We start from the raw sequence: 56603 nt of genomic DNA, 5'->3' as shown, positions 1-56603 counted from the left end.
GTTCGTTGACTTCCCGCGGCTTCTCAGATTCTATCGCGATCATCTGCCGTTTGGTGCAGTTCAGATTGGAAAATCCTACCGTAACGAGATCTCGCCCCGTCAGGGAATGATTCGTCTTCGTGAGTTCACGCAGGCAGAAGCCGAGATCTTCGTCCACCCCGAAGAAAAGGATCATCCGTTCTTCTCCCGCTACGCAGACTATGCAATGCCCTTATGCGGTATTGCCCAGCAGGAAGCGGATGCTCCGGCAGTTACGAAGACGATGCGTCAGGCAGTTGACGAAGGCATTATTGCAAACGAGTATGTGGCATATTACGTTGCAATGACGCATGATATCCTCTGTACGGTTGGTTTCAACCCTGACAAGATCCGGTTCCGCCAGCATATGCCTGACGAGCGTGCGCATTACGCGACCGACTGCTGGGATGCAGAAGCGCTCTCCGACCGGTTCGGCTGGGTGGAGATTGTGGGTATTGCGGACCGCACAAATTATGATCTCAAAGCTCACTCCAAAGTATCGGGCGAGAAGATGACGGTCTTCGTCCAGTATCCTGAGGCAAAGAAGGTTCACCACAAGGCGATTGTTCCCAACTACGGCAAGATGGGTCCAATGTTCCGCGGAAAAGCAAAGGCGATTGCTGAGCTTATGCCAACAGCCGAACCACAGGCAGATGGGCTGCACCTTGTCGTTGATGGCGAGGAAATCATTGTTCCGCCAGAGATGTACACGGTAAAGGACGAGATGGTCGATGTGTTCGGCGAGGATGTTATGCCGCATGTGATCGAGCCTTCGTATGGTATTGACCGGATGAGCTACATGGTCCTTGAGCATGCGTATGCCGAGGATGTTGCTGATGGCGAGACGAGAACGGTGATGCGGTTCAAGTCCTGCGTTGCTCCTGTGCAGGCTGCGGTTCTTCCGCTGATGGCACGTGATGGTCTTGATGAGATTGCACGTAAGCTGGTGGACGCGTTACAGAACGAGGGCATTCAGACCGAGTACGATGATGCAGGAGCTATCGGCCGCAGATACCGCCGTCAGGATGAGATCGGTACACCTGTGTGTATTACGATCGATTATGATACAAAGGAGGATGCGGCTGCGACCGTTCGCGATCGCGACTCGATGAAGCAGGTGCGGCTGCCGCTGGCAGAGATTCCTGCGGTGGTGTCACAGCTGATGAACGGTAAGAAGACGTTCGATCAGCTGGGATAATTTTTTTATTTTTCACGACTTCGTATCTTTGGCAAATGTTCATAAGAATTTACGGACAAACTACCAACATACCAATGCCTGCGTACGTGAGCATCAAAGAGGACGTCCTCAGAAAATTGTCCGATATATTGAACCGTCGATGATTCTGTTCGGAAAAATTCCGGAAGTGGCGGCATGAATCCAAGAAAAGATATACAGGTCTGTCTCCTAAAAATGAAAAGTCGATCAAAGACGCACATTTATACTCTGAAAACAAAAATATCTGATAACGAGTAATGTCTGCATACACCAGTATCAAACCGTTTGTCCTCAAAACCCTGACACAACACCTCTCTGAGATACAGGCAGCGTACGGCATTCAGACTCTCACGCTCTTCGGCTCGGTTGCCCGCGGCGATGACATGCCGGACAGCGACATTGATCTTCTCTACACCTTTGCCTCTGCATATGATACGTTTGACAACTATCTCGCTCTCGCCGAGTATCTGGAAACGATTCTTGGGCGAAAAGTTGATCTCATCTCTCCCGAATATCTCAAACCCCGCATTCGTACCCGCATTGAAAAAGACGCCATTACCTGTGGCGAAGGAAGCGTCAGTGCATGAACGATCCAGACATTCTTCCCTATCTGGATGACATCTTTGAACAGTCGGAAAATATTCTCACCGCTCTTGAAACGATTACCTATCAGGACTACTGCGAAAATCCCCTGTATCACAGTGGTATCATCCGATTCATCGAAATAATCGGCGAAGCAGCAAAACACATACCGCAGGAGTTCAGGGAACAGCATCCGGAAATTCCATGGAAGAAAATGACCGGCATGAGGGACAGACTCATCCATGCATATGCCAATGTCAATCTCAAATATGTCTGGGATGTCGCTGTAAACGATATTCCATCTCTCTACGAACAGATCAAGACCATCCGAAAAACCCTCGAATAACCCTAATATGCCCTACGTCAGCCACCCCAATATCCCTCAGGACACCATCGAAGAGCGTGCATACCAGACCAATATCGCCAGACACGCACTTGACGGCAACACCCTCGTCGTTCTTCCGACAGGAATGGGAAAAACCGCAGTCGCCCTTCGCGTCGCGGCTGAGAGGCTCTCAATCGGCAAAATTCTCATGCTCGCCCCGACCAAACCCTTAGTCGAGCAGCACTACCGCTATTTTTCCAAAAATCTTCTCCTCGAAGAACATGACGTCGCCATGTTTACCGGCAGCAATCCTCCGGCAAAACGAATCGAGATGTGGGGGAAAGCGAAGCTTTGCATCTCAACCCCTGAAGTCATCAAAAACGACCTCATCGCCGAACGCTACTCGCTCCACGACGTCTCGCTCTTAATCGTCGATGAGTGTCACAGAACTGTCGGCAACTATGCCTACGTCTTCATCGCCGAACGCTACACCGCAACCGCGTCTCAACCGCTCATTCTTGGCATGACCGCATCTCCCGGCTCTGATCCTGAGATGGTCGCTGAAATCTGCGGACATCTCTCGGTCAGCATCGTCGAAAGCCGGGTTGAGACTGATGCGGATGTTCGTGCTTACGTCCATGAACGCGAGATCGAGTACCGGTCGGTCGATCTGCCCGAAGACCTCTGGCTTGCCTTGAGTGTTTTGAACAGCATGATCGATGACCGCCTCGTAACCCTCACCGATCTCAACTACCGCGTGCCTCGTCGGGAAGCCCTGTCCATGAAAGCACTGAACGGCGTCATGGCACAAATTCAGACCAGAATGCAGCAGCGTGACCGCACAGCCTACACCGCAATGTCAGTGCATGCCGAACTGATGAAGCTCAAACACGGCGTAACAATGGCCGAGTCGCAGGGAACCACCGCATTGAAAGCCTACCTCTCTCGGCTCGAAAGCGAAGGAGCGTCAGGAGCCGGAAGCAAAGCAAGCAAACGCATCTGTTCTGACGAACGTTTCCAGCGCCTGCTTGCACTCGCTGACAACTGGAAGAAGGAACTGCACCCAAAAGCTGACGAAGTGGTGAGAATCGTCCGCGATCAGCTGGTTGAGGACGCTGAGTCCAGAGTGATTGTGTTTGCAACCTACCGCGACGGAGTCTCGATGCTCGTGAACCATCTGGCAGCCGCAGGAATTCCTGCAATCCGGTTCGTGGGCCAGGCATCCCGCGACACCGAGAAGGGTCTGTCGCAAAAGGAACAGATCGAAGCGATCCGCCAGTTCCGCGAAGGAGAGTTTCATGTGCTGGTGGCGACCTCGGTTGGCGAGGAGGGTCTTGATATTCCGTCCACTGATCTCGTCGTCTTTTACGAGTCGGTGCCTTCCGAGGTGCGGAGTATTCAGCGAAAGGGGCGGACCGGCAGGAACTCGTCAGGAAAGATCATTGTTCTGATTACGAAAGGGACGACGGATGAAACCTTCCGCTGGGTGAGCAACACCCGCGAGAAGCAGATGCAAAAAGGCGTGAAGGCGATGCGCAGCGGAAATGTTCCAGTTCCTGCGCCCGATCCTGCAAAAGCCCAGATGACACTTGCCGACGCAGTCCTTCGGGCGGCCGCATCGTCTGCTGAGGCTGATGATGCTGAGCGTCCTGCAATCGTTATCGATAATCGGGAGATGTCTTCAAAGGTTGCGGAGCATCTCAGCAATCTTGGTGCAAAGATTACGCTTGCGGCTCTGCCGGTAGGAGATTATGCGATCGGTGACCGGGTTCTTGTTGAACGAAAGACTGCGCAGGATTTTGTGGATACGCTTGTGGACCGGGATCTGTTTGGTCAGGTAAAAAGTCTTGCTGAGTCTGCGTCCAGACCGGTTCTGATTGTTGAAGGCGGGTCGATTGCGGATTTGTATGAGCTGCGTAATATTCATCCGAATGCGATCCGCAACACGCTTGCCTCAATTGCGGTGGACTTTGATGTGTCGCTTGTGTTTACGCGGGATGCGGAGGAAACTGCCGGTATGCTGTATGCGTTTGCCCGCAGGGATCTGGGCGAGGCAAAGTCTGAGCGGAGTTTTCACCGCCATAAGTCTGCACGAAGCGGGAGAGAGGAGCTTGAGTATATTTTAACGGCTGTGCCTGAGGTGGGCCCAAAGTCTGCACGCGATATTTTGTCTGCGTTTGGAACGCTTCGTGCGGTGTTTTCGGCAACTGCGGAGGAGCTGATGAAAGTGAAAGGGGTCGGAGAGAAAACTGCGGGCGGTATTGTGGGTGCGGCGGAGCGGAAGTATGAGTGATGGTACATACACTATCACTTTTTGTGAAATGTGATGGTATATACACTATCACTTTGCAAAATTATATCAGGATTGTAGACAAAGAATAGCATACGATGGAAGAGCTTGTGCAGTACCTGGCGATGCAGAATCCCTGGTGGGTCGGAACCAAACCGGATTCCGGCATTCTTCGCAGAGTATATCTTGACAAAATTCTTGGCTATCTCAAAAACATCCGGGAAATAGTTATCATCGGTGGTGTTAGGAGATCCGGCAAAACCACGCTGATGTATCAGACCATCCAACATCTGATCGAGCACGAGTCCGTCAATCCCAGTCACATCCTCTTCCTTTCCTGTGACAATAATGCGATTCGTAATCTTTCCGATCCGATCAATACCGTACTGGACACATATCAGAAACTTGTCGGGACCACGACGGATCTCTGGCTTTTCTTCGATGAAGTACAGGATGTTCCCGATTTTCCTCGGGTTCTGAAAAATTTGTATGATACCGGCAGATACCGCATTATCATCTCCGGTTCAACCTCCCACATCCTTGAATCCCAGTCCGGAACACATTTGACCGGCAGATATCTCCCAGTCCGTGTCTATCCGTTAAGTTTTTGCGAGTATCTGACGTTTATAGGAACAGTTCCTCCTAACAATGAGATTAATCTCCTGACAAAAAAGTATGAACTCATTGGGCACCTCAATACTTACTTGCGAAACGGCGGGTTTCCTGCAATCGTGCATATTGAACAGGATGAAATCCGACGTGATTATCTGAAAGCGTACTATGACAGCATCCTGTACCGTGACATCATTGCTTCGCATGATGTCAGGAACCAGAGTCTGATGCAGGAACTCCTGAGCTATGTTATTACCAATATTGCCGTGCCGCAAACATTCCGTAGTCTTGCACAAACTTTCAAAACAGATCCTGCCCGCGTTCAGGATTATCTGTCGTATGCCGAGGACGGATATCTGTTGTACACCGCGACAAAGTTTTCTTTCTCCTACAAAAAACAACTGGTCGCTCCAAGAAAGATGTATCTTGCCGATAACGGTCTCCGTTCTGCCGCGGGTTTTGTCTTTTCTCAGGATACCGGAAGACTGGTGGAAAATCTCGTCTGTATTGAACTGCTGCGGAGAGGATACACGCCAAAATACTGGAAGGAGACAAACGAGATTGATTTTGTCGTGCAAAAGTCAGGAGATCCGTTGACCCTTCTGAACGTTTGCTATACCAGCGATATTCCTGAACGGGAACTGAAAGGATTTGCTGAGTTTGTCAAGCTACATCCAGATGTTGCGGTCAGAAAGATTTTGCTTACTGAGGATCTCTCTCTTCAGCTGGATGATGAAATCACAGCCATTCCGCTCTGGAGATGGCTGCTCACAGAGTAAACAAAAAAAAGAAAAAAATATCACACGCGGTCTGCGATCAGCTGCCCCATCTCAGTGCAGCCGACACGCTTCATTCCATCGCGGTAGATATCCCCTGTCCGGTAACCCGCAGCCAGAACCGCAGCAACCGCAGCCTCAACCGCATCAGCCTCCGCTGAAAGATTCAGCGAATACCGCAGAAGCATCGCAAGAGACAGAATCGTTGCAACCGGATTTGCAAGATTCTGCCCCGCAATATCAGGAGCAGAACCGTGAACCGGTTCGTAAAGACCCGGAGTATTTGCTCCCCCAACCGACGCAGACGGCAGCATACCAATCGACCCCGTAATTGCCGCAGCCTCATCCGACAAAATATCGCCGAACAGATTGCCGGTCACAATCACATCAAACGCCGCAGGATTTCTCACCAGCTGCATCGCCGCATTATCTACATACATATGGGACAGCTCCACTTCCGGATACCCTTTGGCAACTTCTGTCACCACCTCGCGCCAGAGCCGTGACACCGCCAGCACATTCGCCTTATCAACCGAACACAACCGCTTGCCTCGCTTCATCGCCGTCTCAAACGCGACCTCAGCCACACGGCGGATCTCATGTTCCGCATAAATCATATTCGAAAAACCGACCCGCTCGCCGTCACGAACCTCAATCCCTGACGGCTCACCGAAGTAAACATCCCCGATAAGCTCGCGGACAACCAGAATATCAATCCCGTTCGCCACAATATCAGGCCGCAGATAACATGCATCCGCAAGTTCGGAAAACAACTTCGCAGGACGCAGGTTCGCAAACGCTCCGGCAGCTTTTCGCAGCGCAAGAAGTCCCTTCTCAGGACGGATGGCAGGATCAAGCGTATCCCATTTCGGTCCGCCAACCGCACCAAAAAGAACCGCGTCTGAACTCATGCAGACATCCTGCGTGGCCGGAGGGAACGGAACGCCCGACGAATCAATCGCCGCACCGCCAAAGTCCGCATACCGCAGATCAAACGAGTGATGGAACTTTTTGCCAACGATTGAAAGAACCTTCACCGCCTCAGCAACAACCTCAGGACCGATACCATCGCCCGGCAGAACCGCAATTTTGTAGCTTCCCACCTTACTCAGCCCCGATCTGTTTTCTCACATACCCAACAAGCCCGCCGGCATCCAAAATCTCCTGCATAAACGAAGGAACCGGAGAACAGGAGATAACAACGCCTTCTGCTGTTGTGATCGTTCCCTTCTCAGTATCAACAGTCAGCATCTCGCCATCAGAGATCTTCTGATACTCATCACCGACCTCAAGCAGAATCAGTCCGGTATTGAACGCATTGCGGTAGAAAATTCTCGCAAAACTGTGGGCGATCACAACCGGAATGCCCGCACCCTTAATTGCGACAGGCGCATGTTCGCGGGACGAACCGCAGCCGAAGTTCTCGCCGGCAACCATAATATCTCCCTTCGAGACGCGGGAGACCCAGTTCTCTTCAAGGCCGGACATGCAGTGTCTGCCGAGCTCTGCCTCGTCAGTAGTTACCAAGAATCGTGCCGGAATAATTGCATCCGTATCAATATTTTCCCCGACAACGTGGGCTTTACCTTTATACTCCATTTTTACAGACTCCTTGGATCAGTAACCCGACCGGTAACAGCAGATGCCGCGGCAACCGCAGGATTGGACAGAATAACTTCTGAATCAAGCGATCCCATCCTGCCGCGGAAGTTGCGGTTCGTTGTGGAGATTGCCCGTTCGCCTTTGGCGAGAATTCCCATGTGACCGCCCAGACAAGGGCCACAGGTTGGCGGGGAGATGATCGCTCCCGCATCGATAAACACCTGCATCAGCCCTTCGTGCACGCAGTCGCGCCATACGCGGGGAGTTGCCGGAATGATAATGCAGCGGACATGTTTGTCCACCTTTCTGCCGCGGAGAATATCTGCTGCCTGGCGCATATCCTCGATTCTTCCGTTTGTGCAGCTGCCGATAACCGCTTGGTGAATTTCCAGCTCGCCGACCTCGTCGACTCCTTTCACATTCTCCGGCAGGTGCGGGAGAGCTACCTGTGGAGCCATCCCTTTGATCTCCATATCAATCTCTGACTCGTACATCGCAAACTTGTCAGGCTTGATCTCCTCATCACTGCGTCCGGCTTTGCGGGTGTACTTCAGCGTCTTCTTGTCGGCTGGGAAGAGTCCTGCTTTTGCACCTGCTTCGATTGCCATGTTGGCAATTGTGAGACGGCTTTCGATCGACATCTTGTCAACGCCGGATCCGCCAAACTCAAGAGCCTTGTAGAGAGCGCCGGACACGCCGATTGTTCCGATAAGTTTCAGGATTACGTCTTTGCCTTGTACGTACTTTCCCATTTTGCCGTGGAGATCAACTTTGATGCTTGGCGGAACTTTGAACCAGTTCTCACCAAGAACCATGCCGGCTGCGATATCGGTTGAACCCATTCCTGTTGAGAATGCGCCGATACCGCCATACGTACAGGTATGACTGTCAGCTCCGATAACAAGGTCCCAGGGACCAACAAGTCCCTCTTCGGGAAGGAGGGCATGCTCAATTCCGCAGTTGCCTCCTTCATAGTAGTGGGTAATTCCCATCTCCTGAGCGAAACTGCGGGTCACGCTGACCTGTTCGGCTGAGTCGATGTCTTTGTTCGGGGTGAAGTGGTCGCAGACAAAGACGACTTTGTCTTTGTCAAAGACTTTGTTTGCTCCCATTTCCCGGAAAGATTTGATTGCCAGGGGGGCAGTGATGTCATTTGCAAGAACGAGCGAGAGTTTGCATCTGACGATCTGGCCGGAACCGGTGATCTTCTGGTCGGTTTTGGACTGAAGAATTTTTTCTGCGATGGTTCTATGCATGGTTTTCCTCCACTTTTTTGGCGAGGCGGTTGAGTGCGTTCACATAGGCTTTTCCTGCGGCAACGAGAATGTCAGGGTCTGCTCCTCTGCCGATTGCGGTGTAGTTGTTTCTCCGCAGCCGAACGGTTACTTCTCCCTGTGCATCGGTTCCGCCAGTAATTGCGTTTACTGAGAACTGTTCGAGGTCAGGTTTGCATCCTGAGATGGTGCCAATTGTGTTGAAGACGGCGTCGATTGGTCCTACGCCGAAGTTGTGCAGCTGTTTGTCTTCGCCGTTTACTTCCATGATGACGCTGGCGTTCGGGGGGATGGGGCCGTTGCCTGCGTGGACCTGGAGGTATTTGAGTTTGAACTTGTCAGGCATTCTGAAGATTTCTTCAAGGACGATTGCTTCGACGTCTTCGGAGAAGATCTCTTTTTTGATGTCTGCGAGTTTTTTGACTGCGTCTGAGACGATTGTTATCTGGTCGTCGTTTAAGGTGTAGCCGAGTTCTTCGACTTTGGCTTTGATTGCGTGACGGCCTGAGTGTTTGCCTAAGACCATGTCGTTGCCGGTTTTTCCTATGGATGCTGCGTCCATGATCTCGTATGTTTCGCGGCATTTGAGGACGCCGTCCTGATGAATGCCGGATTCGTGGGCGAATGCGTTGGCACCGACAATTGCTTTGTTTGCAGGGATTGGCATTCCGATGATGTGGGAAAGGGTTCGTGCGGTTGGATAGAGTTGTTCGGTGATGATGCCGCAGTTGCACTGGTAGTAGTCGCTGCGGACGTTGAGGTTCATGACTGCTTCGTCCATTGCGGTATTTCCTGCACGTTCACCGATGCCGTTGATGGTGCATTCGATCTGGCGGGCGCCTGCTTTTACTGCGGCAAGGCTGTTTGCAACGGCAAGGCCGAGGTCGTCATGGCAGTGAACGGAGATTACTGCTTTGTTGATATTTTTGACGTTTTCGGCGAGGTAGCGGATGATGTTTGCGTACTCTCCGGGCTGGATGTACCCTACCGTGTCAGGGATGTTGACGGTTGTGGCTCCTGCGTCAATAACGGTTTCAACGACTTTTGCAAGGAACGGGAGTTCACTGCGGGATGCGTCTTCTGCGGAGAATTCGACGTTTTTGGTGAGGGATGCTGCGTGCCGAACGGCTTTTTCTGCCATTTCAAGAACTTGGTCAGGGGTTTTCCTGAGTTTGTGTTCCATGTGGATCGGGCTGGTTGCGAGAAATACATGGATTCGCGGGTTGGCTGCATGTTTGAGGGCTTCCCATGCACGGTCGATGTCTGCGGCAACCGCTCGGCAGAGTCCTGCGACCTGACAGTTGGTGACCGTTTCTGAGACTGCACGGACTGCTTCGAAGTCGCCCGGGCTTGCGGCAGGGAATCCTGCTTCGATGATATCTACGCCGAGTAGCTCAAGCTGACGGGCGAGACGCACCTTCTCCTGTAGGGTCATGGTTGCGCCGGGAGATTGTTCGCCGTCACGGAGCGTTGTGTCAAAGATATAGACACGATCCGACTGGTATCCTGTGGATACGGTAGAGTCATCGTTTTTCATGTTTTTCACCAGAGGCGGGAGATAAATCCAGCCTCAATTTACAGGTACTATTTTGGTTTGCGGGAATTTATAGATGTGTAATGAGGGTGAGAAAAGAGATAAGAGAAGATTATTTTCCTCTTATTGGGGGTGAGTGATTCAGGTGTAGATGTTGTCGTAGGTGATCAAATGCCAGTAGTCTGCAATTAGTGTTCCATCCGGTAAAACCACGGGTCCCGCTTCCCATACTCCGTCTTCGGTGAAGGAACAGATCATGGTAAAGTTACCGAGATTGTCGGTGGTAATGGTGTAATTATTTCCTTCATTGGTCATTGTTCCTTCTTCTGTAAGGAGAAGGGTTGTTGTCTGATAATTATAGAACTCTGTTTCTTCATGATTGAACTGTGTTTCTTCATAGGTTACGGCGGCAGTGTCGTTTCCAAGGAACAGCAGGGAGTAATTAACTACAACTTCTGTTCCGTTCACAATTTTTGAGGGAAGGGTTGTTGTCCAGAGTCCGACCGGTTCTTTGGGCGAGTCCCATGTGCTGCTTGGCGCACTGTCGATGCTGGAGGTTTCGTACACGGTGTAGATTAATTCATTCGTTACTTCTGTTCCATCCGGCAGAGTCAGAATCTCTGGTCCCCAGTAATTGGTATCTGTGGAGAATGTCAGCGTAAAGTTACCGTCATTTTCAGTGACAATGGTGTAGGCATTTTCGTTTTTAATGACTGGTCCTTCCATCTGATGCGTGGTGGTAGATGTCTGGTTATTCACTTTTTCCGTATGGGAATATATCACGGTGCCGGACTCATTCTCCCAAAGTCTCAGTTCATAGCTGTCATATCTCTCAGTGCAGTTTACTGTTTCGGAAGTGAGCATCACTACCCAAGTGCCAAGAGGTTTTTCTGATAACGATTGTTGTACGGGAGTATCAGTCCCGATACATCCGGCTGTCAGCAGCAGAGCTGTAAGAATAACAGCAACAGGTACAATGAACCATTTCATAGAAATATCATACTCCTTCAAAACGTATAATGGTAAGTACAAACTGTTCCGCTTGGAACATAACAGATGCCGGAACGAAAATTTTTAGAAATTTTTTTCAGTAGGAGTTCCGTGGTGCGAAATAGCATAAGGAAAAAGGATGTCTTGTCCTTGGCCTCACTCGGAATAACCACGGAAAACACATATAGAGAAAAACACTTCCTTATATTATACAAATCCGAGCCAGAATAAAAAAAGAAAAAAAATCAGGCCTCGCCTCTTTGAAGATAAAGCTCCGAACCATAGGGCGTCATCATCTTCACATAACCATCCTCAGAAAGAGTCATCACAAAGATCCCCGCAGAAGAGGCATCAATGATATAGAAGTTATCCTGTTTGGAAACAGTAACAACCCCACTGAAAGAACGATAAATGCCGGGACCTTCTCCCTCACCATGACTGTAGCTCATAGTACATCTGCCGTCCTCCCGAATCTTGATCATACAACTCCTGGAAATATTCACTTTCTCACCAGTATCGGAATCAATCTTAGTAATCAGTCTATTTCCAACCCAAGTCCCAAGAGCAGGATCTCCGGCAAGAGGGTCTTCGGCGGGAGGAAACCCAACACAACCCGCAGACAACACCACAGCTGCCAAAAACAGAACAACAGCAGCCAGCAACCCATACTTCATGTGAAAAGTATTAGGACAAACTCTCCGATAAACATTTGTACCCCCCACACCCAGACATTCCAAACCCTTAATCCTTCACGCATCAAACCTCATAAACAACAGGAGGGAGAACGTGGCAGCAGAACTCGAAATCATCGACCGCTCTGAAGAGTGGGGTGTATTTCTGAAAAAGAAGTACAAAACCGACTTAAACAAACTCGCCCGCGAATACCCGTACACCAAATCCCTCACCATCGGCTACGACGTCCTCGAAGGCTACGGCAAAACCGGAACCATCCTTGCTGACGAACTGCTCGAACGCCCCGGCAAAACACTCGAAGACATCCGTGACGCAATCAGAACCGGCCACCTCATCAGCCGCAAAGACCGCGAAGGAAACGACATCTCCGAAGACATCATCACAGGAATCAACATCAGATTCATTCACCTTCCCAGAAAAACCCAAATTCGAGACATCCGTGCCGAACACATCAACAAATTCGTCAGCGTCGACGGCATCATCCGCCGCGTCACCGAAGTTCGTCCTCGGCTCGTAATCGGCGCATTCCGCTGTCCAGCAGGCCACTTCACCTACAAAGCCCAGGATTACGGCACCTACACCGAACCAGACGTCTGCGGCAACGCAGAGTGCACCCAGAAAAAACTCGAACTCGTCCAGAACAGATCCACCTTCATCGACTCCCAGAAACTCCGCATTCAGGAAACACCCGAAGGACTCCGCGGCGGCGAACAGCCGCAGAACATCGACATCGACATCGTTGACGACATCTGCGGAATTGTATCTCCGGGCGACCGCGTGATTGTCAACGGCATTCTCAGAAGTGTGCAGCGAATCACCGCAGGACAGAAAAGCACCGTCTTTGACCTCTTCGTTGAATGTAATTCTATAGAGATCTCCATCAAAGAATTCGAAGAGGTCAACATCAGCGAAGAGGACGAAGAGACCATCAAAGACATGGCGACTGACCCTGGTGTCTACGGAAAAATCGCCAGATCCATCGCCCCAACCATCTACGGAAACGACGAAGTCAAAGAAGCAATTGCTCTCCAGATGTTTGGCGGCATCGCCAAAGAGATGCCTGACGGCAGTAGTCTCAGGGGAGACATTCACGTCCTCCTTGTCGGAGACCCGGGTATCGCAAAGTCGCAGCTGCTTCGCTACGTCATCAAACTCGCTCCCCGCGGCATCTACACCTCAGGAAAGTCCGCATCCTCCGCAGGTCTCACTGCGGCTGCAGTCAAAGACGATCTCGGCGACGGACGCTGGACGCTGGAAGCAGGAGCGCTCGTACTTGCCGACAAAGGAATTGCCGCAGTCGATGAAATGGACAAGATGCAAAAGGACGACCGCTCCTCCCTGCACGAAGCAATGGAACAGCAGTCCATCTCGGTGGCAAAAGCCGGCATCAACGCAACGCTTCGTACCCGCTGCTCGCTTCTTGGCGCAGCAAACCCGAAGCTCGGACGGTTCGACGAGTTCTCCAACATCTCCGAGCAGGTCAACATGCCGCCTTCGCTGCTCTCGCGTTTTGATCTGATCTTTATTATGAAGGACAAACCTGACGCGGTCCGCGACTTAAACATCGCAAACCACATCTTAAAGTCCCACATGGCAGGCGAGAAGATCATGCATCACAAAAAGCATCCGATTCCGGGCGCTGACGATGAGTACTTCAAACGCGAACTCGCTCCGGTCATGCCTGAGATCGATGCTGTCCTGCTCCGCAAATATCTCGCGTATGCGAAACGAAACTGTTTCCCGATGCTGACCGATGATGCAAAAGAGATTTTGGTGCAGTACTATCAGAATCTCCGCAGCGTCGCAATTGATTCCGACAAACCGGTGCCGGTTACCGCCCGTCAGCTGGAAGCACTTGTGAGGCTCGCAGAAGCGAGCGCCCGCGTCAGACTTGCTGATGAGATCGATGTCGATGATGCGAAACGTGTGGTAAAGATCGTGGACACCTGTCTTAAGCAGGTCGCCTACGATCCTGCGTCCGGCACGATTGATATCGATCGGGTTGCGACCGGCATCACGAAATCCAGCCGCGACATGACACGTATTCTTCGTGAGACGATCAAGATTCTTGCTGAGGGTGCGGGTTCGGCAAAGATTGATAATGTGATTGATACGATGGTGAGTCAGCACAAATATGGTAAAGATGAGGTTGAGAAACTTCTGGACAAACTCAAGCGGTCGGGCGATATTATTTCGCCGCGCAATGATACGGTAAAACTTTTGTGAGGAAATAACAATGGCAACTGATCGAGAAAATGCAGTGTTTGAAGCAGCGATTAAACTTGGTGCACTTTACCACCAGTTTGTGGGAACGCCTATCAGCAGGTCAACGGCTGAGAAGGTTGAGGCGGCAATTGAGAGTGCGGTCTCGCTTCAGCCGTATGTGACGCATATTGAGGTGCGTCTGGACCGAACGCTGATGAATGAGAATCCGTTTGGGTACTCGGAGCTGACTGGTGCGATGTATGATGCGGTGATTGAGACGAAGTTCGGGAATGCTGTCTGTCGGGCGCAGCTGAAGTTTGAGAATGGTTATCCGATGATGAAGATTCTTGACTGAAAATGTCTGAGTCTTTTCCGATTCTGGATGATCATTTTCATATTAATCGTCGGGCAGGTGTTGGTCCCTCAGTAGTTCGGGAGTTTATGCGGTCTGGGGGGACGCATATTGTTCTGGTGTCTCTGCCGTCCTGGTCGCATGAGATCTCTCCAACGAAGCCTGAGGATTTCCGGGCTGTGTTTGATGAGTTGTTGGCAACTGCGGACGCGGTGCGAACTGAGGGCTGCGGTTGTTATGCGATGTGCGGTGTGCATCCTGCTGAGATCGGGAGGCTAACTCAGCGGATGAGTTTGATGGATGCGGAGCGTTTGATGTGCGGGGCTTTGGATGTGGCGGCTGAGTATGTGGCGGAAGGGAAAGCGATTGGTCTGAAGTCAGGCCGTCCCCATTATCCGGTCGAGCAGAATGTGTGGGATGCGTCAAACCGCGTGCTTTCCCATGCTTTGATGCTTGCAAGGGAGCTGGACTGTTCTTTACAAATTCATGCAGAGAGCGGACCTTGTTTGGATGTGCCTGATATGGCAAGAGCAGTTGGGATGAATCCTTCTCGTGTGGTGAAACATTTTGCGACTACTGAGACGCCGCTTCATCCGTCAGTGACGGTCAGGGAGCCGTTTCTTGCGGACTGGTTTTTGGAGAAACGCGAGTTCACGCTTGAGAGTGATTATATGGATGATCTTTCACGGCCTGGGGCGGTGAATGGTCCGCGGTCGGTTCCCCGCAAGATGCAGCGGATGATTCAGGAGGGGGTTGTGACGAGTGAGGATATGTGGCGGGTGCATTCGCTGGTGCCTGAGAGGGTGTATGGTGTTTCGTTTTCGGTTTGATGAAACGCGAATAGCGCGAATAAAAAATAAAAAATCGCCAATGGCGATTTTTCCAATAGAATTTATGTGACGCGTTTTTGAAACACGAACTGCAGAACTCGATAAAAATCACCATTGGCGATTTTTTTATTCCGCGAAGCTGCGAAGCAGTGAGCACGACGGAACGGCGTGCGAAGCGGTGAGCAGGCCGAAGCGACTCCTGAAAGGAGGAGCAAAACACGACGGAACGGCGTGTGGAAGGCATGCGATTCGCGCTATTCGCATTCTTCGCGTTTCAAATTTTCGCGAGAAACCCAGTATCACTTATGTAGGATAACCGCCAATTGTTTTCCATGGACAAACGATATTTCTTGCTTCCCCTCCTTTTTCTTGTGATCATTTCTGCAGGCTGCGTCACTCCGGAGCCCGTGAGCGACTCGCCCTACCAGCCGCTTGACTACTCGCTTGCGGAAAACTGGGTGATGGTGCCGAACGCATCTGCTGAACAGAAAGCGGTTGATGTTTTCTATCTCTACCCGACTCTGGCCACGAACTTGTACGTTGACTCGATGAACCTGAGTGATCCGGCAGCCCGGGATCGGGCAGTGGTGAATGTGATGACGAACAAAGGTGTCTATGAGGAGACGGCAAATGTCTACGCCCCATACTACCGGCAGACCGGTCTCTACTCGATGATCGGTAACGGCACCTGGACAGAAGATCAGTATGTCGCAGGACAACTTGCCTACGAAGATGCGAAGGCTGCGTTCCTTTATTATCTGGAGAACTACAATGATGGAAAGCCGTTCATTCTTGCCGGACACTCGCAGGGGTCATACCGGATCAAGCAGCTGATGATCGATCTGTTCGTTGATCCCGAGCTTCAGGGAAAGCTGGTGGCTGCGTATCCTATCGGCTATACCGTCTCTGAGTTTGAGCTTGCCCAGTACGGTCAGCTGAAACCTGCAACCGGCGAGCTTGATACTGGCGTTATCATCACGTATCACACGCAGGCGCCAGAGCTTTCTGGTGAGAATGTTGTTGTGCTTCCGGGATCGATCGGAATTAATCCGCTGAACTGGAAGACGGACGGGACGTATGCGTCTGCTGATGAGAACTATGGTGCGGTATTTTTCGAGAACGGTAGTGTGTCTTCCCGAGTGGCGAACTTTACCGGCGCATATCTTGCAGAGGTTGACGGTTCGATAGTTCTCATTGCCGACTCCCCTGATCCGGCAGTGTATTCCACTCCGGAACTGTTTGCGGAAGGAGTGTTTCATACGAATGATTATGCTTTCTTTTATGAGAATCTGAAGGAGAATGTTGCGAAACGAACTGCGGCGTATCTGGAGAAGAATGGGGTTTGAATAATTTTTTTTCAAATATATTTTTTCTGATCAAGAAACCAAGACGACCATTATTTATCTCTCCCGCAACAAATACACATATCAGAGTTGGACAAAAACCCATGACACATGATCAAAAAAATATCCTGTCTGTACGGGACATGGACCGTGAAGAAATTGACGCTCTTCTCACGGCTGCTGCAAAGTTTGATCAAAAAAAGTTCACCGGACATGAACTTGAGGGAAAAATTCTTGCCGTGCTCTTTTTTGAACCAAGTACCAGAACCAGAATGTCCTTCGCCTCCGCAATGATGCGGCTTGGCGGAAAAATTCTCAACCTCGGAAGTGTCGAAGCCTCCTCAATCGCCAAAGGAGAAACACTCTCCGACACCATCCGCGTCATCTCCGGTTACGCCGACGCAATCGTACTGCGCCATCCCAAAGAAGGAGCCGCACGGCTCGCGAGCGAAGTAGCATCCGTTCCGGTCATCAATGGCGGTGACGGCGCAGGCCAGCATCCGTCCCAGACACTATTGGACCTGTTCACCATCCGCAAATCCATGAAACTGGAGAACATCGACATCGGACTTCAGGGAGACCTGCGGTACGGCAGAACCGTGCACTCCCTTGCGGCCGCGCTGACAAAATACGATGACATTCGTCTGCACACCATCGCTCCCGAAGGTCTTGACCTGCCAAGCCACCTCAAACAGGATCTCACCGACGCCGGAATGGAGATCATCGTCCATGAAAACATCGAAGAAACCATTCCCGAACTCGACGTCCTGTATGTGACAAGGCTTCAGCGGGAACGTTTCCCGGACCCTGCGGCGTTCGCAAGCTTTGCCGCAACCTATCGGGTCACGCCCGAACTTCTGGAGATGGCAAAACCCTCGATGATTGTACTGCATCCGCTGCCGAGAGTGGACGAGATCGATCCGGCGGTTGACAAAATGCCGTGTGCAAAATACTTCCAGCAGGCGCACTACGGTGTTCCCATCAGAATGGCGATGTTAAACGAGGTGATGCGGTCATGAAACGGTCAAGCGACGAAGGAATTGTTATCTCACCGATCAAAAACGGAACGGTGATCGATCACATCACGCCCGGCGAGGGCCTGACGGTGATCCGTATTCTTGGAATTCAGGACGGAACAAACGTGACCTTCACGGTTGCGACAAATGTGGTGAGCAGCCGCGGCGGCAGAAAAGACATGGTCAAGATCGAGAACCGCGAACTGGTCAAGTCCGAGGTGGACAAACTTGCCCTGATTGCACCAGACGCAAAGATCAGTATTATCCGTGACTCCAAAGTGGTTGAGAAGAAATCGGTCGAGGTGCCAACTGATATCACGGGTGTTATCAAGTGCCCGAATCCAAACTGCATCACCAATACCCGCGAGCCTGCTGAAAGCCGGTTCACTTTCCATTCGCGTGGGTTCCGCTGCTGTTACTGCGATACGGTCATCTCCCGCGAGATGGATATCGGCGATTATATCTGAAATGTGGATATATTTGAAACGTGATTATATCTAAAACGCGAATAGCACGAATAGCGCGAATTAAAAAAATCGCCATTGGCGATTTTTTATTCGCGCTATTCGCGTTTTCTCACGAAGTTTTCCAAAAAAAAGATCACATCATTCATTGACGTGATCAATAGCCACCCGTTTACCGGTCTGCATATAATACACCTTCTCCCCCATCCGGCATGCATGATCCGCACACCGCTCAAGATACCGATTGATCATATGATACGCACTGCACTGAGGAACAACCGAAACATCAGCCTCCATTGCCGCAACACAATCAGCATAAATAACATCATACATCTGATCAACCTCCTCCTCCATCGCAGAAAGCGCAGACAAAGACTCCGTATCTCCGGTCGCAAACGAATTGTACACAACATCAAGCATCGACACCGTAATAGTACCCATCTTTGACAACTGACTTGCAAGACGTGCAACATGATCGCGGTTCTCAAACTGCACAAGCAGCTCACCGACATCCTTCCCGTAACGGCCAACACGTTCAGACGACGTAATCATATCCAGACTGCATGCAATCAGCCTCAGATCTGCCGCCATCGGCTGATTAAGAGCAATCAACAGAACACCGCGTTCGTTTAAAAGATCATACTGGCTCGCGATATACTCCTTCTGGCGGACAACATCTGCCGCAACCTCGCGATCGATCGTCTCAAACGCCATCAGCGAATTCTTCAGCATACCAAGCGCAAACCGGCCGTACCAGTTTACCTGATCCTTGTAGGAGCCAAGCTCCAAATGGAAATACTCATTCATTTAACCAAACCTTCCGGTAACATAACGTTCGGTGAGTTCTTCAGCAGGATTTGAAAAGATCTTCTTCGTATCATTGACCTCAACAAGCTTGCCGATGTACATAAAACCGGTCGTATCGCTGACTCTTGCTGCCTGCTGCATATTGTGAGTCACAATAATAACCGTATAATTTTTCTTGAGATCGGTAATCAGCGTCTCAATTTTCGAGGTGGCGATTGGATCAAGTGCTGAACATGGCTCGTCCATGAGAATAATCTCAGGACTTACCGCAAGCGTTCGTGCAATACAGAGACGCTGCTGCTGACCGCCGGAAAGTCCGAGAGCCGAGTCATGAAGACGGTCTTTGACCTCATCCCAGAGAGCTGCGCCTTTCAGACTCGTCTCGACAATTTTGTCAAGCGTTGACGCATCATGCTCGCCGTGAGCGCGGGGACCATACGCAATATTGTCATAGATCGACTTCGGAAACGGATTCGGGCGCTGGAACACCATGCCGATATGTTTGCGAAGCTCGACAGGATCAGCGTTTAGAATATTTTCATCTCTGAACAAAATTTCTCCATTGATCTTACAGGTCGGGATGAGATCATTCATCCGGTTGAGACAACGGAGAAGAGTTGACTTCCCGCAACCCGAAGGACCGATTAGTGCGGTGACTTTTTTTTCTGCAAACGGGAAATTCACTTCAAACAGTGCCTGTTTGGTTCCGTACGAAAGATTGAGATTGTTGGTTTGAATAACGCTTGTCATAATTATCTGAGAAGTTTGTTCTGGTAGTGTCTGCGAAGAGCGATTGCCGCAAGATAAATTGCCATGACAATCACGATCAAAACGACCGCAGTTCCGTACTGCTGGGCGGTCGCTCCCGGCACACTGGTCGAGAGGACGAATAAGTGGAAGGGAAGTGCCATGACCGGATCAAATACGTTCAGGCTGACGAATCGTTTGGTGAACACAACAGCTGTGAACATAATTGGGGCGGTCTCTCCTGCGGCTCTGCCGACCGAGAGAATTGCGCCGGTAAGAATTCCGGGAGCAGCTGAGGGGAGAACGACCTTTCTAATCGTCTGCCATTTGGTTGCTCCAAGTCCGAGCGATGCTTCCCTCTGTGCGTTCGGCACTGCTTTGAGCGCCTCCTCAGTCGTCCGAACGATCGTTGGAAGAATCATCAATGCGAGACAGATCTGACCTGCCAGCATACAGATTCCCCAGTTCAGGTAGATGACGAAGAAGGCAAAACCGAAGAGACCAAACACAATGGAAGGCGTTCCGTTCAGAAGATCGTTTCCGGTTCTGAGTGCTTTGGTCAGGAAATTTTCGCGTGCGTACTCGATTAAATAGATCGCAGCACCAATTCCTACCGGCAACGCAATGATGATTGCTCCGGCAACCAGCTGTAATGTTCCAACAATTGCCGGATAGATTCCTCCTGCCCGACCGAGATCTTTTGGACTTTCGGTGAGGAACTCCCAGGAGATTACCGGAAGTCCATTGGAGAAGATATCCCAGAGAATGACTGCAAGAATCAGAATGACCCCTGCGGTACAGGCATAGATCAAAACGAAGGAACTTTTTTCTGCAACTTTGTGCGAAATTTTTTTTCTGCCAAAGTACCAGGCAACAACTGCTGCGGAGATTCCTATCGCCCAGAGAATGCCGAGTGATGCTGTAAGGAAACAGAAGAAAATTACTGCGGCCGCGGCAACAGCTGCGAGTTTGAGATATCGTTTGGTTTTGTTTGAGATGTGCGGTGTGGTTTTTTGTCCGGTCTGCATTCGTTTGATCACCCACGCAGACGCGAGGTTCACGATGAGCGTGATGAGAAGAAGCACGACCGCGACGCCAAAGAGGGCATAGTAGTGCATACTGCCGGTCGCAACCTCGGCCATTTCGATGCCAAGTGTTGCGGTAAGTGTTCTGACCGGCGAGAGAACATTCCAGATCGGATCAGGAATGATCGCAGCGTTTCCGGCAACCATCATAACCGCCATGGTCTCACCAATTGCCCGACCCATTCCGAGCACAACGGCTGCGGAGATTCCCGAAGCTGCTGCCGGCAGAAGAACGCGGGAGATGGTGTGCCAGTAGGTTGCCCCAAGTCCGAGCGATGCTTCTTGGTAATCTTTTGGGACTGCAAAGAGAGCGTCTTCAGAGACCGAGACGATTGTTGGAAGTGCCATGATACCGAGAATCACCGAAGCTGCAAGCCAGCAGAATCCGCTTGGGATGTCAAGAGCGACTCTGAGAAAATTACAGAGTACAACCATACCAAAAAATCCGTAGACCACTGATGGAATTCCTGCGAGGAGTTCGATGATCGGTTTTACCGTGTCACGGATTTTTGGCGGCGCAAGGTAGGATAGGTAGACTGCTGCGGCAAGTCCGAGCGGCACAGCAAAGATGAGTGCGCCCAAAGTCACCAGCAGAGTATCAATAATAAGTGCGGCAATACCATAGGAAGGAGTCGAGCCTGTCGGGTTCCAGTCGGTATTGAGTAAAAATCCTGAAATCCCCACTTCGGCAAAGGCCGGAAGGGCTGTGTAGATCAGGTATCCGAGAATGAAGACAACAGCAGCAGCAGAGATGAGGGCGGTAGCGAGCCAGATAGATTTGATGGCTCTCTCCCGAACCGCACGGCTGCGTGCTTTGGTGCCTGTATGTTCCGTCATGATTTTTCCCCCGAAAAAAAGATTGATGACAGGAGTTATGCGATTGGAACGAATCCGTTCTCGCTTAAGATCTTCTGGCCGGCAGATGAAAGGATGAAGTCGAGGTAGCTTTTTGCAAGGCCGGTTGCCTCTCCTTTGGTAATCATCAGAAGCGGGCGGTTGATCTTGTAGGTTCCGTCAATGACTGTTGCGACTGAGGGTTTTACTCCATCGATGGTGAAGGCTTTGACGGTATTATCAACGTACTCAAGAGAGACATATCCGATCGCTCCCGGAGTCTGGGCAACGCTTTTCTGTACTGCTCCGTTCGAGTTGAGTTCCTGCATGGTTTTTGCGGCGTCTTCTTTGTTTAAGACGAACTCGGTGAAGAACTCCCGGGTTCCTGATGCACTATCACGGCCGACAAGAACGATCAGCATGTCAGCTCCGCCAACTTCTTTCCAGTTGGTGATTTTGCCCTGATAGATGTCTTTCACCTGAGAAAGCGTCAGTTCAGAGACGGTGTTTGCAGGGTTTGCAATGATGGCGATTCCGTCACGGCCGATGACATACTCTTTGAAGTCGTTACCGGTTTTCTCAGAATCTTTGAGATCACGGGAAAGCATACCGATATCAGCAGTGCCCGCAGTGATTGCGGTTACTCCGACGCCGGAACCTCCGCCGCTGATCTGAATGTCTGCGGACTGGTGATTGTTCATGTAGACTTCGGCGACCGCCTGGGCAACCGGAAGAACTGTTGTTGAGCCGGCAAGTGAGATGGTGCCGGAGACATCATCCTCTGCAGGTGTGCTGACACATCCTGCTGTGAGGACCACGAGAACGAGAACTGCTGCTGCAAGAAGAGCGGCAAGACCAGATTTGTGAGAGCTTTTGAAGCTACGCATAGGAAATTACACCCGGAAAACCCAACGGAACTGTTCCGCTGTTTTTCCGATTACAAGATTAGGGGCTATCTGGTATAGTGATACTCGACATAGATTGAGTAATCTCTGTTTTGACATGAGGCTATCGTTTTTTCTATCTTGCTATTGTGTCTATAGAGAATATGTGGATGTCAATAAATAGCATCCGCATCATATACTACTTCAGACAATGGAAATTCGGAAAGTGCAGGTTACGGGAGGGTCATCGTATGTGATTTCCCTGCCGAAAGGTTGGGTCCGCCAGCAGAAGATTGAGAAAAATGATCCGGTTGGTGTGATTGCCCAAGCTGACGGGACCCTGCTTCTCACACCGAATCTGATGTATGATAGTACTGTGCGGGTGAAGGAGTTTTCCCTGAAAGATTATCCTGATCCAAACATGCTTCTGCGATCTCTTATTGGTGCATATATTACCGGTTTTACGACGATTCGTGTTACATCAGCCGGACGTATTCCGCCAAAGGTCCGGCAGGTGGTGCGGAAGTTTACGCAGATGACGATTGGTCAGGAGGTTGCGGAAGAAAGTGACAACAGTATTATTCTGAAGGATATTTTGAATCCCTCGGAGATGCCGTTTGAGAATACGATTCGGCGAATGTATGTAATCGTGAAGGCGATGCATGAGGACGCGTTGTATGCTCTTGAGCAGGGTCGCCGCGAGCTTGCTGAGGATGTTTCGGCACGTGATTCGGATGTTGATCGTCTGCACTGGCTGATTCACCGGCAGTTTTCTTTGATTGTGACAAATCCAGCTCTATCAAGGAGAATGGAGATTACTCCTGCAAAAGCTGCGACCTATTATCAGATCTCACGCATTATTGAGCGGGTGGGAGATCACGCGGTGGCGATTTCTGAAGCAGCTCTTGTTCTAATCGATATGCGTGTTGACCATACGGTTGTTGCGAAGGTGACAAAGGCGGGCGAGGCGTCACTTGAGATCTTTAACCGGAGTATCAAGGCAATTTATGCGAACAGTATTCCTGAGGCGAACTCGATTATTGATGCTGCGGATGAGCTGAAGCCTGAGTATCATACACTTTCTGCGATCACGCAGAAGATGAAGGTAAAAGAGGCAGTGGCGATGACGACGATTGCAAACAGTATGCATCGGATGAGTGAGTACAGTTCTGATATTGCGGAGATTATGATCAATCAGATGGTTGGTTTTGATTCGACGTGAGGGGCGCGTGAAAATATTTCGTCATGATTTTTTTTCTGGAAAATTTTTCAAAAAAAATTGTGACGAAATATTTTTTGGAAAAATATTTTTTATGTGGTTTGCTTTTTTTCTATCAAAATAGGATTTGCGCGGTGATGAGTTTCATTGTTTGGAATTTTTTGTCCTCGGTCTCGTTTTGAGTAACCACGGAACACAGTCAAAGAATCCCTTTTTCTTATGTTATTTCACATCGCGTAAGTCCCATCAAAACAAAATCCATTTGCCAGAGAAAATATTCATATCACCGCATTTTTTCATAGGACAAAATTCAATCAATGATGGATATTGTTTGTAAACAAATGATTTTGGATGCAATGCCATTCTAAAGGCAACCCCCAAATACTTTTCCCGCTAATATATTTATCACGCAACCAAAATCAGTTTATTATAGGTTAGCCCGCAGATACCTTGTGTTCATTGTGGGCCTGTTTGTTATGGCTCTCGGAATTTCCCTGTCGATTAAAGCCAACATGGGGATCACCCCGATCTCAAGTCTTCCGTATGTCATAAGTCTTGGCGTGCCCTTGACGGTTGGAACGCTGACAATTCTTCTGCATGCATGTTTTCTTTTGATTGAGTATCTGCTCATGCGAAAAGAGTTTGAGATCATCCAGCTGCTTCAGCTTGCCGCGGCAGGAGTGTTCGGTGTGTTTATTGATCTGACGCTCTGGGGATTTACCTGGCTGGTGCCGATAAATTATTTCGAACAGCTGTTGTTCGTTGTAGTAAGCTGTGTGCTGCTTGCTATCGGCATCTGCTTTGAAGTCGCACCAAATGTGTTGGTGATGGCAAGCGAAGGAATGCTCACGGCATTCTCCCGGAGGTTTAAGGTGGAGTTTGGTACAGTAAAAATCGGGCTTGATGTAACGCTCGTGATTCTGTCGGTCGTTGTGTCCATGCTGATGTTTTCAACCGTGTATGGTGTTCGAGAAGGAACGCTGATTGCAGCAGTGCTTGTTGGAGTCTGCATCAAGTTTGTGAAGATGCCGGTGTATGCAGTTGTGGAGAGATTTATCCGGTGATTTTTTCGTTTGAGAGAAAACTCTTCAAAAGAGAACAACCCATTTACCCGTTTTATCCGAACCGCTCCGTGTCACCAGATTTTTTTCCTTCAGAGACGCAAGACAGCGGGTGATCGTCGGACGGGAAAATCCGGTCTTTTTCGTCAGCTCCTGAATTGTTATACTCTCGTTATTTTTCAGATATTTCAGAACAAGCCGTTCCTTCTCGGAAAGATTTACCGTCTCATATACAGTATCAAATGCAGGTTCATTTACAGTATCAGATACAGTATCATTTACGGTATCATATCTCTGCATTTTTCTGATCTCTTTTAGAGAACGTTCAAGCACCTCAAGCATAAACTCGACAAATTGGGTATTGTTTCCGGTTTTTCCCGCATCGCCAAGAGCTGCATAGTAACGTTCCTGATGTTTTTCTATAAGAGACTCTACCGGTATCCAGGCAAACAAAGGTTTCCATTTGCTCAGGATCAATGTCTGCCACATTCTCCCCATCCTTCCGTTCCCATCGACAAACGGGTGGATGAACTCAATCTCTGCATGAAGGACACAACTCTTAATCAGAGGATGAACATCCGAACTTTTACACCATGCCAACAGATTCGTCACCTGTTCAGGAACAAGTTCTGCCGGTGGGGCCATATGGACAAGCCGTGTTCCTGCAAAAACACCAACTCCGGTTGTCCGGAACATTCCTGATTCATGAACAAGATCCTTCATCATAATTTTGTGAGCCTTCAACAGATCCTCTACCTGATACGGATTGAGTTTCAGTAACAGATCATATGCCTCGTAAGCATTCGTAACCTCCCGGATCTCTTTGGGCGGACCAAGAACAGATTTTCCATCGATAACAGCCGTGACCTGTGCAAGCGTCAACGTGTTGTTTTCAATGGCCAGCGAAGAATGAATCGTTTTTATCCGATTGTTGCGTCGAAGATGCGGATTTTTATTTACAGCCCCGGCTGCGGATAAGGTACCAACCAGCTCACTGATAGATGCAATACGATCGATCATCTGATTCGTAATAGTGAAGGGAGGGGTGTAAACAGACAGAGACATTTTCATTGGAAAATTATTTTGAGTATGTTACCAATCGGCATGGGAAAATAAGAGAGTTTCGGTTTCTGTGAATTTGTGTCTTTAACTCCGAACCTCCCTGTTATCCCAACTGTTACAATTTGTAACTGAGTGCGAAAAACCCTTGTTACAAAATGTAACACTCTCAAAAATCCTTGTTACAAAATGTAACATATATATGGAAACACCGCTGATCTCCCTATTACAATGCCAACAAAGGTCATCCGCCTTGACGAAGACGCAATCGCCATATCGCTCAAATATGGAAAAACACCCAGCGAAGGCATCCGCAGTATGGAAGCAAAACTCTTGGAAATTGATCAGTCCGCAAAACCGATCGACATGAAAGCCCTCGAAAAAATGATCCGCTCCTGTGTTCGTGATGAGCTTGAAATGCTTTCACGGGGATACTGAATGAAGTTCCGCGGCTGGATCGAACATGACGGACACATCCTCACGCGACCTGAGATAGAGTCGGTCACGCCTGCGTATCTGCAAAAATGCGGCGGCGAATTTTTTCTTCAGACAAAACTCTTCACCGCTCGCGACCATTACGGCATCATGCCAGGCCCTGCCCCAGCAGGAGTGATCAGTTTCTCGAACGAGGAACTCCCCATCCATCCTGAAGTTCCGGATCTATCTTTAGAGGATGCAGTACGCGAAGCGGTCCGGCTTCGGGCTGAAGATCGCAGTGAAGCAGCGGTCGTCACTCTTTCGGGAGGTGTTGACTCAACTCTGATCGCAGTCCTTGCTGATCTCCCCTGTATCGCAGTCGGCTTTTCCGACTCGCACGACCTTGCCGCAGCAGCTGACGCTGCCGACAGACTGAATCTTCGACTGAATGTTTGTGAAATCACCGAAGACGATATCGAAGAAGCCCTGCCAACCCTGTTACGCATCCTTCCCGCAGTAACAGCAATGGACATTGAGATCGGGCTTGCCGGATACTTCATCGGAAGAGCTGCAAACCACTTCGGCGCAGAAAAAATTCTCACCGGCCAGGCTGCCGACGAACTCTTTGGCGGCTACGCACGTTACGGCAGAAGTCCCAACCTTCGGTCGGACCTTGCAAAAGATTTTCTCGGACTCGCCTCCCAGCGTGCACGCGACGCGGCCGCGGCCGGATGTTTTGGCGTCTGGTACTCCATGCCCTACATGGACGAACGCGTCATCAAAGCATCGCGAAAATTTTCCGACGACGAACTGGTCAAAGGAGATCTGAGAAAAATTGCTCTCCGAAAAGTTGCCGAAAAATATCTTCCAGAAGACATTGCATGGAAACACAAGAAAGCCATGCAGTATGGAACCGGCACGACCACAGCACTCAAACGCATCGCAAAGAAAAACGGATGTTCCGATATCAACGAGTACGCAAGAAAAATCAGGAGTTCCCATACAGATGTTTTCTGACCCGTTCAGAAAGCGAACTCTCTCTTCTTTTTAGAACAGTGAGATCGATCGTCTCTCCTTCGCGGTATGATGAGAACAGAAAATACAGAAAATCACTTGTCAGATCCATCGTCTGGGTCTTGAACCGCACCTCAACTGTTGTGTCGCCGACAAATCCTTTGATCGAAAACCAGTCCGGTTTCTCAAACGTGTAAAATCCCTGCCCGAGGTTTGGCATCGTCTCAACTTTTCCAAAGTTTTTCAGATACCAAAAAAATCCTTCCGTAACCGGAGAGTCAAGCTGATACTCCTTCATGAACGAGCCGTCAGCACAGTACTTATGCTGAATGGATCGTTGAATTCGCATTTTCTGCGACCTCCAGAATTGCTTCTGCCGCGGTCCGGCATTCTTCATCAGTCGTGAAACAGGAGAGGCTTAAGCGGACAGAGCCCTCTCCGCCGTCAATGATTTCGTGGACGAGCGGGGCACAGTGGAGTCCGGTTCGCACGATGATATTGTAGGCTCTGGCAAGAATGAATCCTACGTCATCGTTGTGAAGTCCCAAAATGTTGAAGGAGATTACCGGCAGGTCAGGGTGGTGATTGTGGATGGTGATGTTTTCTTCTTTGGCAAGCGCTTGGATGATTGCGGACGTCTGCTTTTTTGCCTGTTCTTCGATTGTTGTAATGCCTTTTTCCTGAACGAATTTTACTCCGGCGGCGAGAGCGGCGAGGCCGGTATGGTTGTGGGTTCCTGCTTCAAACTTCTCGGGCATTGAACGTGGGTGAAGGAGCGACTGGGAGTTTGTGCCGGTTCCGCCGAACTTGACCGGCGCAACTTTGTCAGGATTTTTCAGATAGAATCCTCCGGTGCCTGAGATGCCAAGGAGTCCTTTGTGGCCGGTAAACACAAAGGCGTCGAGTGGCAGGTCGCTAAGGGAGATTGGAATGTGGCCTGCGGTCTGGGCTCCGTCAACGATGAAGAATACTCCGTGGTCCTGGAGAATTTTGCCGATTGCCTGAATGTTTTGTAGGGAACCAAGAACATTGCTTCCATGGGTCATGACCATGAGTTTGGTGTCAGGCGTGAGTGCGTCTTCGATGGTTTTCGGGCTGACGATTCCGTCAGTGAATGGAAGCGTGTCGAGTTTGATGCGGCCTGCATGCTGGTGTTCGTGAAGCGGCCGAAGGACTGAGTTGTGATCAAGGGCGGTGGTGAGAACGCGGCAGGTATTCTGCTGACCTGCAAGAAATCCTGCTATCAATATATTCAGGGAGTCTGTTGCGTTTTCTGTGAAGATGATGTTCTCAGGATTTTTGGTTCCTAAAAATTCGGAGACTCGCTCTCTTGCAAGAGTTACGTAATCTTCTCCCTGCGTTCCGGTCGTCCGGCCTGAGCCGAACACGGGCAGTGAGAGTGATTCGGTGATCGCGCTGAGAACTTCGGGAGGTTTTGGCCAGCTGGTTGCAGCGTTGTTGAGATAGATGAGTGGTTTTTGAGGCAGAGCCATTTTTCTTGGAGAGTATCGTATCCGAAACTGCATAACTGTTTCGTCAGGATGTTTTGTTCAGTAAACGCGTCATTCGCGTTTTTTGCATAAAATCAAAAAATGCAACAATGTCAAGGTTTACGAAGCCTCAGGACAATTAGGATGTATGTCAAAGTACAAATGCAGACCCTGCGGCTACATTTACGATGAAGAAGTCGGAGATGTGCCAAATGTTCCTCCAAAGACTCCTTTTGAAAAGATTCCTGACACGTGGGAGTGTCCTGTTTGCGGAGCAGGAAAAGAGTCGTTTGCACAGATTGAATAAAAATTTTTTATGCAGGGAAGCAAACCCTTTACCAATAGTACCGACAAAAGGGATAGTATGGCAAAGTACGTTTGTGTCACCTGTGGTTACCTGTATGATGAGACCAAAGGAGCTCCGCCCGCAGTTCCTGCGGGAACAGAGTTTGAAAAAATCCCCGACACCTGGGTATGCCCAATGTGCGGAGCATCCAAAAAATATTTTGCAAAAAGAGGATAACTCTTTTTCACTTTTTCTATGACATACCGATTACATGCAGTAACCATCAGAACAGACAATTCCGCCCAAGGAATGGAACGCATCAGTGAACTCTGGCAGGACATTGTCAGCGGAAAACTTCCACTGCTTTTTGACAGCGATCATACAATGCCCGCAGACATCTCGCCAGTATCCCGGTACAGCAACTACGCAAGTGACGAGACCGGAGAGTATGATCTCACCGTCATGACAGTAACAGCAGAATTTTTTGCAGAGATGGATGAAAAAGTAGAGAAAGGACTCTACAAAAAGTACGACGCGTCCGATGAAGGCGGAGATGTCGGACTCTGTGCAAAAAAAGCATGGGGAATGGTCTGGTCTGATAAAAAAACCGGAACAATCCGGAGAAGTTTCACCGAGGACTTTGAAAGTACCGTTCCCGCAGCATACACCAAAGAGGGAAAAGCTCACTGTTATCTCTACATCGCAGTAGTAGAGTAAAAGGGATTTATACCCCTTTTCGATACAGACTGTAAGAGTAGGCGAACGGAACTCCAACCATTACGATAATCGCAGTCATCATCACCGCAAACATCCATGCAGGTGCAAGGAACGCAGACAGAATCAACACAACTCCGCCAATTATCCAGAGATATCCTGCAAGCCTGTGCGTTCTGTTCCAGTTTTCCTCACTGTTCAGTGTCCACGGCAGGCGGATGCCAACCGTGTAACTCTGTTTTGATTTCGGCAGATAATTGCCGATCACTACAAATATCATACCGATAACGATTGGAAGCACCACATTGATCGGGACATCCATGCCGAGTCCTGCAAGGAGCGTGAGCGACATCACAATCACACTGATGATCGGAATGATCCATTTGCTGAATGTGACCAGCATCACGGAGGCATTGTTGATCTTCGGATCTGTTTTCAGCGCGAACTGGATAAAAATGTTCAGACCGCATAAGAGCAGCGGCATGCCGAAGAGCACGATATCTTTTGGTGCGTAGCCGTCCGGCTGGCCGGATGCGTTCCAGTGAATGATAAGCTGATCCGGCAGCTGGTCGTAAAGTACGAGACCAGGAATGATCGGCAGCAGGCAGACTATTGAAGTAAGGATCAGGGTCAGATCAAGGTTTTTCATGTGAGGATTCCTCTTTGAACTGTGCAATCCAGAACATCAACTCCTCAAAGACCGAGATGTTGAGTTCATAGTACACGAAATTTTTTTCTTTGTGTTCCAGTACAAGACCGGCTTTTTTGAGTTGAGAGAGATGATAGGAGATGGTGGCGTTTGTCATCGCAAAGTTTGCGGCGATCTCTCCGGCAGACATCCTGCCTGATTTGAGCATGACGAGAATTTCCCGTCTCGCAGGATCAGAGAGAGCTTTGAATGTTTCCGGAAATCCCATGATGCGCTGCCTTGGGTAATAATTTCTGTTCAGGAAGGTATTTAGATGTTTTTCTAAATAGTGGGGAGGGGTTTAATGTCTGAGATCAATTACCTGCGAATCCCATCGCCGATCAATATCCATCCATCAGCAGAAAATCTGCGATGTGGACATGCCGAACTCCTTCCACATTATCTCGCCACACCTCATCCATACTCACCACAAATTTCGGATAATGATCACGGATCTCCAGCAGAGGGGCAAACTCACGCTTTGCCGTCTCCTCTGACTCCATCCGGAAACAAACCTGCACATACACTCTCTCCTCCTGCCGCTCCGCCACAAAATCCACCTCACGCACATCCTGTTTTCCCACAAACACCCGATACCCTCTGCGGCTCAGCTCCTGCATCACCAGATTTTCCAAAATTCCTGCAATCATTCGGTCCTTATACCCCATCAGCGCATAAATCAGCGACACATCGCCCACATAATACTTCTCCATTGTTGCGAGCACTTCCCGACCCCGAAGATCATATCTGGGAATCCGCCGGATAATAAATGCACTCTCGAGTGCATTCAGATAATTATAGATCGTGTTCAGATCCGCCTTCCGGTGCTGGCTTTTAAAATAATCCGCCACATTTTTCGCAGAAAAAATATTTCCTACATTCTCAAATACATACCCCACAATCCGTTCCAGCAGATCAATATTTCGGATATTGTATCGCTGCACGGTATCCCGCAGGATTGCCGACGAATAAATATCATACACGATTTTTTCCATGGATCCAGGAGAGTACTCGGCAGTATGAATCACAGGAAATCCTCCGAGGCGCAAGTATGACAAAAATGCCGCATGAATATCAGTAGGTCTCTCCCCCGTCCGATGCTCGACGAACTCCAGATACTCTGAAAATGACAGTGTCTGCACAGGAATTTCCACATATCTTCCCGCAATGTAGGTCGCAAGCTCTGAAGACAACAGCCGTGAGTTCGATCCGGTCAGATAGATATCAGCTCTGTCGTCTTCCAAAAGTGAATTGACCGCTTTCTCCCACTGTTCAACTTCCTGAATCTCATCAAGCAGAACATAATATCTCCCTGCATCTGTCATTCTCACCTTCACATATCTGTCCAGCTCCTTTGCCGATGTAATCTCGGCATAATCCAGATTCTCAAAATTGATCCGGATAATGTGTGATGCAGGAATACCTGTACTGAGAAGTTCGGCTTGGAGCAGCGAAAGAATCGCTGATTTGCCGCAGCGTCGTATGCCGGTGATCACTTTGATGAAAGGCTGATCCTTATATGGCAGAATTTTCTGCATATACTGGTTGCGTGGAACTATTGACATGTTATGGGTTATACCCAGAAACATTCCAGGTACTTAGCATATATTTAGGGTTATAACCCTAAAAAGATTCCTCACGTGGCAGTATCTTCTGCCCATACCCCTAAGCATTTCTTCCAAAAAACGTACACGGCACGCCAACCCCACACTTCCCGCACACATCACATCCCGGATACAACGTCTCCACGTAACTCCCAACGTTTCGCCTGAGCAGTTCTTAGAGGTTGTCTTTCGATCCTATGAACTACCTGAGACGTACTACTACTGTCTGGGCGGAGAATTTGTAGGGATGTCTTCCCCTCTGTTGACTGAACCAAAGGCTTCGATAGTTTTCAATACCAAGATATTCGCTTAGCTTTAGGAGATGGATTTCTAGTTCTTGAGGGAGTCCTCTTTGGTGCTTATGTATTTAGAGATTGTTCGTATGTTATGATGGAATTAGTTGGTTAATGAATGTTTTGGCGATCGGGAGATTATTATTAAGATCTACAAAATTAGATAGCTATATCTCTTAAAATCATTTGTATTTGTCTTGAAAAACGATGATGTGAAATTAATAATTTTACAAATTTGAGAACTGCCAAAGGTCTTTTTACATGGAGTATATCAATTATTTGCGATAATTTCACTCATAATATTCATGAATATTCATAATGTGTAATGTTTATACTGTGGTGTATATTTTGATTTACGATGATGTGGACTTTTGTAATGTTTGTATGTGTATGTTATGTGCCACCACCAATTGCACCGGTCATTTGTATAAATACCCACATAATATTTATGTTGCAATGTTATATTTATTTACTATGCACAATTATTATGTAGTATTGCTGCATATGTGTATACTACCAATCTGTTGGTATTGTAGGAGCAATAATTATATGTGTGACAAGGATGATTCTGAAAGACTGATTTCCGATCCTAATGTTCCAGTTTGCGGCTCCATGGTACCTACTTCAGGCTTCGGCATGAATATTTTGGCTGATAATGACTTTTGTAAGATTTTTGAAAATCAAGTAGTAGATGTTTCCAAATCGTATCCAAAATGGCATGGAGTAAAATTACTAATATACTCTACTATATTGTTACTTCCATTGATTTATTGTATGGTGTCACAGATATATTCATCGTCACTAGATAATCATGGTGTTTTATGGAATTTTGATCGTATCTCTACTGATCCAATGAACGTACTATTAGTTAAAATTGAGGATAATGTATTTTTTTTGGATACTATGAAGGGAAATCTTATCCAATCACAGTTGATTTCCGACTTGATCTTAAATCTTGGTCTGATCATCGGATATATTATATGTGTAATCATCATTGTTTGGTTCATTCATCAGATGCAGCAAAAGGAGATGAGTGTGTTTGAAACAAATTTTCAGATAATGAAAGAAATATATGATCTTAAACAATGCGAATCTAATAGAGAGATACACCAGAAACAGGAAATGGAGATGGAGATGTTTCAAGAACTGATATCGGTAGTGAAACAAAAATATGATCCCAATCAATACAGAAAATAGACTTGAGGTCACAATATTTGAGATAATAATGATTACAAGAAGCATACTCCAAAATTATTCACATTTGCAATGGTAATGAAAAATATGAAGCAAAATATTCTAACCTCACACCCATTCCCTAATCCAAATAGTCATGTATCTGAAGAAATCATGCGATATATGACAGATCTTGCTGGATGGCTTGTTGGGGCATCGGAATACTCTTCGAAATATCATGGAAAAATATTCATGCTTCATTCCAATGCATATTGGGAAGCAGCATCAGCTGGAAGTTTTCTGATTAAATTTGACAAAATATCTTACACCAATAAATTAGACCGTGAATTAAATATTGATACCCAGATATTGGCAACTCTCAGATGGATTTTTGATAATAAAGAAATATGTTGCGATGATGGAGATGAACAATTGTATTCGAATGCTGAGTCATTTCCTCTACAAAAATATACATGTTATCGTTGGGATGGGAATGTTTGGAACACTTCATGTGTTTTGCAATTCATCTTTGATTTTTTGAAAAAAAATGATACAGACATTCCTAATGAAATAACGAGAAATGAACTCAAGCAGCTCATTTACACCTCCCTTCGATGGATTGAGCTCATGTTTCTCAGCAACGATCCAAAAAACAACCCCCTTGCTCAAAATAAATATGCATTATATTCGTCGAATTTTTCAAAAACACTCATTCTATTATTACATCTTTCAGAATTAGAATCATCAACTGAATTGGATGTATACAAAAAATGGAGAGATAATTTTATACATGAAATCATCGAAAAGCTAATTGAGGATTGTAAATGGGAAGACGGTGATAAACAGAATATGTGTAGATGGGAAACCTATGTGAAAACAGCTGATTGCGGTTTAGCTCTTGCAGAATATTATGATACCAACGTACAAATCTATCGAACTACGCATCACAACTATCAGAACATCCACAAATGTTTGATTGGGACGTGTCGGTGGTTGGAAGAGAAGCAGACATCCACTGGTACTTGGGGGAGTCAGGATGATACCATTCGCAGTGCCCATGCTTATCTTCAAATGGGTTATGTGCTAAATAAATATCAATCCATTCACTTAGGAACGCATAGTTCTGTTTCAAAAACATCCGGTTATCCATATATAATCAAACCATATCGAATATTCAAGGCTCTTCGAACACTTGTTGATGCGAAGCAATATCCTGGTGATGGGAGTATAATACACACCCCCTATCTTACATTGTTTTTTTCAGAATTTCTTCTCTCATTATATGAAACATGCCAAGTATTTTTCGAAAAATCCATGTATAAATTATATGATGATGTTCTGACACATATGCCTCTTAAAGCGACAAAGGAACGTGGAGATGTTCTTCGTTTAAAGGCAGAAAATCATAAATATTGGCGAGAATTGAGAACAGCTCGAACATATCGTCGGACATTATTCATACTTAATTTCATAATAGGATTATATGCCATTATTGGCATTATTATTTGGTAATGTTAATCACACAATGACAGAAGTAAATTGGGGTAAACATGAGCAAAAAACATCGACCGTTTTCAGATCCAAACAATGCATTCATCTCTGAAATTACTGAAAACATTATCTCCGCGGCTGAATGGTTCTGCAACAGTACAGAGAAAACTTTTGATGGTACAAACGAAGTTTTTGGTGCAGGACGCTCATCATATTGGGAGGCAGCTCTTTCAGCTCATTTTCTATTAAAATCTGAACAATATCTCATATTAGATCCGAATTCTCCAAGATGTACTGAAATAAATATACTCCAACAAAAAATACGATCTACTGAGTCTGATACATTTTCATGGTTGATACGCTCCGCAACCCATCCAAATATTACTGAAGAAATAGAGACAAATTCTAAAAAAAACGGATATGATGAGAATACATTAACCCAAAGTTACTACAACTGGGATAACAATCTTTGGGATACCGCGATGATCTTGCATTATATCATATCATTTGTACTTCGACACCCCATTCCAACAACAATATCTCCGAAATATGTTCAAAAAATTGTTTCTGGTGCCTTGTCCTGGATACGATACATAATATATCTAAAGCATAGGGAACATGCCAAAACAACACTTAGTGCAACTGACTTGGCTCCCGTCTTAGCCATGATAATAGATATCTTAAAAAATCCTAATGTAGAAGTATTATTACTCGGAGATAAGGATACTCGTAATAAATTAGGATTGACTTCACGCCATCTACGCTCATTAATGCATAGTATCGCGTTACGCATTGCAAACGATATGGAAAAGTCTTCTGCAGGAGACAAGATGGTGTGGAGCTGGAATAAATATATGGCTACTGCTGATGGTGGTGAGGCATTAGCCTTCTATTTGGCATATTTATGGGATTACTCATTGTATAGGAAAAATTCTCAACTTTGTTGCAAGATATACAACATTCTGCTAAGTTCTTGTAACTGCCTAGAACGAAAACAGAAAAACAATGGAACATGGGGTACTCATGATGATACAGTTCGTTGTCTTAATGCCTACCTTATTATTGGAAGTGTATTAAAGAACATTGATCAACAAATAACTGTACCCACTGGCAGACGTAAATTGATGGCACGTTACATATCCAAGAAAGAACTGGAACCAACTCACCCATTCCATCTTCAACACGACCGAGTTTTTAAAGCAATTCGCTGGATATTTGATGAAAAACATTATTGTTTTGATGGTAGTTATCTTCATAGTTCATATATGACGGTATTTTTTTCTCATGCATTACTAACATTGGCGGAATTTACTGCCTTTACAAAAGAAAGAAAAACAATTTACACTATATATGATGAGGTAATATCATTGTCCACTATTGAAAGTGGGGCAGATCTAATTGAATCAATTGAACTGAAAACAGCGAACGAACATTGCAAAAAAGATTACCTCAACGCCGTGTTTCTCAATCAGATATTGACAGCGTTTGCAGCAGCGATAACAATCCTAAGTTCAATTATATTTTTATTCCATCTGACGTCTAACAGTGTAAATGAATATATTCCAATGGTATTTGCTGTTATTGTTGCAGTATTTGCCTTTACTTATACTTACATAAAATCTCATGAAATTATTGGAATTATTCTCCGCATTCTCGATTGATCCAATAACAAAATATAATATAGTGGAGTAACTATAGTATAGCAGTATGGAAGAAATGGTTAACATCATGATTACTGAACTTAGGGAAAAAAATATTGCATTTCTCAAAGAATCAGTAATGATTCCAGAAGCAGGTTTTGCGAGAGCGCCTGAAGCTGGTTTTGCAAGAGCACCAGAACACCAGTAATCATTTCATTTTTTTAGAAAATTTCATTCCAAGTATCTCAAGACTATGAACAGAATTCCAGATATTCAGAATCTCTCTCCTTTCCCACCGCTTCAGGATTATCAATACTATGATGTATTTAGCGCGGTTTTCAAGATATCCGATCTTTGCAATCTTCACTGTACGTACTGTTATCGGGAAAATGCCCTTCAAACACATGCCCTGCAAGACATGGATCTGGAAATCATTGATAATATGTTAGCGTCAATTCTTGAGTATAAGCAGAACCTTTATAGAAAATATGGGTGGAATAAAACACCATCTCTCTATTTTATTTGGCACGGGGGAGAACCACTTATAGTAGGAATTGATCGATTTCAAGCTATTTTATCCATTCAGGAAAAATATCGCAAACAAGGTCTCCTCATTGACAATTGTATTCAGACCAATGGGACTCTTATTAATGATGATTTTCTTCGTCTATTCAAAAAGGAACATTTTAGAATAGGTGTCAGCATTGATGGACCACGTGAAATTCAAGACGCTCATCGAATTCATAAAAATGGAAAGCCATCCTTCGATCAGACAATGCAGGGAATTTCTCTCTTACGCGAGTGCGATTATCCGTGGAGTGCGATCTCCGTTATCAATACGGAAGCCATTGGTCATGAAAAAGAGATACATGCGTTTTTTCAGGAACAAAAACCATTTGAAGTAGACTTTACACCGGCATTTTTTTACGAAACCGACATCTCTCTCCCTCCAAAAGACTATTCATCATTTATGATAAAATTATTTGATATCTGGATTTCTGAAAAAAATCCGGTGTATGAAATCAGATTTTTCAAAGATGTGCTATATCTTCTGGGTTACAAAGAGATTCCGGACAAGTCATCTGTGATTTGCGAACTTTCTGGAAAATGCCATAGAAATATTTCTGTTGGGTCGAATGGAGATATTTATTCCTGTGAGTGCCTGAATTCGAAACCTGAGAATCGTATTGGAAATATTCTGGAAAAATCATTTTCTGAAATAATTCTCGATGAGCCATTTGTAAATATGGCGGGCAATACGAATCTTTATCGATCAGAATGCCTTGACTGTGATGTATTTACTATCTGTAAGGCTGGATGTTACAATCGTCGCCTGCCTGCTGAAGATGGTAATCCAAAATTGGATTTCTATTGTGATGCAAGAAAAGAAATTATCCGGCATATTAAAGACTACGTTGTAAGACAATAGCACTAATAGTAGAAGCGATTGACGGCCCTACAAATTTATTTGTACAGTACTGTTTTAAGGATCTTTATTTCAGACTTTCGCAGGCAACCGAACGAATTATTTTTTAATCTCCCAAAAAACGTACACGGCACGCCAACCCCGCACTTCCCGCACACATCACATCCCGGATACACCGCCTCATTTTCCATGCACACCGCAAAACACCGCTGTCGGTCAAACCCATCCGGCGAAAGTGCTCCCGCGGGGCACCTCTCAAAACATTTCCCGCAGGTTCCCTTCTGTTTGTAGAGACACAACTCCTCTCTAAGAGGGACATCAGGCTCAACCGGAATACTCGCTGCAAACGAACTCACTCTTCCGCAGCATCCCATCCTCGTAATCAGCATATTGTTTACCCCGAACGTTCCAAGACCGGCAAGCACTGCAAAATGCCGGTGAGACCAGTTGCTTATGAGTAAATCGCCGGAAAATCCTGCCGCAGGTCCCGGAAGTTTTGCCTTTCCGCCGTTTCGTTCAATCAGCTCTACCAGATGAACATTCAGCTCTGCAAACAGCTCGTTCGTCTCAGAATACGCCCGTGCCCATTCAGGTGATGCGGCAGTTCCCTCGCGGTTCGTCTCGGCGATAACTTTTGCGAACGGTAGATAATATACCACAACCACACTCGCATCAGCAAGAAGATCTTGCGGCATCAGATGATTCAGTGACACGGCCTGCTTCAGATTCTCTACCGCAGAACTTTTTGCATCGCAGAATCCGACAATTGGCTCGCCCCATCGTGTGGCAATGCCGGGACGTTCTTCGTAGTCTTTGACAAATCTGCCGACCGCCTCCGTAATCATCTGTCTCATAGATGATGATTGATGAACCTGACATCACAATAAGGATATCGAAAAAAAAGATTAGAAGTGGAAGTTCTTCTGCACAATCTTAATCGCACAGAAATCGCCGCACATCGTACACGCATCCGTATCGGCAGGCATTCTTGAGTTGCGGATCTCCTTTGCCTTTGCCGCATTCAGAGCAACCGCATACTGGCGGTCCCAGTCAAGATCGCGTCTTGCATGACCCATCTCCAGATCCAGCTCGCGAGTTTTTGGCAGCTTCACCATATCGCCAACGTGAGCCGCAATGCGGGAACTGATCACACCCTCATACACCTCCTCAGGAGTCGGCAGGGCAAGATGCTCGGCTGGCGTAACATAACAGATGAAGTCCGCACCTGCCGCAGACGATGCTGAAGCTCCGATTGCCGCAACACGGTCATCATATCCCGGAGCAATATCGGTCACCAGTGGGCCGAGCATGTAGAACGGCTTGTTATTGGTAACCCGTTTCTCCAGCTGCACATTGGTTGCGATCTCATCGAGCGGAATGTGTCCGGGTCCTTCCATAATACACTGGACGCCTGCCGCATGTGCCTGATCGGCAAGCTCAGCATTGATCAAAAGCTCCTGAATTGCCGCACGGTCGGTTGCGTCATGACAGGCGCCTGCCCGCATGCCGTTACCGAACGAAAGTGTGACCTCGTGTTCCTTTAAGATCTCCACCAGATAATCGAATCTGCGGTAGAGCGGATTCTCCTGCTCGTTGTGCAGCATCCATGCGGTCATGAATGCGCCGCCGCGTGAAACAAGGCCGCCATGACGTCCCTGATTCTTCAGCCGCTTCACGGTCTCGTAGTTGATTCCGGTGTGGATTGCCATGAAGTTTGTTCCAAGTTTTGCCTGCTCCTCAGTGATCTTGAACAGATCATCCTCGTCCATGAAGACCACGCCGCCTTTCTTGCGTGCGGCCTCGATGAACGCCTGATAGAGGGGAACCGATCCGACAGAGAGCGTTGTCGCTGCAATGACGCGGCGGCGGATGTCAAGGAAATCTCCACCGGTTGAAAGTTCCATCAGAGAATCTGCGCCGGCAAGTTCTGCCTGTCTGGCTTTTTCGATCTCTGCTTCCACGTCCACGATATCAGAAGAGGTTCCAAGAGACGCATTTACTTTGGTGCGAAGGCCTGAGCCGATACCGCAGAGCTTCACGTTCCGGTACGGGCTCATCGGAATTACAATATGTCCGCCTGCGATACTGCGGCGGATGAAATCTTCGGTCACTCCTTCAGCTGCCGCAACGACCTTCATCTCTTCGGTGATGAGGCCGCGTTTTGCGTCTTCCACAATTGTCATGGATAGTTATCGGTATGTTTGTGATATAAATCTATATTATTTTCATTAATACAAATTCAATTTAATTTGTGATGCGGGCAAGCAGGGGCGATACCAGAACAAAAAATGCGAAGTAATTGGTAAGTTGCAAAAGAGATGTTGTGCTGAGTGCGGGGTTTTTGATCGTGTTCGCAAATGAGGTTGCGTTTATTTGTCCATCAACCGGTCGAAAAATTTCGGCGTGTGGTGTCCTTCCTTCACATCCACACGAATATAGCCGGGATTTGCTGCGTCAAGAACTGCGGGCACGATCACTTCTGCGAGTTTGTCGCCTGCAATTTCGCCGGCAAATCCGCCGAGTGTTGCGCCGATATATCTGCCGGTTGTTTTTCCTACAGCTCCTCCGACAATGGGAATCACTGATCCTGCGACTCCTCCGATATGTTTTCCGGCAAATCCGCCAATAGCCGAACCTGCGGCAACCGATGCGATCTTGATCGGTACCGCCAGATCTGCCGAGAGTTTTTTCATAATCTTTCTGTTATTTGTGATATCTGCATATATGTTTGCCGATAAACATGATTTTGATCATGTAATTTTTGCAGAGAGGAAATGGATGGGGGATCAGATCTGCATTTTGTTTGTCTGAAGAAGTGACGATAAAGTGACGACGAAGCACATCCTGAGTACACCATTTTAAGCAGTTATCTTTGTTTGTTTTCGAATCTACTCGTAATATTGGGATATCAGTGCTGAAGTGATGATGAGATAAGAGAAACATTATAGATTTTATTTTGTGTTCCAAATAAAAAAACGAAAAATTTCTTAGGTTATACTTATTTCTTCAGCACTTCAGCACCGAATCGGTTAATTTGAATGTTATTTTGGAATATAATTTTAGTATAGCCTTGAATAGAAGTGCTCATGATGTGTTTCATCGTCACTTTTTCGTCATTTATCTGCACTGTTCATCTCTTCTGAAAAGCACATATTTATATTGTTCACAGCGAGAATTATTAGTATGGTTAAAGTCCCCTGTCAGGAGATCGTATGGGACATCATCCCCGCGATGCAGGCAGCTCTCGCAGCTGAACTGGTCAGTCGCGGCGTCTCCCAGATCAATGTTGCCAAGGCCCTGTCAGTGGCACCCTCAGCAGTCTCCCAGTACCTTTCCGGCAAACGCGGATACAGAATCGTCTTCGACGACGAGATCAAAGAAATCATCGGCAAACTTGCCGAGGATATCAATAACGGCACCATCACCGAAAACGAACTCGGCGACAAGTTCTGTTTCATCTGCCGGCATCTTCGCGGCAATGAAGGCTGCGGCGGCCCAATCGAATGACAGTTTTTTCCGGCCTCCTGCCTGAACAGCCCTTTGCTCTGACTGTCAACGGCAGAAACCTTCTCTCAATCCTCATGCTGCCGGAGAATCTCGAAGAGTTCGCCCGCGGTTACCTCGCAACCGAAGCAATCATTCCTTCGGACGAGATCGAGTCCGTCATGATCGATCATCAGACGATCAGCGTCTTGACCACGAACCCGTTCAAGGTTCTTCTGCCCAAACGTGCGGTAATCTCCGGCTGCGGAGGGACTGCGTCCTATCTTGATCCGGCAAAACTGCCGGTCTTGGGAAAAGGAATCACTGCCTCTTCTTCGCTTCTTGCCGCAGAGTTTCCTTCTAACATTCTCGCTCTTGGCGGCTACTCTGCTGCCACACGATTTTTTGATGGAGCAACTTTCCTTGCATCCGACCTGAGTCAGCACACCGCTCTTGACAAAGTGACCGGTCTTGTTCTGAAAAATGGGCGTAAGCCAGCTGACGCCATTCTTCTTCTCTCAGGAAAAGTCACCGCAGACACTGTTCGAAAAACACTCAACGCAGGCTACTCGATTCTTTCATCCTGTCAGCCGCCCACAGCTCTCGCTGTAGAGCTTGCTGATTCCTGCAACCTCACGCTCATCTGTCTGCCGGAGAAGGTCTACACGCATTCAGAGAGGATCAGATAAAATAGAATTTATGCGACGATGAGTTTCATTGTTTGAAATTATTCAGTCCTTGGTCTCACTCTGAGTAACCACGTGACAAAGAACAGAGAATCCCTTTTCCTTGTGTGCATAACTTCTAAATGAAAAAAAAGATTTAGTAAGTGTAGGCAATCGACACCGTTGCGGTTGTCTTCAGCTCACCAGACTGAATCTGAGTCTGTGCCGAACCTGCCATACTGTCTTTTACCATCATTGTGGTCTCATAAGTTGGGTAGGATACCGAGTATCTGCTCTGATCGATCTGAATTGTTCCGGTTGAAATAATTCTCACATTCAGTGCTCCTGCAACCGCGTCCGCATCAGCACGTGACGCCTTCACCGCAGAAACAAGAGCATTGTTGCGTTCAGAGATCTGTTTTGCATTGGAAAGTCCAAACTGCAGATTGTTCACATTGTTTGCACCTGCCGCGACCGCTGTATCAATATAGTCGCCCGCTTTGGACACATCATACGAAGTCATCTGAATCGTGTTCGTAACCTGATAGACCTCAGTTCCGTTCGGCCACTTGCCGGGATTGTACTCGCCGATCACATACGAATAGATATTGTATCCGGTGGTCTTCAGATCCTTCTCTGCAATGCCTGCATTCTTCAGTGCGGCAATCACTGCTGAAGATGCCTGTGCATTCTGCTGCTGTGCAACCTTTACATCAGGATCGGTTGTCTGAACTGCGAAGCTGATCGTAACCTTATCAGGAGTCGTTACCGACTCACCATATCCTGAGGTCAGAATCACCCGGTCGGTTGGAGAAGTTTCGGCTGCCGCGGGAAGTGCACAAACGGCGAACACCGCGAACAGCAGAAGGACTGCAAGAGTAATTTTTTTCATTTGTATCAGAAAAGTAATTGCCCCCAATCCGTCATATAGCTATCCTAAACTACCAAAATAATTGAAGTTTAGAAGAATCAGGTCAGAGACCCTTCTCCGGCATATTCAAAATACGAACCTCACGCTGCGGGAACGGAATCGTAATACCGCGTTCGCGAAACAGTCTGTCGACCTCACAGTTTACCGCGTCCATTGCCGCATAATAGTAGAGAGGCTTTGCTGCACAAATTACCAGCTCAAAGTTCAGACTCGAGTCGCCAAACGACAGAAAATTTGCCTGGGCCGGCTCGTCATGCGAAAGGTACGGCGTTGTGGAAAAAACACTCTCCACCGCATCCTTCATCGTCTGCTTCACCAGAGCAACATCCGAACCGTAGGCAACTCCGATCTTCAGCCGAATCAGCATATAATCCTGAGGAGCTGAAAAGTTGATCACCGAATCGCCCGCAATCTTTGCGTTCGGAATGGTCATCAGCTGGGAGTCCAGCGTTTTGATTCGCGTACTTCTCGGCCCAATCTGGAGAACTTCGCCGAACTGTCCGTCAACTTTCACCCAGTCTCCGACATGAAACGGCGTGTCAAGGTAGAGGACTACGCCGCCGAAGATGTTGCCCAGCAGATCCTGAGCTGCGAGAGCAACAGCAATACCGGCAATTCCTGCACCGGCAAGAAGCGGGGTGATGTTGATCTGAAGCGTTGCGAGCACCATCATTATGCCAAGGCCCCAGATGACGACTCGCAGGGAGAACTTCAGAATGGGTCCGACTCTGCTTGGTTCATGCTCTTCGTGCGGGAAAAAGTAGTCAACCGCACTCATACACATGCGGTAAACCGTCCAGACCGCAAGCAGAACGATCACTGCCTGATAATATTTGGCACTGATGTCAAGGAGTTCGGGCATATAGATGTGAAATGCGATGTACGTCGTCGTGACAAGGACGTAGCCAGCAAGCGGATAGCCGAACGAGCTGACGATGAATCTGGCGACTCCGCGACGACGGAAGTATTTGGTGAGGATGCGTGTGGCTACTGCTATACCGACTGCCACAACGATGCCGATGACAAGTATTCCCCCTCCCATGAAGAGGTCATCGAGTTCAAGCATATAACTACAAATTTAGTCCGCGTCTCTCCTTATACCTTCGCCCCGTGTCAATGGGTATTTGTGGTTTCAGGCACAATACTACCAGTACGTATGACGGTCGGAACTGATATGGCGAAACTCCTCGCAGAGGTGGTTGATCGGGATATCCGGATTATGCATGTGTGCGGCACACATGAGGCTGCGATTGCGAAGTACGGCATTCGGTCTGTCCTTCCCCCGCAGCTGAAGATTGTGATGGGCCCTGGGTGTCCGGTCTGTATTACGCCGCAGGGAGAGATTGATGCTGCCTGTGAGCTTGCGGAGCGCGGCTGTATTGTTGCGACGTATGGCGATCTGCTGAGGGTTCCCGGAACGAAAACTTCTCTTGAGCAGGTAAACGGTGATGTTCGGATTGTGCAGGGAGCGGCTAAGGCGGTGGAGATTGCACGGCAGAATCCTGAGAAGGAGGTTGTGTTTATTTCGGTTGGTTTTGAGACGACTGTTCCAACGGTTGCGGCGATGCTTCTTACAAATCCTCCGGATAACTTCAGTATTTTAGTGTCGCACCGTCTTGTTCCTCCTGCAATGAAGTGGCTGATGGCACAGGGTGAGGCGTCGCTTGATGGTTTTATTCTTCCAGGCCACGTGTGTGCGGTGATGGGGTATCATGAGTATGAGGCGTTTCCTGTTCCACAGGTTGTGGCAGGATTTGAGCCTGAGGATATTTTGCTTTCTCTTCTGATGATCTGCCGGCAGGTGCAGGATGGTGAGGCGAAGGTGGAGAATGCGTATCCGCGTGTGGTTACCCGCGAGGGAAATGTGAAGGCACAGATGCTTATGCAGGAGGTGTTCACGCCGACTGATGTTGAGTGGCGGGGTTTTCCGGTGATTCCTGATTCAGGTCTTGCGTTGAGGCCAGAGTTTGAGATGTTTGATGCCCAGAAGAAGTTTGATCTGGTGTATGCGAAGGTGACGAAGAATTCGGGCTGTATCTGTGATAAGGTTCTTCGCGGTCTCTGCGATCCGTCGGACTGTAAGCTCTACGGGAAGGCATGTACGCCTCGTGTTCCGATTGGCCCCTGTATGGTGAGTCATGAGGGAGCATGCCGGATCTGGTATCAGTATCAGCTGAATAAGTAGTGACCGTGCCGGCCCTGATGTAACCGCAAGGTGCGGTTACAAATTCAACTGTTTTTTGCGTTTTGTTTTGGAAATTATTCTGTATCTGTTGATTTTTAATTAATGTAACCGATGTTTTGCTATTGTGGTTTCTGGATTATATTTTCTGATAAGAACAATGTCGATTTAGCGGTTACAGAGGTTACAGTTTTGATGAAATTCATTTTTTCCTGTTTGATTTTCGTTTGGGGATGTAATTTGCCGAAATTTTGTAACCGCAGATCTGGTTACAGGTGTTTTTTGATGGGATTAGATGTGATACCATCTCTATTTATACTGACAATGTCTATAGTATAGAGCAAATTCTTTTCATGCACTTGTAGGGTAGCGGACATCCTGGAAGCCTCCGGAGCTTTCGACCCGGGTTCAAATCCCGGCAGGTGCGTATTTTCTTTTTGGTATTTCAACGTTCCCGCGCATAGATCAGATTGTATTCCGACTGTCGCAATATATTTGATTTCAGAGATTGAAAGATACAATCATCATGACTGAACCTGTCACCGTTACCCTCAGCCCGGAACTTGTGCGCATGCTTGACGTGTTCAGGGAGGAAGAGGACTCCGGTTATGAGGACATCATCTCACGGGTCCTTGAGTACCTCACGGATGCAGACACCAAGATCACCGACAAAGAGCTGCAGAAAATTTTTTCTGCATTGGCAGAGCTTGACGCCAATGCTCCAGACTAACATGAGTGAGCATGATGTATCACTCACACACATCAGACAATAAAATATCCTGACTATTTTTTTCTCCGTAGTTTTTCTTGGTGATCTTCATCAAATTGAGTCTCTTAAAATAGGAGTTATGCAGTGGCGAATGTGGTTACTCCAAATAAAACCAAAATCAGAAAATTTTCTTTCCTTATGCTATTTCACATCGCAAAAATATCTATAAATAATTCAGTACTTTCCCCATCCCCAAGTATCTCACTCCTTCCCCACGATCTTATCCTTCACCACCACAGAAAAGATCACCACCGCTATCGCACAAACCGCACCAAACACACCGGTCATGTGAAAGCCGGGCAGAAACTCATCAGCAGTAAGCAGTCCCACAGCAACATTCGCCGCTTCCGGAACCGCCAGATTAAACACCAGAGCGGTAGAGGGCAACCCCCACAACCATACCGCTGTACTGGGCAAGCATCAGAACAACCGAACCTGTTCCGCCTTCCCCTTCCGGCGCATGCTCAATCGGTCTCGCACTCGACGGGCCGCCGGAAATACCAAACGTCAGACCGGAAAGCACCATCAGTAAAAGAATCCAGAACAACCCATTCTCCGGCATCATCACTGCCATCACCAGACAAAATGCCACACGAACAACTCCTGCCCCAGTCACCAGCCAGCGCGGACCGATTTTATCGGAAAGTGCGCCGGACGGCAAGCCAGTTATCGCGGTAAGTACGGAACTGATCAAAAGAACCATTCCCGAAGCCGCCGGGGAAAGTCCGAGAACGATTGACATATAGAACGGAATGATGTACAAAAATCCTGCGTAGATGATACTGATCAGAAAATACGACGCGGTCACGAGCGTGAAGGGCACAGACCGGAAAATTTTCACCCGCAGGATCGGCTCCTTGATTCTGAGTTCCCGAACAACAAACACCACTGCAGAAATTACAAACACTGCAGCACAGAACAAAATCTCAGGACTCGTCCAGCCAAGCGGCGCTCCCCGCTCCAAGAGATAGATCAGCGACGCCATTGCAGTAAAGATGAGAACAGCCCCCGCGAGATCGAACTTGATCCTCGGCTGACGGACAGCTTTTGGAATAATGCGCAATCCGAGAATAACCGCCGCAATGCCGACAGGGATATTGATGAAAAAACACCAGTGCCAGGAGAGGTACTCAGTTAAAATTCCGCCAAGTACCGGACCAAACACCAGAACGATCGCACCGGCAGTTGCCGTCATGCCCATCCCCATTCCCCAGTGACGTTTCGGCATCAGCCTCACGACCAGAAGCGGTGCGGTCACCGCAATCATCGAAGCACCAACACCCTGCGCTGCACGTGAAGCGATTAAAATGTTCAGATCAGGCGAAAGACCACAGGCAACCGAACCTGCCGTGAACACCACAAACCCGAGGCAGAAGATCTCCTGGAGTCTCCCGTGATCCGCAATCTGTCCGAACAGCGGAATAAGGCCAACGAGAAACAAAAAGTAGGCCATGATCACCCAGGCTGCTGTTGAGAGATCCACGGAAAAACCTGTTGCGATTGTTGGCAGCGCAATATTTACAATCGAGCCGTCAAGTGAGTCGATGAAGACTGCGAGAGCTATCACTGCCAGGAGTTTTTTCAGATGTGAGCTGTCCGTAACCACCTGATACATGAATTCTCAGGGAAATGCCTTATCCAGCGCCTCGGTCTTGTAGCTTTTGTGCAGCTTGTCTGCCCAGGGAATCTCCCGCATGGAACCGGTAGCTTTTGCCATCTCGAAAAATGCCTGAGCATCTGCTGCGTTCTTCATCATCAGAAGAGCATACGCAATACCCACCCAAGCATCGCCATTGATGTTGCGGACTGCGAGTGCTCTGGTGTAGAGACGGATTGCTTCGTCGTACTGACCAAACTTTGTTGCTGACTCTGCAACTCTCATTAGGCTCGGGAAATCTTCATAGCTCAGATTCGCAGCTTTTTCGTACTCAGCGACACCTTCGTCTGTTTTGCCGTTGGTGATCAGTGCAGAGCCCAGAAACATGTGATACCCGGGGTTTGTCGGGTCAAGAGTTACTGCCTGTGCATACATCTCGGCAGCCTCCTGCCAGAGCGAGATGCGTTTGTAGGCCGCGGCAAGTTTTGCGTAGGATACAGCAGTAGGAGAACGTTGTACCTCTTCTTTTCGGAGGCGAATCTCTTCGACGATTGTTTCCATTGAGTCAGATTCGCGTTTGAGATGACGGAGAATTTTTGCTTTTCTGTGGAGAAGGTCTGCATTCTCCGGATATTTTGAGGAGAGGAGCGTGTAGTATACCAGCGCCTCGTCATGTTTTCCAAGGTAGGCAAGCATATCTCCGGCTTTGAGAAGGTATGTGATATTGTCTTCAAGGCCTGCGGCTTTTTCAAACCAGAGTTTTGCCTCTTCATACTGGTGAACTTCGGCGAGGGCGTTTCCGAGAGCTGCCATGAACGCAGGATTTTCCGGTTCAAGGTCGGTCGCAGTACCGAACGCATCGATTGCATCGTAAAACTGTTGGTCCTGCATCAGCGCCTTTCCAAGGGCGCACCAGAGGTCGGTGTTTTTGGCATTTTCCTCAAGTTTGAGGAGTTCGCGGTAAAGTTCTGCGGCTTCACGGAATTTTCGTTCCGCTGCAAGGTGTTCGGCTGTCTGTACTGAGGGTGTGCTCATACCTCTGTTATTGGTATGCGGAAGAGAAAAAATGTACTGACCGAATCTATGGGCAAAGATCTTTGTGATGGTTATTTTTAAATATATGAATGTCTATGTACCAATCGTGTCAATTGATGAAAAATCTGCAAATTGGGAGAGAATTGGTATTATCCTTTCCCTGGCCATTTTAATGACTAACTTACCCACGGTGTATAAAATCTGTCTCAAGGATATTGATGGTGCTGAGGGATGGATTCTTTATACAATCGTCATTGGAACCATACTCATCCTTTTTCTGGCATTATTATCAGATATTTATAAGCAAAAAAATGTTCATCAATCCGATAAAATCAGAAAAGTGAATTCATTATTCCTCCTTGTCGTGGCTTACACGATAGCATTAATCGTAGTAATAGGATTACTTGTCGTCACGTCAGTACCACTTACCTTAATAATCTCCATAACAATTCTCGCCTGTTGCATATTTGCAATAACATGTGTTCTGTGGTGGTTCCTCTCTAATATATTCTAATATCTATACCTCCCTCTTTTTATCCATCTACCAATTTTTTTGGTGTAGGCAAATCCTCTACCGTTCTCCACGACTCTACTTTACATCAGGTTACTAATTGATATCCCTAAAATCACCGCCTACAACTTCGAGTTAGGGCATCTCTTCAGATTTTCTGAACGCGCCATCATTGCATGGGAGGATCTGCATCTCAAATTTAATTAGCCCTAAAGAGAACAACATATTTGATGCAGAAAAGAGAATGAATAGGTAGCATTTCACTGGCGAGGACAACTTAGGATGACAAAGACCATTATTACCGTAGTAGGAAAGGACACTGTGGGGATTATTGCAAAAGTATGTACATACCTTGCAGCAAACAATGTGAACGTAGAGGACATCTCCCAGACGATCGTGCAGGGCTACTTCAATATGATGATGATCGCTGACGCGAGTGCATCGCAGAAACCGTTCGGCGAGATGGTGCAGGACCTTGATACAATCGGCGATGAGATCGGTGTAAAGATTCGCTGTCAGCGTGAAGATATCTTTACGAAGATGCACCGTCTCTGAGGTTTTTCATGATCAATATTTTCGAGGTCAATGAGACCAACAAGATGATCGAGCAGGAGATGCTTGATGTCCGGACGATCACGCTCGGTATCAGTCTGCTTGACTGCTGCGATGCTGATTTGGATCGGCTGAACGAAAAGATCTATGAAAAGATCACGCGTGTTGCAAAAAATCTTGTCTCTACCGGCAGAGACATCGAGCTTGAGTTTGGTATCCCAATTGTGAACAAACGCATCTCGGTCACACCGATCGCTCTGGTGGGCGGTCAGGCATGCAAGAGCCCTGAAGATTTTGTAACGATTGCAAAAACTCTCGACCGTGCGGCAAAGGATATGGGCGTGAACTTCCTTGGCGGATACTCTGCCCTCGTCTCCAAAGGCATGACGCCTGCCGATGAAAATCTGATCCGATCAATTCCGGCGGCTCTTGCTGCAACCGAACGCGTCTGCAGCTCGGTGAATATCGGTTCCACCAGAACCGGTATCAACATGGATGCAGTGAAGCTGATGGGAGAGATCATTCTGGAGACTGCCGCCGCAACCAAAGACTCAGGAAGTTTTGGATGCGCAAAGCTTGTGGTGTTCTGCAATGCGCCTGATGACAATCCGTTTATGGCAGGCGCGTTCCATGGCGTGACCGAAGCTGACGCGGTCGTAAACGTTGGTGTCAGCGGTCCGGGCGTTGTCAAGCGTGCTCTTGAGTCGGTCCGCGGCCAGAACTTTGAGATTCTCTGTGAGACGGTCAAGAGGACCGCATTCAAAGTGACGCGTGTGGGGCAGCTTGTTGCCCAGGAAGCATCCGAGCGTCTCGGTGTTCCGTTCGGTATTGTGGATCTCTCGCTTGCCCCGACTCCTGCGGTGGGCGACAGTGTTGCAGGAATTTTAGAAGAGATGGGTCTTGAGTCGGTCGGAGCTCCCGGAACAACAGCAGCTCTTGCTCTGTTAAATGATCAGGTGAAGAAGGGCGGCGTTATGGCAAGTTCCTTTGTCGGTGGACTTTCCGGCGCATTCATTCCGGTCAGTGAGGATCAGGGCATGATTGATGCGGTGCTTCGCGGCGCTCTGACGCTTGAGAAGCTGGAGGCCATGACCTGCGTCTGTTCGGTCGGTCTTGACATGATCGCAATTCCCGGGAACACTCCTGCGACCACTATTGCAGGTGTGATTGCTGATGAAGCGGCGATTGGTATGATCAACCAGAAGACGACCGCAGTCCGGCTTATCCCTGCGTACGGCAAAGATGTCGGCGACATTGTGGAGTTTGGCGGTCTGTGGGGTTACGCCCCCGTGCAGCCGATCAACCGTTTCTCCTGCGAAGCGTTTGTGAACCGCGGCGGCAGAATTCCTGCACCGATTCACAGCTTCAAAAACTAATTTTTTTACTCCCAGTGTATCTTTGAGGTGCAGCCGCTTTCGGTTGCAAAATATATTTTTCCGCATTTGTCGCAGTGGATTCGAAGCACTTCTCTGTCCTCTCCGATAAGTTTGAACTTCTCCGGATCATCGCCCGGTCTCTGGCCCGGGGCGAGAATGAGCTGTTCTTTGCACAGTTCGCATTTGTATTTGGGGTGCCAGGGTTTTTCCTCGGTTGCGATTGAAAAGTAAAAATGGACTTTCAGTGTCCGGCACTCCGGGCAGTAGTAGATTTTATGGCCGTAGCTTCCGGGCAGCTTTGTGTCAGGCACGCCGTTCTGGTTTAAGTATTCGAGAGCTTTCTGGTATGTTTGTCTGGTGGTGAAGTCTTTGATGAGCGGCGGGTCTGCGGGATTTCCATAAAATACGTTCTGCACCGTGTACTCGTTGCCGGTTCCAAGAGCAAGATATGTTGCCTCTCCGCAGTGAGGACAGTGAAATAAATAACCGAATCCTATGAAAATCACCTCCCTTGTAGTGTTGTACTTACAGATTTATTGTAATGACACTACAATAAAATGATCGTGCATATGTATCAAATCATTGATCAGTTATAATGATGAGTGTGTGACACTGGAATAATTATTGTCTCATGATCTTTTGAGAACTCCTGAAACTTCAGTCACATGTTTCGCAAAATATTTTCCGAAATTTTTTCGGGATCTTTCGATTACAAAAAACTGTTTGAAAAAAAATAAAAAAAATAAAAATTAACGGTCAGCAGTCCAGCTGAGGTGGCCGAGCGTTCTGTAGGTGAACTCAAGCTCCTCAAAGACCGGAATGTTGTGCTGTGTCAGAAGCGAAACTCCCGACTTCATGCAGTCGCCACCAACAAGCGTTCCAACGAGCAGATTGTCGGTCTTCTTGGAGTAATCGATTAAAACGTTTGCAACCTGAACCGGGCTGAGCACTTTGTTCGGGAAGTTGACAAGAATTGCCATGTCCCAGAGCTTTGAGTTGCGGCAGAGCACATCAAAGACGTTGCGGAACCGCTCTTCATCCGCATCTCCGAGCAGATCGATCGGATTATTTTTGTTCCAGAACGGCGGCAGGAAAGTGTTCATCTCATCGATGAGTTCTTTCGGGAGATCCACGATCTCAATGCCCCAGGTCTCTGCATAATCGTTGGAAAGAACAGCAAATCCTCCGGCATTCGTTATCACTACTGCACGGCGTCCTTTAGGAGCGCGGTGCTCGTCAGAGAGAATCTTTGCAACCTTAAACGCTCCCGGCAGAGTCTTGACCGGAGTTACGCCGCACTTGCGGAATGCTTCCATGTAGACTTCGTACGCACCGGAAAGAGATCCGGTATGCGAAGCTGCGGCGGCCTGTCCGCGTTTGGATGAACCTGCCTTAATTGCCACGATCGGTTTGGTCTTAGTGATCTCTTTTGCCATCTCCATGAAGGCGACACCGTTTTTGATCTCTTCAACGTAGAGAATGATCGCTTTGGTGTGCGGATCGCGCTGGGCGTAACTCATGTAGTCCAGGAAGTCAAGGTCAGACTGGTTGCCGACCGACACGACCTCGGAGTAGCCCATCTCGGATCCTTCGGAAAGTGAGATGCCGACAACAGCATTGACAATTGCTCCTGACTGGGAGATGAATGCAAGATCTCCCGGCAGCGGGGAGGTCGAGACATAGGTTGTGTCCAGTTTGTACGGCGGGAGAATCAGGCCGAGACAGTTTGGTCCGACAATTCTGATGCCATAGTTCTTTGCAATCTCAACCATGCGGTTTTCCAGTGCACGTCCGTCTTCGTCCATCTCCTTGAATCCGGCAGTGATGACAACAGCCATCTTTACGCCTTTCTGGCCGCACTCTTCCATGATGCCAGGGACTAACTGTGCCGGAACGGTGATTACCACCATATCGACCGGTCCAGGGATTGCCGAGAGGTTCGGGTAGCATTTGACGCCCTGAATTTCATCACGTTTGTTGTTGACCGGATAGACTTTGCCCGGGAACTGCAGGAGGTTGTGGAACACTGCGTACCCCATCTTGGTTTTGTCGTCGGATGCTCCGATTACTGCGACCGAGCGCGGTTTGTAGTAGTCGATTGGGACAATTTTTGACGAGTCGTAATGCGGCGGGAGTTCGACCGGTCCGTCCTGAATGATGACACGTGCGTCAACCGCACAGCCGCCTTTCTCGTAGAGACGGAGCGGGTTGATGTCGAACTCAACGACGTTGTCGTTCTTCTCGAAGAATGCACAGGCATTCTTTAAGGTCTGGAACAGGAACTCTTCGTCCTTTGGTGCTTCTCCGCGGTATCCTGCGATGAGTGTGTATCCTTTGATCTGTTTGATCAGACTGCGGAGTTCGTCGTCAGAGCATGGAAGGATTCTGATGCCGACGTCTTTGAAGAACTCGACCAGTGTTCCGCCAAGACCGAACGTGATGACGCGGCCGAATGCCGGATCGATTTTTCCACCGATGATCAGTTCAAGTCCGGGCTTTGCCATCTCTTCGACGATGATTCCTTTGATCTCTGCTGCAGAGTTGTAGGCTTTGACCGAGGTGACGATTTTATTGTATGCGGCCTTTGCCTCTTCATCTGTTTTGATATTAACGATGACACCGCCCGCATCACTTTTGTGAATGATCTGGGGGCTGACGATTTTCATGACAACCGGGTATCCGATCTTTCCTGCGGCCTTTGCAGCGGCTTCGGGGCTGGTCACGATCTCAAATACCGGAGCTGGCACATTGAACTTCCTCAGAAGGTCGTATCCGTCTGCTTCAGAGAGCATTTTCGTGTTTGCATGTGTTGACATGTTTGTATCTCCTGTTCTTTGCGGTTTTTGCAGAACCGCTGTTTCCATGATGATGGAAGGATTAACATTATTTATCATGTAGATTTCTTAAATACCCTGTGGTCTGATGTGGAGTTCTTTGATCGTTAACAATCGCTTCTGCATTTGTCGAAATCAAGAAAGGGGGCTGTGGATGTTAAATTTCCATGGAAAATGATGTTTTTGCAACTTGAGGGTTTTTGAGGGGCTTTTATAACCTCGCGCGGAATTTTTTGCTTGTGAGTCGCCCACGGAAAAGCGGGACGCATGCCTTCGGCCTGCTTACCGCTTCGCGGGAGCACACTGAACCTCACAGAAAAAAATCACGGAGCAGACGAGAACATCACGGAAAAAAATAGGAGTACAATTTTCTTCTTCCGTGATGTTCTTGTCTGCTCCGTGATTTTTTTTCCGTGAAACTCCGTATGTTCCATTTTTTCGTGGGCGGCTCAGGAATGAAAACCCGGGCGCTGCACTTTCCTATCCTTTTTTAAGGATGCCCTGCCAATGTATATTGCATCAGGCGGGGCAGTAGGGTAGCCTGGTCCATCCTAGAGCGTTTGGGACGCTTTGACCCCAGTTCGAATCTGGGCTGCCCCATTCTTTTATGAAAATGAACACTCCTGAAGCAGTAGCTATCCTCTCAGAACTCAATCGTCTGTATCCACACACACGTGAAGAGATGAATTTTCTCAGGTTTGAAAATCCGTACCAGATTCTTATCATGACCATTCTGTCTGCCCAGACAACTGACGTCACCATCAATGGTCTGCGCGATGAACTTTTCTCCTGCTACCCAGACCCTACATCCCTTGCCGCCGCAAGTCAGGATGAGGTCGAACGAATTATTCATCCTGCCGGATTCTATCACACCAAAGCAAAAAATATTATCGGCACCGCAAAATGCCTGTGTGAAAACTTCGACGGCAATGTTCCAGAAACTATTCAGGAACTTGTCACACTTCCCGGTGTCGGCAGAAAAACCGCCAACATTGTGACCAACCATGCCTTTGGCAATCCTGTCGGCATCGCAGTTGACACCCATGTCGGCAGACTCGCACAAAGGATAGGTTTCAGTGACAACACCGACCCGAACAAAATTGAGATCGATCTCATACATCTGTTCCCCAAAGAATGGTGGGGCGAACTCAACTACCTCCTCATCAGTCACGGCCGGGCAGTCTGCACCGCGCGAAAACCTGCCTGCGACCGCTGCTGCATCAGAGATCTCTGCCGGACCGGCAGAAACTCCGGAGTCTGAGTGAACAGCATGCCCGAGTTTGATGTACGAACCAGACGGCTGATTCTTCTTGCAGCATCCATTGGCGCATTTTTAAATCCGCTGATAGGCTCGATGATCATTCTTGCAATGCCGGAGATTGGAACAGTCTTCACCGTCTCGGCACGCGACCTTGGCTGGCTGTCCACAATTTTTATTCTTGCGAACGCCATTTTCCTCGTCCCGGCATCCCGCCTCTCCGACACTGTAGGTTACAAACGCTCCTACCTTATCGGCGCAGTAATTGTCGCGCTCTCCTGCGGACTCTCGGTGTTTGCCCCAAGCTACCCGATTCTCCTTCTCCTTCGTGTCATCGCCGCATGCGGAACCTCGTTTATGATGATCACAAGCCTGGCCATTCTCTCAAGTGTCTATCCGCTTCATCAGCGGGGAGCGGCGTTTGGCATCAACACCGCAATGGTCTATATCGGTGCATCTGCAGGTCCCATCCTCGGCGGTTTTCTTACCGGCATGTTCGGCTGGCGGGCGGTGTTTCTCGTCATGGTGCCTCTCGCATTCGCGGCCGCCCTTCCGATGTGGAAATTCTTCCGCGACGAGATCAAAATTCCGTCGAAGGATCCGTTCGACATCAAAGGAACCATACTCTACGCAGCGGCAATGCTTTGTCTGATGTACGGACTTTCCACACTGCCGGAAACACTCTCGTTCGTTCTGGCCGGCATTGGCGCAGCCATGATGACAGTATTCGTCTGGTACGAGCTCAAGCTGCCCTCACCAGTCCTGCATGTCAGGCTGTTCTTTACCAATCACCGGTTTGCCAGATCCTCGTACGCGGCACTTCTCAACTACGGCTGCACGTACGGCTCGGTATTTTTCGTAAGTCTCTACCTCCAGTCGGTCGGCCATCTCACCGCAACAGAGGCAGGCCTCATTGTTTTTTTCCAGCCGCTCATTCAGGCGATCATGACACCGATTGCCGGAAAATTTTCCGACAGAGTCGATCCCCGCTATCTTGTGACGCTGGGAATGCTGTTGTCAGCGGTCGGTGTTCTGCTGCTCTCCTGTCTTGCTGTCGGCACTGACCTTCACTTCATTGCAGTGACGCAGGTGTTTATCGGGCTTGGTTCTGCGCTGTTCTCAGCTCCGAACACGAATGCGATCATGAGTTCTGTTCCGCCAGCCGAGTACAGCACAGCGTCCAGTATTGTTGCGGTGATGCGGCAGGGCGGCATGATTCTTTCGATGGCAGTCTGCATGTCGACGATCTCGATCTTTGTTGGAGGAACCGATATGCTCGGGCCGTCCATGTATCCAGAATTTTTACAGGCACTGAAAGTCTCGATGTTCTTCTGTGCAGGACTTGCGTTTGTAGGG

The 56603-nt window shown here is 48.0% G+C and carries 58 protein-coding genes and 2 tRNA genes (2 of these 60 only partly in view); 34 read left to right on the top strand and 26 right to left on the bottom strand.

The genetic code is table 11. From position 1 onward, the window contains the following. From glyS to McpAg1_RS02555, 5 genes are all read left to right on the top strand, one after another. A protein-coding gene (gene glyS, locus McpAg1_RS02575) for a glycine--tRNA ligase (RefSeq protein ID WP_338093774.1) crosses the window boundary here: on the top strand, positions 1-1216 show its 3' portion. 503 nt of this gene lie to the left of the window's left edge; the window shows 1216 of its 1719 coding nt (coding positions 504-1719); the start codon falls outside the window, past its left edge; the stop codon is at positions 1214-1216. Between the two features lie 275 nt (positions 1217-1491). Next, complete coding sequence (locus McpAg1_RS02570; protein ID WP_338093727.1) at positions 1492-1821, top strand: nucleotidyltransferase family protein; 330 nt, start codon at positions 1492-1494, stop codon at positions 1819-1821. Beyond that, positions 1818-2162: a HepT-like ribonuclease domain-containing protein gene (locus tag McpAg1_RS02565; protein WP_338093726.1), complete on the top strand. Its 345-nt coding sequence runs from the start codon at positions 1818-1820 to the stop codon at positions 2160-2162. Before McpAg1_RS02570 ends, McpAg1_RS02565 begins: the two co-directional genes overlap by 4 nt. 7 nt (positions 2163-2169) lie before the next feature. Further along, on the top strand, positions 2170-4434 hold the full coding sequence (locus McpAg1_RS02560; RefSeq protein WP_338093725.1) for a DEAD/DEAH box helicase: 2265 nt from the start codon (positions 2170-2172) through the stop codon (positions 4432-4434). A 95-nt stretch (positions 4435-4529) separates the two neighbouring features. Then, a complete protein-coding gene (locus McpAg1_RS02555; protein ID WP_338093724.1) occupies positions 4530-5822 on the top strand; it encodes an ATP-binding protein in 1293 nt (430 codons plus the stop codon). Between the two features lie 20 nt (positions 5823-5842). Here McpAg1_RS02555 and leuB read toward each other — a convergent pair whose 3' ends face one another. The 6 genes from leuB to McpAg1_RS02525 all read right to left on the bottom strand — a co-directional run bounded on the left by leuB (position 5843) and on the right by McpAg1_RS02525 (position 11893). Further along, positions 5843-6922: a 3-isopropylmalate dehydrogenase gene (gene leuB, locus McpAg1_RS02550; protein WP_338093723.1), complete on the bottom strand. Its 1080-nt coding sequence runs from the start codon at positions 6920-6922 to the stop codon at positions 5843-5845. Position 6923: 1 nt separating this feature from the next. Next, entirely contained in the window at positions 6924-7418 is a 495-nt protein-coding gene (locus tag McpAg1_RS02545) for a 3-isopropylmalate dehydratase small subunit (protein ID WP_338093722.1), read from the bottom strand. Between the two features lie 2 nt (positions 7419-7420). Next, the gene (leuC, locus tag McpAg1_RS02540) at positions 7421-8677 is read right to left on the bottom strand and encodes a 3-isopropylmalate dehydratase large subunit (RefSeq protein WP_338093721.1); all 1257 of its coding nucleotides are present in this window, start codon (positions 8675-8677) and stop codon (positions 7421-7423) included. After that, on the bottom strand, positions 8670-10232 hold the full coding sequence (locus tag McpAg1_RS02535; protein WP_338093720.1) for a 2-isopropylmalate synthase: 1563 nt from the start codon (positions 10230-10232) through the stop codon (positions 8670-8672). Before McpAg1_RS02535 ends, leuC begins: the two co-directional genes overlap by 8 nt. A 138-nt stretch (positions 10233-10370) precedes the next feature. After that, the gene (locus tag McpAg1_RS02530; RefSeq protein WP_338093719.1) at positions 10371-11219 is read right to left on the bottom strand and encodes a hypothetical protein; all 849 of its coding nucleotides are present in this window, start codon (positions 11217-11219) and stop codon (positions 10371-10373) included. 245 nt (positions 11220-11464) lie between these two features. Further along, on the bottom strand, positions 11465-11893 hold the full coding sequence (locus McpAg1_RS02525) for a hypothetical protein (protein WP_338093718.1): 429 nt from the start codon (positions 11891-11893) through the stop codon (positions 11465-11467). A 112-nt stretch (positions 11894-12005) separates the two neighbouring features. Here McpAg1_RS02525 and McpAg1_RS02520 point away from each other — a divergent pair, with 112 nt between their 5' ends. The 6 genes from McpAg1_RS02520 to pyrI all read left to right on the top strand — a co-directional run bounded on the left by McpAg1_RS02520 (position 12006) and on the right by pyrI (position 18125). Further along, complete coding sequence (locus McpAg1_RS02520; protein WP_338093717.1) at positions 12006-14138, top strand: minichromosome maintenance protein MCM; 2133 nt, start codon at positions 12006-12008, stop codon at positions 14136-14138. Positions 14139-14148: 10 nt separating this feature from the next. Beyond that, positions 14149-14472 carry a dihydroneopterin aldolase family protein gene (locus tag McpAg1_RS02515; RefSeq protein WP_338093716.1) on the top strand — a complete coding sequence of 108 codons (324 nt, stop codon included), beginning with the start codon at positions 14149-14151 and terminating at the stop codon, positions 14470-14472. Positions 14473-14474: 2 nt separating this feature from the next. Then, positions 14475-15299 carry a TatD family hydrolase gene (locus McpAg1_RS02510; RefSeq protein WP_338093715.1) on the top strand — a complete coding sequence of 275 codons (825 nt, stop codon included), beginning with the start codon at positions 14475-14477 and terminating at the stop codon, positions 15297-15299. A gap of 407 nt (positions 15300-15706) precedes the next feature. Then, the gene (locus McpAg1_RS02505) at positions 15707-16645 is read left to right on the top strand and encodes a DUF3089 domain-containing protein (RefSeq protein WP_338093714.1); all 939 of its coding nucleotides are present in this window, start codon (positions 15707-15709) and stop codon (positions 16643-16645) included. Between the two features lie 101 nt (positions 16646-16746). Beyond that, positions 16747-17661, top strand: coding sequence for an aspartate carbamoyltransferase (pyrB, locus tag McpAg1_RS02500; protein WP_338093713.1), 915 nt, complete (start codon positions 16747-16749; stop codon positions 17659-17661). Continuing rightward, positions 17658-18125: an aspartate carbamoyltransferase regulatory subunit gene (gene pyrI, locus McpAg1_RS02495; protein WP_338093712.1), complete on the top strand. Its 468-nt coding sequence runs from the start codon at positions 17658-17660 to the stop codon at positions 18123-18125. Before pyrB ends, pyrI begins: the two co-directional genes overlap by 4 nt. A gap of 138 nt (positions 18126-18263) precedes the next feature. On the opposite strand, the gene McpAg1_RS02490 is transcribed toward pyrI, so the two are convergent. Genes McpAg1_RS02490 through McpAg1_RS02475 form a run of 4 tightly spaced genes read right to left on the bottom strand, consistent with a single transcriptional unit; the run spans position 18264 to position 22482 of the window. Beyond that, the gene (locus McpAg1_RS02490; protein ID WP_338093711.1) at positions 18264-18929 is read right to left on the bottom strand and encodes a phosphate signaling complex PhoU family protein; all 666 of its coding nucleotides are present in this window, start codon (positions 18927-18929) and stop codon (positions 18264-18266) included. Next, positions 18930-19679: a phosphate ABC transporter ATP-binding protein PstB gene (pstB, locus tag McpAg1_RS02485; protein WP_338093710.1), complete on the bottom strand. Its 750-nt coding sequence runs from the start codon at positions 19677-19679 to the stop codon at positions 18930-18932. A 2-nt stretch (positions 19680-19681) separates the two neighbouring features. After that, complete coding sequence (gene pstA / locus McpAg1_RS02480; protein WP_338093709.1) at positions 19682-21598, bottom strand: phosphate ABC transporter permease PstA; 1917 nt, start codon at positions 21596-21598, stop codon at positions 19682-19684. Between the two features lie 35 nt (positions 21599-21633). Next, positions 21634-22482 carry a phosphate ABC transporter substrate-binding protein gene (locus McpAg1_RS02475; protein WP_338093708.1) on the bottom strand — a complete coding sequence of 283 codons (849 nt, stop codon included), beginning with the start codon at positions 22480-22482 and terminating at the stop codon, positions 21634-21636. 208 nt (positions 22483-22690) lie between these two features. On the opposite strand from McpAg1_RS02475, the gene McpAg1_RS02470 reads away from it, so the two are divergent. Together McpAg1_RS02470 and McpAg1_RS02465 are read left to right on the top strand one after the other, a co-directional pair. Continuing rightward, on the top strand, positions 22691-23701 hold the full coding sequence (locus McpAg1_RS02470; protein ID WP_338093707.1) for a PhoU domain-containing protein: 1011 nt from the start codon (positions 22691-22693) through the stop codon (positions 23699-23701). Between the two features lie 449 nt (positions 23702-24150). After that, positions 24151-24762 (top strand): YczE/YyaS/YitT family protein, encoded by a 612-nt coding sequence (locus McpAg1_RS02465; protein WP_338093706.1) that lies wholly within the window; start codon positions 24151-24153, stop codon positions 24760-24762. Positions 24763-24786: 24 nt separating this feature from the next. On the opposite strand, the gene McpAg1_RS02460 is transcribed toward McpAg1_RS02465, so the two are convergent. Beyond that, the gene (locus tag McpAg1_RS02460; protein ID WP_338093705.1) at positions 24787-25779 is read right to left on the bottom strand and encodes a Fic family protein; all 993 of its coding nucleotides are present in this window, start codon (positions 25777-25779) and stop codon (positions 24787-24789) included. A gap of 270 nt (positions 25780-26049) precedes the next feature. Here McpAg1_RS02460 and McpAg1_RS02455 point away from each other — a divergent pair, with 270 nt between their 5' ends. Together McpAg1_RS02455 and McpAg1_RS02450 are read left to right on the top strand one after the other, a co-directional pair. Continuing rightward, positions 26050-26256, top strand: a complete 207-nt coding sequence (locus McpAg1_RS02455; RefSeq protein ID WP_338093704.1) for a hypothetical protein — start codon at positions 26050-26052, stop codon at positions 26254-26256. Further along, positions 26257-27252: an asparagine synthase C-terminal domain-containing protein gene (locus McpAg1_RS02450; RefSeq protein WP_338093703.1), complete on the top strand. Its 996-nt coding sequence runs from the start codon at positions 26257-26259 to the stop codon at positions 27250-27252. It begins immediately after the preceding gene. Here McpAg1_RS02450 and McpAg1_RS02445 read toward each other — a convergent pair. Then, positions 27224-27598, bottom strand: a complete 375-nt coding sequence (locus McpAg1_RS02445) for a hypothetical protein (RefSeq protein ID WP_338093702.1) — start codon at positions 27596-27598, stop codon at positions 27224-27226. The genes McpAg1_RS02450 and McpAg1_RS02445 overlap by 29 nt on opposite strands. Then, positions 27570-28775, bottom strand: coding sequence for an aminotransferase class V-fold PLP-dependent enzyme (locus McpAg1_RS02440; RefSeq protein WP_338093701.1), 1206 nt, complete (start codon positions 28773-28775; stop codon positions 27570-27572). Before McpAg1_RS02440 ends, McpAg1_RS02445 begins: the two co-directional genes overlap by 29 nt. A 112-nt stretch (positions 28776-28887) precedes the next feature. Here McpAg1_RS02440 and McpAg1_RS02435 point away from each other — a divergent pair, with 112 nt between their 5' ends. From McpAg1_RS02435 to McpAg1_RS02425, 3 genes are read left to right on the top strand one after another with little or no spacing between them, the layout of a single operon-like run. Continuing rightward, complete coding sequence (locus McpAg1_RS02435) at positions 28888-29046, top strand: rubredoxin (RefSeq protein ID WP_338093700.1); 159 nt, start codon at positions 28888-28890, stop codon at positions 29044-29046. 57 nt (positions 29047-29103) lie between these two features. Beyond that, positions 29104-29262 (top strand): rubredoxin, encoded by a 159-nt coding sequence (locus tag McpAg1_RS02430; protein WP_338093698.1) that lies wholly within the window; start codon positions 29104-29106, stop codon positions 29260-29262. A gap of 18 nt (positions 29263-29280) precedes the next feature. Beyond that, the gene (locus tag McpAg1_RS02425) at positions 29281-29742 is read left to right on the top strand and encodes a hypothetical protein (protein WP_338093697.1); all 462 of its coding nucleotides are present in this window, start codon (positions 29281-29283) and stop codon (positions 29740-29742) included. A gap of 7 nt (positions 29743-29749) precedes the next feature. Here the strand turns inward: McpAg1_RS02425 and McpAg1_RS02420 are convergent, their stop codons facing one another. The 3 genes from McpAg1_RS02420 to McpAg1_RS02410 all read right to left on the bottom strand — a co-directional run bounded on the left by McpAg1_RS02420 (position 29750) and on the right by McpAg1_RS02410 (position 31992). Beyond that, entirely contained in the window at positions 29750-30388 is a 639-nt protein-coding gene (locus McpAg1_RS02420) for an SdpI family protein (RefSeq protein WP_338093695.1), read from the bottom strand. Next, entirely contained in the window at positions 30375-30656 is a 282-nt protein-coding gene (locus McpAg1_RS02415; RefSeq protein ID WP_338093694.1) for an autorepressor SdpR family transcription factor, read from the bottom strand. The genes McpAg1_RS02420 and McpAg1_RS02415 overlap by 14 nt, the downstream gene beginning before the upstream one ends. A gap of 112 nt (positions 30657-30768) precedes the next feature. Then, complete coding sequence (locus McpAg1_RS02410) at positions 30769-31992, bottom strand: ATP-binding protein (RefSeq protein WP_338093693.1); 1224 nt, start codon at positions 31990-31992, stop codon at positions 30769-30771. A gap of 881 nt (positions 31993-32873) precedes the next feature. Here McpAg1_RS02410 and McpAg1_RS02405 point away from each other — a divergent pair. The 5 genes from McpAg1_RS02405 (at position 32874) to McpAg1_RS02385 (ending at position 38057) form a co-directional block, all read left to right on the top strand. Further along, positions 32874-33521 (top strand): hypothetical protein, encoded by a 648-nt coding sequence (locus tag McpAg1_RS02405; protein WP_338093692.1) that lies wholly within the window; start codon positions 32874-32876, stop codon positions 33519-33521. A gap of 84 nt (positions 33522-33605) precedes the next feature. Next, positions 33606-35009: a hypothetical protein gene (locus tag McpAg1_RS02400; protein WP_338093691.1), complete on the top strand. Its 1404-nt coding sequence runs from the start codon at positions 33606-33608 to the stop codon at positions 35007-35009. A 38-nt stretch (positions 35010-35047) separates the two neighbouring features. Then, positions 35048-36649: a hypothetical protein gene (locus McpAg1_RS02395; protein WP_338093690.1), complete on the top strand. Its 1602-nt coding sequence runs from the start codon at positions 35048-35050 to the stop codon at positions 36647-36649. 46 nt (positions 36650-36695) lie between these two features. After that, positions 36696-36836 (top strand): hypothetical protein, encoded by a 141-nt coding sequence (locus McpAg1_RS02390; protein ID WP_338093689.1) that lies wholly within the window; start codon positions 36696-36698, stop codon positions 36834-36836. A gap of 45 nt (positions 36837-36881) precedes the next feature. Next, positions 36882-38057: a radical SAM/SPASM domain-containing protein gene (locus McpAg1_RS02385; protein ID WP_338093688.1), complete on the top strand. Its 1176-nt coding sequence runs from the start codon at positions 36882-36884 to the stop codon at positions 38055-38057. Positions 38058-38092: 35 nt separating this feature from the next. Here the strand turns inward: McpAg1_RS02385 and McpAg1_RS02380 are convergent, their stop codons facing one another. The 3 genes from McpAg1_RS02380 to McpAg1_RS02370 all read right to left on the bottom strand — a co-directional run bounded on the left by McpAg1_RS02380 (position 38093) and on the right by McpAg1_RS02370 (position 40747). After that, the gene (locus tag McpAg1_RS02380) at positions 38093-38908 is read right to left on the bottom strand and encodes a hypothetical protein (protein WP_338093687.1); all 816 of its coding nucleotides are present in this window, start codon (positions 38906-38908) and stop codon (positions 38093-38095) included. A gap of 51 nt (positions 38909-38959) precedes the next feature. After that, positions 38960-40237 (bottom strand): phosphomethylpyrimidine synthase ThiC, encoded by a 1278-nt coding sequence (gene thiC / locus McpAg1_RS02375; RefSeq protein WP_338093686.1) that lies wholly within the window; start codon positions 40235-40237, stop codon positions 38960-38962. Positions 40238-40423: 186 nt separating this feature from the next. Next, positions 40424-40747, bottom strand: a complete 324-nt coding sequence (locus tag McpAg1_RS02370) for a hypothetical protein (RefSeq protein WP_338093685.1) — start codon at positions 40745-40747, stop codon at positions 40424-40426. Positions 40748-41237: 490 nt separating this feature from the next. Here McpAg1_RS02370 and McpAg1_RS02365 point away from each other — a divergent pair, with 490 nt between their 5' ends. Both McpAg1_RS02365 and McpAg1_RS02360 read left to right on the top strand, forming a co-directional pair. After that, entirely contained in the window at positions 41238-41561 is a 324-nt protein-coding gene (locus McpAg1_RS02365) for a transcriptional regulator (protein ID WP_338093684.1), read from the top strand. Beyond that, the gene (locus McpAg1_RS02360) at positions 41558-42226 is read left to right on the top strand and encodes a formate dehydrogenase accessory sulfurtransferase FdhD (protein WP_338093683.1); all 669 of its coding nucleotides are present in this window, start codon (positions 41558-41560) and stop codon (positions 42224-42226) included. The genes McpAg1_RS02365 and McpAg1_RS02360 overlap by 4 nt, the downstream gene beginning before the upstream one ends. Before the next feature lie 133 nt (positions 42227-42359). Here the strand turns inward: McpAg1_RS02360 and McpAg1_RS02355 are convergent, their stop codons facing one another. Both McpAg1_RS02355 and McpAg1_RS02350 read right to left on the bottom strand, forming a co-directional pair. After that, complete coding sequence (locus McpAg1_RS02355) at positions 42360-43094, bottom strand: SIMPL domain-containing protein (RefSeq protein WP_338093682.1); 735 nt, start codon at positions 43092-43094, stop codon at positions 42360-42362. 82 nt (positions 43095-43176) lie between these two features. Further along, on the bottom strand, positions 43177-44199 hold the full coding sequence (locus McpAg1_RS02350) for a mechanosensitive ion channel family protein (protein WP_338093681.1): 1023 nt from the start codon (positions 44197-44199) through the stop codon (positions 43177-43179). Between the two features lie 90 nt (positions 44200-44289). Between McpAg1_RS02350 and hypD the strand changes: the two genes are divergently transcribed. The 3 genes from hypD to McpAg1_RS02335 all read left to right on the top strand — a co-directional run bounded on the left by hypD (position 44290) and on the right by McpAg1_RS02335 (position 46045). Continuing rightward, positions 44290-45318: a hydrogenase formation protein HypD gene (gene hypD, locus McpAg1_RS02345; protein WP_338093680.1), complete on the top strand. Its 1029-nt coding sequence runs from the start codon at positions 44290-44292 to the stop codon at positions 45316-45318. 352 nt (positions 45319-45670) lie between these two features. Further along, positions 45671-45742: transfer RNA gene (locus McpAg1_RS02340), tRNA-Arg, on the top strand. A gap of 99 nt (positions 45743-45841) precedes the next feature. Further along, positions 45842-46045 (top strand): hypothetical protein, encoded by a 204-nt coding sequence (locus McpAg1_RS02335; protein ID WP_338093679.1) that lies wholly within the window; start codon positions 45842-45844, stop codon positions 46043-46045. Positions 46046-46285: 240 nt separating this feature from the next. Here McpAg1_RS02335 and McpAg1_RS02330 read toward each other — a convergent pair whose 3' ends face one another. Genes McpAg1_RS02330 through McpAg1_RS02320 form a run of 3 tightly spaced genes read right to left on the bottom strand, consistent with a single transcriptional unit; the run spans position 46286 to position 48716 of the window. After that, complete coding sequence (locus McpAg1_RS02330) at positions 46286-46414, bottom strand: hypothetical protein (RefSeq protein ID WP_338093678.1); 129 nt, start codon at positions 46412-46414, stop codon at positions 46286-46288. Between the two features lie 31 nt (positions 46415-46445). Next, a complete protein-coding gene (locus tag McpAg1_RS02325) occupies positions 46446-47699 on the bottom strand; it encodes a DHA2 family efflux MFS transporter permease subunit (RefSeq protein WP_338093677.1) in 1254 nt (417 codons plus the stop codon). 6 nt (positions 47700-47705) lie between these two features. Then, on the bottom strand, positions 47706-48716 hold the full coding sequence (locus McpAg1_RS02320; RefSeq protein ID WP_338093676.1) for a tetratricopeptide repeat protein: 1011 nt from the start codon (positions 48714-48716) through the stop codon (positions 47706-47708). 106 nt (positions 48717-48822) lie between these two features. Between McpAg1_RS02320 and McpAg1_RS02315 the strand changes: the two genes are divergently transcribed. From McpAg1_RS02315 to McpAg1_RS02305, 3 genes are all read left to right on the top strand, one after another. Further along, positions 48823-49230 (top strand): hypothetical protein, encoded by a 408-nt coding sequence (locus tag McpAg1_RS02315; protein ID WP_338093675.1) that lies wholly within the window; start codon positions 48823-48825, stop codon positions 49228-49230. A 279-nt stretch (positions 49231-49509) separates the two neighbouring features. Continuing rightward, positions 49510-49782: an ACT domain-containing protein gene (locus McpAg1_RS02310; protein ID WP_338093674.1), complete on the top strand. Its 273-nt coding sequence runs from the start codon at positions 49510-49512 to the stop codon at positions 49780-49782. Between the two features lie 8 nt (positions 49783-49790). Beyond that, positions 49791-51155 carry a PFL family protein gene (locus tag McpAg1_RS02305; protein WP_338093673.1) on the top strand — a complete coding sequence of 455 codons (1365 nt, stop codon included), beginning with the start codon at positions 49791-49793 and terminating at the stop codon, positions 51153-51155. A gap of 5 nt (positions 51156-51160) precedes the next feature. On the opposite strand, the gene McpAg1_RS02300 is transcribed toward McpAg1_RS02305, so the two are convergent. Together McpAg1_RS02300 and McpAg1_RS02295 are read right to left on the bottom strand one after the other, a co-directional pair. Then, a complete protein-coding gene (locus tag McpAg1_RS02300; RefSeq protein WP_338093672.1) occupies positions 51161-51661 on the bottom strand; it encodes a hypothetical protein in 501 nt (166 codons plus the stop codon). 243 nt (positions 51662-51904) lie between these two features. Then, positions 51905-53971, bottom strand: coding sequence for an acetate--CoA ligase family protein (locus tag McpAg1_RS02295; protein WP_338093671.1), 2067 nt, complete (start codon positions 53969-53971; stop codon positions 51905-51907). 543 nt (positions 53972-54514) lie between these two features. On the opposite strand from McpAg1_RS02295, the gene McpAg1_RS02290 reads away from it, so the two are divergent. The 3 genes from McpAg1_RS02290 to McpAg1_RS02280 all read left to right on the top strand — a co-directional run. Continuing rightward, positions 54515-54589 (top strand) — tRNA-Pro (locus tag McpAg1_RS02290). Between the two features lie 13 nt (positions 54590-54602). After that, positions 54603-55250: an endonuclease III gene (gene nth / locus McpAg1_RS02285; RefSeq protein ID WP_338093670.1), complete on the top strand. Its 648-nt coding sequence runs from the start codon at positions 54603-54605 to the stop codon at positions 55248-55250. A gap of 9 nt (positions 55251-55259) precedes the next feature. Continuing rightward, on the top strand, positions 55260-56603 hold the 5' portion of the coding sequence (locus McpAg1_RS02280) for an MFS transporter (protein WP_338093669.1). The gene runs 57 nt beyond the window's last position; the window shows 1344 of its 1401 coding nt (coding positions 1-1344); its start codon is at positions 55260-55262; its stop codon lies off the right edge, out of view.

The organism is Methanorbis furvi, assembly GCF_032714615.1.
GTDB classification, from domain to species: Archaea; Halobacteriota; Methanomicrobia; order Methanomicrobiales; family Methanocorpusculaceae; genus Methanocorpusculum; species Methanocorpusculum furvi.
Note: the sequence above shows the minus strand (reverse complement) of the source record. Positions and strands in the feature narration are given on the sequence as shown.

What these genes read in the sequence shown, in the direction of transcription:
- McpAg1_RS02570 (WP_338093727.1), top strand. Translation starts at nt 1,492, where the DNA reads ATGTCTGCATACACCAGTATCAAACCGTTTGTCCTCAAAACCCTGACA.
- McpAg1_RS02565 (WP_338093726.1), top strand. Translation starts at nt 1,818, where the DNA reads ATGAACGATCCAGACATTCTTCCCTATCTGGATGACATCTTTGAACAG.
- McpAg1_RS02560 (WP_338093725.1), top strand. Translation starts at nt 2,170, where the DNA reads ATGCCCTACGTCAGCCACCCCAATATCCCTCAGGACACCATCGAAGAG.
- McpAg1_RS02555 (WP_338093724.1), top strand. Translation starts at nt 4,530, where the DNA reads ATGGAAGAGCTTGTGCAGTACCTGGCGATGCAGAATCCCTGGTGGGTC.
- McpAg1_RS02545 (WP_338093722.1), bottom strand. Translation starts at nt 7,418, where the DNA reads ATGGAGTATAAAGGTAAAGCCCACGTTGTCGGGGAAAATATTGATACG.
- leuC (WP_338093721.1), bottom strand. Translation starts at nt 8,677, where the DNA reads ATGCATAGAACCATCGCAGAAAAAATTCTTCAGTCCAAAACCGACCAG.
- McpAg1_RS02535 (WP_338093720.1), bottom strand. Translation starts at nt 10,232, where the DNA reads ATGAAAAACGATGACTCTACCGTATCCACAGGATACCAGTCGGATCGT.
- McpAg1_RS02530 (WP_338093719.1), bottom strand. Translation starts at nt 11,219, where the DNA reads ATGAAATGGTTCATTGTACCTGTTGCTGTTATTCTTACAGCTCTGCTG.
- McpAg1_RS02525 (WP_338093718.1), bottom strand. Translation starts at nt 11,893, where the DNA reads ATGAAGTATGGGTTGCTGGCTGCTGTTGTTCTGTTTTTGGCAGCTGTG.
- McpAg1_RS02515 (WP_338093716.1), top strand. Translation starts at nt 14,149, where the DNA reads ATGGCAACTGATCGAGAAAATGCAGTGTTTGAAGCAGCGATTAAACTT.
- McpAg1_RS02510 (WP_338093715.1), top strand. Translation starts at nt 14,475, where the DNA reads ATGTCTGAGTCTTTTCCGATTCTGGATGATCATTTTCATATTAATCGT.
- pyrB (WP_338093713.1), top strand. Translation starts at nt 16,747, where the DNA reads ATGACACATGATCAAAAAAATATCCTGTCTGTACGGGACATGGACCGT.
- pyrI (WP_338093712.1), top strand. Translation starts at nt 17,658, where the DNA reads ATGAAACGGTCAAGCGACGAAGGAATTGTTATCTCACCGATCAAAAAC.
- McpAg1_RS02490 (WP_338093711.1), bottom strand. Translation starts at nt 18,929, where the DNA reads ATGAATGAGTATTTCCATTTGGAGCTTGGCTCCTACAAGGATCAGGTA.
- pstB (WP_338093710.1), bottom strand. Translation starts at nt 19,679, where the DNA reads ATGACAAGCGTTATTCAAACCAACAATCTCAATCTTTCGTACGGAACC.
- pstA (WP_338093709.1), bottom strand. Translation starts at nt 21,598, where the DNA reads ATGACGGAACATACAGGCACCAAAGCACGCAGCCGTGCGGTTCGGGAG.
- McpAg1_RS02475 (WP_338093708.1), bottom strand. Translation starts at nt 22,482, where the DNA reads ATGCGTAGCTTCAAAAGCTCTCACAAATCTGGTCTTGCCGCTCTTCTT.
- McpAg1_RS02470 (WP_338093707.1), top strand. Translation starts at nt 22,691, where the DNA reads ATGGAAATTCGGAAAGTGCAGGTTACGGGAGGGTCATCGTATGTGATT.
- McpAg1_RS02460 (WP_338093705.1), bottom strand. Translation starts at nt 25,779, where the DNA reads ATGATCGATCGTATTGCATCTATCAGTGAGCTGGTTGGTACCTTATCC.
- McpAg1_RS02455 (WP_338093704.1), top strand. Translation starts at nt 26,050, where the DNA reads ATGCCAACAAAGGTCATCCGCCTTGACGAAGACGCAATCGCCATATCG.
- McpAg1_RS02450 (WP_338093703.1), top strand. Translation starts at nt 26,257, where the DNA reads ATGAAGTTCCGCGGCTGGATCGAACATGACGGACACATCCTCACGCGA.
- McpAg1_RS02445 (WP_338093702.1), bottom strand. Translation starts at nt 27,598, where the DNA reads ATGCGAATTCAACGATCCATTCAGCATAAGTACTGTGCTGACGGCTCG.
- McpAg1_RS02440 (WP_338093701.1), bottom strand. Translation starts at nt 28,775, where the DNA reads ATGCAGTTTCGGATACGATACTCTCCAAGAAAAATGGCTCTGCCTCAA.
- McpAg1_RS02435 (WP_338093700.1), top strand. Translation starts at nt 28,888, where the DNA reads ATGTCAAAGTACAAATGCAGACCCTGCGGCTACATTTACGATGAAGAA.
- McpAg1_RS02430 (WP_338093698.1), top strand. Translation starts at nt 29,104, where the DNA reads ATGGCAAAGTACGTTTGTGTCACCTGTGGTTACCTGTATGATGAGACC.
- McpAg1_RS02425 (WP_338093697.1), top strand. Translation starts at nt 29,281, where the DNA reads ATGACATACCGATTACATGCAGTAACCATCAGAACAGACAATTCCGCC.
- McpAg1_RS02420 (WP_338093695.1), bottom strand. Translation starts at nt 30,388, where the DNA reads ATGAAAAACCTTGATCTGACCCTGATCCTTACTTCAATAGTCTGCCTG.
- McpAg1_RS02415 (WP_338093694.1), bottom strand. Translation starts at nt 30,656, where the DNA reads ATGGGATTTCCGGAAACATTCAAAGCTCTCTCTGATCCTGCGAGACGG.
- McpAg1_RS02410 (WP_338093693.1), bottom strand. Translation starts at nt 31,992, where the DNA reads ATGTCAATAGTTCCACGCAACCAGTATATGCAGAAAATTCTGCCATAT.
- McpAg1_RS02405 (WP_338093692.1), top strand. Translation starts at nt 32,874, where the DNA reads ATGTGTGACAAGGATGATTCTGAAAGACTGATTTCCGATCCTAATGTT.
- McpAg1_RS02400 (WP_338093691.1), top strand. Translation starts at nt 33,606, where the DNA reads ATGAAGCAAAATATTCTAACCTCACACCCATTCCCTAATCCAAATAGT.
- McpAg1_RS02395 (WP_338093690.1), top strand. Translation starts at nt 35,048, where the DNA reads ATGAGCAAAAAACATCGACCGTTTTCAGATCCAAACAATGCATTCATC.
- McpAg1_RS02390 (WP_338093689.1), top strand. Translation starts at nt 36,696, where the DNA reads ATGGAAGAAATGGTTAACATCATGATTACTGAACTTAGGGAAAAAAAT.
- McpAg1_RS02385 (WP_338093688.1), top strand. Translation starts at nt 36,882, where the DNA reads ATGAACAGAATTCCAGATATTCAGAATCTCTCTCCTTTCCCACCGCTT.
- McpAg1_RS02380 (WP_338093687.1), bottom strand. Translation starts at nt 38,908, where the DNA reads ATGAGACAGATGATTACGGAGGCGGTCGGCAGATTTGTCAAAGACTAC.
- thiC (WP_338093686.1), bottom strand. Translation starts at nt 40,237, where the DNA reads ATGACAATTGTGGAAGACGCAAAACGCGGCCTCATCACCGAAGAGATG.
- McpAg1_RS02370 (WP_338093685.1), bottom strand. Translation starts at nt 40,747, where the DNA reads ATGAAAAAACTCTCGGCAGATCTGGCGGTACCGATCAAGATCGCATCG.
- McpAg1_RS02365 (WP_338093684.1), top strand. Translation starts at nt 41,238, where the DNA reads ATGGTTAAAGTCCCCTGTCAGGAGATCGTATGGGACATCATCCCCGCG.
- McpAg1_RS02360 (WP_338093683.1), top strand. Translation starts at nt 41,558, where the DNA reads ATGACAGTTTTTTCCGGCCTCCTGCCTGAACAGCCCTTTGCTCTGACT.
- McpAg1_RS02355 (WP_338093682.1), bottom strand. Translation starts at nt 43,094, where the DNA reads ATGAAAAAAATTACTCTTGCAGTCCTTCTGCTGTTCGCGGTGTTCGCC.
- McpAg1_RS02350 (WP_338093681.1), bottom strand. Translation starts at nt 44,199, where the DNA reads ATGCTTGAACTCGATGACCTCTTCATGGGAGGGGGAATACTTGTCATC.
- hypD (WP_338093680.1), top strand. Translation starts at nt 44,290, where the DNA reads ATGACGGTCGGAACTGATATGGCGAAACTCCTCGCAGAGGTGGTTGAT.
- McpAg1_RS02335 (WP_338093679.1), top strand. Translation starts at nt 45,842, where the DNA reads ATGACTGAACCTGTCACCGTTACCCTCAGCCCGGAACTTGTGCGCATG.
- McpAg1_RS02325 (WP_338093677.1), bottom strand. Translation starts at nt 47,699, where the DNA reads ATGTATCAGGTGGTTACGGACAGCTCACATCTGAAAAAACTCCTGGCA.
- McpAg1_RS02320 (WP_338093676.1), bottom strand. Translation starts at nt 48,716, where the DNA reads ATGAGCACACCCTCAGTACAGACAGCCGAACACCTTGCAGCGGAACGA.
- McpAg1_RS02310 (WP_338093674.1), top strand. Translation starts at nt 49,510, where the DNA reads ATGACAAAGACCATTATTACCGTAGTAGGAAAGGACACTGTGGGGATT.
- McpAg1_RS02305 (WP_338093673.1), top strand. Translation starts at nt 49,791, where the DNA reads ATGATCAATATTTTCGAGGTCAATGAGACCAACAAGATGATCGAGCAG.
- McpAg1_RS02295 (WP_338093671.1), bottom strand. Translation starts at nt 53,971, where the DNA reads ATGTCAACACATGCAAACACGAAAATGCTCTCTGAAGCAGACGGATAC.
- nth (WP_338093670.1), top strand. Translation starts at nt 54,603, where the DNA reads ATGAACACTCCTGAAGCAGTAGCTATCCTCTCAGAACTCAATCGTCTG.